The organism is Acidimangrovimonas pyrenivorans, assembly GCF_042643245.1.
Classification (GTDB): Bacteria; Pseudomonadota; Alphaproteobacteria; order Rhodobacterales; family Rhodobacteraceae; genus Acidimangrovimonas; species Acidimangrovimonas pyrenivorans.
The window spans coordinates 54636-109537 of record NZ_JBHRSK010000006.1 but is presented as its reverse complement, the minus strand read 5'-3'; the positions used below and the strand labels follow the sequence as shown (position 1 = coordinate 109537).

General features: G+C 67.7%; 54 protein-coding genes and 1 other RNA gene (2 of these 55 cut by a window edge). 33 read left to right on the top strand and 22 right to left on the bottom strand.

Annotation, left to right across the window (positions count from 1 at the left end; all coding sequences use genetic code 11):
- A protein-coding gene (locus ACFOES_RS10335; RefSeq protein ID WP_377833192.1) for a DUF5927 domain-containing protein crosses the window boundary here: on the top strand, nt 1–357 show its end. The gene continues 1341 nt to the left of window position 1, outside the view; only the last 357 of its 1698 coding nucleotides appear in the window; its start codon lies beyond the left edge, outside the window; it ends in the stop codon at nt 355–357.
- A gap of 5 nt (nt 358–362) precedes the next feature.
- On the top strand, nt 363–1772 hold the full coding sequence (locus tag ACFOES_RS10330) for a nodulation protein NodH (RefSeq protein ID WP_377833191.1): 1410 nt from the start codon (nt 363–365) through the stop codon (nt 1770–1772).
- A 117-nt stretch (nt 1773–1889) separates the two neighbouring features.
- Here ACFOES_RS10330 and ACFOES_RS10325 read toward each other — a convergent pair whose 3' ends face one another.
- The 3 genes from ACFOES_RS10325 to ACFOES_RS10315 are packed head-to-tail and all read right to left on the bottom strand — an operon-like array spanning nt 1890 to nt 4246.
- Entirely contained in the window at nt 1890–3020 is a 1131-nt protein-coding gene (locus tag ACFOES_RS10325) for a CaiB/BaiF CoA transferase family protein (RefSeq protein ID WP_377833190.1), read from the bottom strand.
- A 3-nt stretch (nt 3021–3023) separates the two neighbouring features.
- On the bottom strand, nt 3024–3713 hold the full coding sequence (locus ACFOES_RS10320; RefSeq protein ID WP_377833189.1) for a DsbA family protein: 690 nt from the start codon (nt 3711–3713) through the stop codon (nt 3024–3026).
- A gap of 5 nt (nt 3714–3718) precedes the next feature.
- Complete coding sequence (locus tag ACFOES_RS10315; RefSeq protein WP_377833188.1) at nt 3719–4246, bottom strand: DUF721 domain-containing protein; 528 nt, start codon at nt 4244–4246, stop codon at nt 3719–3721.
- Between the two features lie 174 nt (nt 4247–4420).
- Here ACFOES_RS10315 and ACFOES_RS10310 point away from each other — a divergent pair, with 174 nt between their 5' ends.
- Genes ACFOES_RS10310 through ACFOES_RS10295 form a run of 4 tightly spaced genes read left to right on the top strand, consistent with a single transcriptional unit; the run spans nt 4421 to nt 8630 of the window.
- The gene (locus ACFOES_RS10310; protein WP_377833196.1) at nt 4421–5419 is read left to right on the top strand and encodes an A/G-specific adenine glycosylase; all 999 of its coding nucleotides are present in this window, start codon (nt 4421–4423) and stop codon (nt 5417–5419) included.
- Between the two features lie 48 nt (nt 5420–5467).
- The gene (locus ACFOES_RS10305) at nt 5468–6610 is read left to right on the top strand and encodes an alkane 1-monooxygenase (protein WP_377833187.1); all 1143 of its coding nucleotides are present in this window, start codon (nt 5468–5470) and stop codon (nt 6608–6610) included.
- Nucleotides 6610–8055 carry a cardiolipin synthase gene (gene cls, locus ACFOES_RS10300; protein ID WP_377833186.1) on the top strand — a complete coding sequence of 482 codons (1446 nt, stop codon included), beginning with the start codon at nt 6610–6612 and terminating at the stop codon, nt 8053–8055. Before ACFOES_RS10305 ends, cls begins: the two co-directional genes overlap by 1 nt.
- Nucleotides 8056–8111: 56 nt before the next feature.
- The gene (locus tag ACFOES_RS10295; RefSeq protein ID WP_377833185.1) at nt 8112–8630 is read left to right on the top strand and encodes a TetR/AcrR family transcriptional regulator; all 519 of its coding nucleotides are present in this window, start codon (nt 8112–8114) and stop codon (nt 8628–8630) included.
- A gap of 179 nt (nt 8631–8809) precedes the next feature.
- Here ACFOES_RS10295 and ACFOES_RS10290 read toward each other — a convergent pair whose 3' ends face one another.
- On the bottom strand, nt 8810–9586 hold the full coding sequence (locus ACFOES_RS10290; protein ID WP_377833184.1) for an enoyl-CoA hydratase: 777 nt from the start codon (nt 9584–9586) through the stop codon (nt 8810–8812).
- A gap of 62 nt (nt 9587–9648) precedes the next feature.
- Entirely contained in the window at nt 9649–10500 is an 852-nt protein-coding gene (gene mutM, locus ACFOES_RS10285) for a bifunctional DNA-formamidopyrimidine glycosylase/DNA-(apurinic or apyrimidinic site) lyase (protein ID WP_377833183.1), read from the bottom strand.
- Nucleotides 10501–10585: 85 nt separating this feature from the next.
- On the opposite strand from mutM, the gene ubiE reads away from it, so the two are divergent.
- Entirely contained in the window at nt 10586–11338 is a 753-nt protein-coding gene (ubiE, locus tag ACFOES_RS10280; protein WP_377833182.1) for a bifunctional demethylmenaquinone methyltransferase/2-methoxy-6-polyprenyl-1,4-benzoquinol methylase UbiE, read from the top strand.
- 1 nt (nt 11339) lies between these two features.
- Nucleotides 11340–12869 carry a 2-polyprenylphenol 6-hydroxylase gene (gene ubiB / locus ACFOES_RS10275; RefSeq protein ID WP_377833181.1) on the top strand — a complete coding sequence of 510 codons (1530 nt, stop codon included), beginning with the start codon at nt 11340–11342 and terminating at the stop codon, nt 12867–12869.
- Between the two features lie 19 nt (nt 12870–12888).
- Here the strand turns inward: ubiB and ACFOES_RS10270 are convergent, their stop codons facing one another.
- Entirely contained in the window at nt 12889–13503 is a 615-nt protein-coding gene (locus ACFOES_RS10270) for a LysE family translocator (RefSeq protein WP_377833180.1), read from the bottom strand.
- Between the two features lie 143 nt (nt 13504–13646).
- Nucleotides 13647–14099 carry an Lrp/AsnC family transcriptional regulator gene (locus tag ACFOES_RS10265; protein ID WP_377833179.1) on the bottom strand — a complete coding sequence of 151 codons (453 nt, stop codon included), beginning with the start codon at nt 14097–14099 and terminating at the stop codon, nt 13647–13649.
- Between the two features lie 72 nt (nt 14100–14171).
- Here ACFOES_RS10265 and ACFOES_RS10260 point away from each other — a divergent pair, with 72 nt between their 5' ends.
- Nucleotides 14172–14765: a LysE family translocator gene (locus tag ACFOES_RS10260; protein ID WP_377833178.1), complete on the top strand. Its 594-nt coding sequence runs from the start codon at nt 14172–14174 to the stop codon at nt 14763–14765.
- 15 nt (nt 14766–14780) lie between these two features.
- Here the strand turns inward: ACFOES_RS10260 and ACFOES_RS10255 are convergent, their stop codons facing one another.
- Nucleotides 14781–16739: a bifunctional 2',3'-cyclic-nucleotide 2'-phosphodiesterase/3'-nucleotidase gene (locus tag ACFOES_RS10255; RefSeq protein WP_377833177.1), complete on the bottom strand. Its 1959-nt coding sequence runs from the start codon at nt 16737–16739 to the stop codon at nt 14781–14783.
- 235 nt (nt 16740–16974) lie between these two features.
- Here ACFOES_RS10255 and nudC point away from each other — a divergent pair, with 235 nt between their 5' ends.
- Together nudC and ACFOES_RS10245 are read left to right on the top strand one after the other, a co-directional pair.
- Nucleotides 16975–17943: an NAD(+) diphosphatase gene (gene nudC / locus ACFOES_RS10250; protein ID WP_377833176.1), complete on the top strand. Its 969-nt coding sequence runs from the start codon at nt 16975–16977 to the stop codon at nt 17941–17943.
- 38 nt (nt 17944–17981) lie between these two features.
- Nucleotides 17982–18452 carry an SRPBCC family protein gene (locus ACFOES_RS10245; protein WP_377833175.1) on the top strand — a complete coding sequence of 157 codons (471 nt, stop codon included), beginning with the start codon at nt 17982–17984 and terminating at the stop codon, nt 18450–18452.
- A gap of 24 nt (nt 18453–18476) precedes the next feature.
- On the opposite strand, the gene ACFOES_RS10240 is transcribed toward ACFOES_RS10245, so the two are convergent.
- Entirely contained in the window at nt 18477–19325 is an 849-nt protein-coding gene (locus ACFOES_RS10240; RefSeq protein ID WP_377833174.1) for a prephenate dehydratase, read from the bottom strand.
- Between the two features lie 120 nt (nt 19326–19445).
- Between ACFOES_RS10240 and ACFOES_RS10235 the strand changes: the two genes are divergently transcribed.
- From ACFOES_RS10235 to ACFOES_RS10215, 5 genes are all read left to right on the top strand, one after another.
- Nucleotides 19446–19958, top strand: coding sequence for a c-type cytochrome (locus ACFOES_RS10235; RefSeq protein ID WP_377833173.1), 513 nt, complete (start codon nt 19446–19448; stop codon nt 19956–19958).
- Nucleotides 19959–20245: 287 nt separating this feature from the next.
- Nucleotides 20246–22117: an extracellular solute-binding protein gene (locus tag ACFOES_RS10230; protein WP_377833172.1), complete on the top strand. Its 1872-nt coding sequence runs from the start codon at nt 20246–20248 to the stop codon at nt 22115–22117.
- A 12-nt stretch (nt 22118–22129) separates the two neighbouring features.
- Nucleotides 22130–23227 carry a microcin C ABC transporter permease YejB gene (locus ACFOES_RS10225; RefSeq protein WP_377833171.1) on the top strand — a complete coding sequence of 366 codons (1098 nt, stop codon included), beginning with the start codon at nt 22130–22132 and terminating at the stop codon, nt 23225–23227.
- Between the two features lies 1 nt (nt 23228).
- Complete coding sequence (locus ACFOES_RS10220) at nt 23229–24338, top strand: ABC transporter permease (RefSeq protein WP_377833170.1); 1110 nt, start codon at nt 23229–23231, stop codon at nt 24336–24338.
- A complete protein-coding gene (locus ACFOES_RS10215) occupies nt 24335–25954 on the top strand; it encodes an ABC transporter ATP-binding protein (RefSeq protein ID WP_377833169.1) in 1620 nt (539 codons plus the stop codon). Before ACFOES_RS10220 ends, ACFOES_RS10215 begins: the two co-directional genes overlap by 4 nt.
- Before the next feature lie 206 nt (nt 25955–26160).
- Here ACFOES_RS10215 and hemN read toward each other — a convergent pair whose 3' ends face one another.
- Nucleotides 26161–27516: an oxygen-independent coproporphyrinogen III oxidase gene (gene hemN, locus ACFOES_RS10210; protein WP_377833168.1), complete on the bottom strand. Its 1356-nt coding sequence runs from the start codon at nt 27514–27516 to the stop codon at nt 26161–26163.
- 58 nt (nt 27517–27574) lie between these two features.
- On the opposite strand from hemN, the gene fnrL reads away from it, so the two are divergent.
- Nucleotides 27575–28321, top strand: a complete 747-nt coding sequence (fnrL, locus tag ACFOES_RS10205) for a transcriptional regulator FnrL (RefSeq protein WP_377833167.1) — start codon at nt 27575–27577, stop codon at nt 28319–28321.
- Between the two features lie 268 nt (nt 28322–28589).
- Here fnrL and ACFOES_RS10200 read toward each other — a convergent pair whose 3' ends face one another.
- A complete protein-coding gene (locus ACFOES_RS10200; RefSeq protein ID WP_377833166.1) occupies nt 28590–29429 on the bottom strand; it encodes a universal stress protein in 840 nt (279 codons plus the stop codon).
- Nucleotides 29430–29688: 259 nt separating this feature from the next.
- On the opposite strand from ACFOES_RS10200, the gene ccoN reads away from it, so the two are divergent.
- Genes ccoN through ccoP form a run of 4 tightly spaced genes read left to right on the top strand, consistent with a single transcriptional unit; the run spans nt 29689 to nt 33119 of the window.
- On the top strand, nt 29689–31290 hold the full coding sequence (gene ccoN, locus ACFOES_RS10195; protein ID WP_377833165.1) for a cytochrome-c oxidase, cbb3-type subunit I: 1602 nt from the start codon (nt 29689–29691) through the stop codon (nt 31288–31290).
- Between the two features lie 12 nt (nt 31291–31302).
- Complete coding sequence (gene ccoO / locus ACFOES_RS10190; RefSeq protein WP_377833164.1) at nt 31303–32028, top strand: cytochrome-c oxidase, cbb3-type subunit II; 726 nt, start codon at nt 31303–31305, stop codon at nt 32026–32028.
- 9 nt (nt 32029–32037) lie between these two features.
- Nucleotides 32038–32250, top strand: coding sequence for a cbb3-type cytochrome c oxidase subunit 3 (locus tag ACFOES_RS10185; protein ID WP_377833163.1), 213 nt, complete (start codon nt 32038–32040; stop codon nt 32248–32250).
- On the top strand, nt 32247–33119 hold the full coding sequence (ccoP, locus tag ACFOES_RS10180; RefSeq protein WP_377833162.1) for a cytochrome-c oxidase, cbb3-type subunit III: 873 nt from the start codon (nt 32247–32249) through the stop codon (nt 33117–33119). Before ACFOES_RS10185 ends, ccoP begins: the two co-directional genes overlap by 4 nt.
- 79 nt (nt 33120–33198) lie before the next feature.
- Here the strand turns inward: ccoP and ACFOES_RS10175 are convergent, their stop codons facing one another.
- Entirely contained in the window at nt 33199–33411 is a 213-nt protein-coding gene (locus ACFOES_RS10175) for a hypothetical protein (RefSeq protein ID WP_377833161.1), read from the bottom strand.
- A 97-nt stretch (nt 33412–33508) separates the two neighbouring features.
- Here ACFOES_RS10175 and ACFOES_RS10170 point away from each other — a divergent pair, with 97 nt between their 5' ends.
- From ACFOES_RS10170 to ccoS, 5 genes are all read left to right on the top strand, one after another.
- Complete coding sequence (locus tag ACFOES_RS10170; RefSeq protein WP_377833160.1) at nt 33509–34396, top strand: LysR family transcriptional regulator; 888 nt, start codon at nt 33509–33511, stop codon at nt 34394–34396.
- Nucleotides 34397–34641: 245 nt separating this feature from the next.
- Nucleotides 34642–36072, top strand: a complete 1431-nt coding sequence (ccoG, locus tag ACFOES_RS10165; protein ID WP_377833159.1) for a cytochrome c oxidase accessory protein CcoG — start codon at nt 34642–34644, stop codon at nt 36070–36072.
- Complete coding sequence (locus ACFOES_RS10160; RefSeq protein WP_377833158.1) at nt 36072–36524, top strand: FixH family protein; 453 nt, start codon at nt 36072–36074, stop codon at nt 36522–36524. The genes ccoG and ACFOES_RS10160 overlap by 1 nt, the downstream gene beginning before the upstream one ends.
- A 3-nt stretch (nt 36525–36527) precedes the next feature.
- On the top strand, nt 36528–38717 hold the full coding sequence (locus ACFOES_RS10155; RefSeq protein WP_377833157.1) for a heavy metal translocating P-type ATPase: 2190 nt from the start codon (nt 36528–36530) through the stop codon (nt 38715–38717).
- Between the two features lie 5 nt (nt 38718–38722).
- The gene (gene ccoS, locus ACFOES_RS10150; RefSeq protein WP_377833156.1) at nt 38723–38881 is read left to right on the top strand and encodes a cbb3-type cytochrome oxidase assembly protein CcoS; all 159 of its coding nucleotides are present in this window, start codon (nt 38723–38725) and stop codon (nt 38879–38881) included.
- Nucleotides 38882–38958: 77 nt separating this feature from the next.
- On the opposite strand, the gene ACFOES_RS10145 is transcribed toward ccoS, so the two are convergent.
- The 3 genes from ACFOES_RS10145 to ACFOES_RS10135 form a co-directional block, all read right to left on the bottom strand.
- Nucleotides 38959–39642, bottom strand: coding sequence for a fumarylacetoacetate hydrolase family protein (locus ACFOES_RS10145; RefSeq protein ID WP_377833155.1), 684 nt, complete (start codon nt 39640–39642; stop codon nt 38959–38961).
- 73 nt (nt 39643–39715) lie between these two features.
- Nucleotides 39716–41479 carry a D-alanyl-D-alanine carboxypeptidase family protein gene (locus ACFOES_RS10140; RefSeq protein WP_449222436.1) on the bottom strand — a complete coding sequence of 588 codons (1764 nt, stop codon included), beginning with the start codon at nt 41477–41479 and terminating at the stop codon, nt 39716–39718.
- Nucleotides 41480–41657: 178 nt separating this feature from the next.
- Nucleotides 41658–42359, bottom strand: coding sequence for an HAD family hydrolase (locus ACFOES_RS10135; protein ID WP_377833153.1), 702 nt, complete (start codon nt 42357–42359; stop codon nt 41658–41660).
- Nucleotides 42360–42515: 156 nt separating this feature from the next.
- Between ACFOES_RS10135 and ffs the strand changes: the two genes are divergently transcribed.
- Both ffs and ACFOES_RS10125 read left to right on the top strand, forming a co-directional pair.
- Nucleotides 42516–42612: signal recognition particle sRNA small type (ffs, locus tag ACFOES_RS10130), an RNA gene on the top strand.
- 106 nt (nt 42613–42718) lie between these two features.
- A complete protein-coding gene (locus ACFOES_RS10125; RefSeq protein ID WP_377833152.1) occupies nt 42719–43069 on the top strand; it encodes a YidH family protein in 351 nt (116 codons plus the stop codon).
- 204 nt (nt 43070–43273) lie between these two features.
- Here the strand turns inward: ACFOES_RS10125 and ACFOES_RS10120 are convergent, their stop codons facing one another.
- The 4 genes from ACFOES_RS10120 to sdhC are packed head-to-tail and all read right to left on the bottom strand — an operon-like array spanning nt 43274 to nt 46675.
- A complete protein-coding gene (locus tag ACFOES_RS10120) occupies nt 43274–44053 on the bottom strand; it encodes a succinate dehydrogenase iron-sulfur subunit (RefSeq protein ID WP_377833151.1) in 780 nt (259 codons plus the stop codon).
- A gap of 12 nt (nt 44054–44065) precedes the next feature.
- Entirely contained in the window at nt 44066–45874 is a 1809-nt protein-coding gene (gene sdhA, locus ACFOES_RS10115; protein WP_377833150.1) for a succinate dehydrogenase flavoprotein subunit, read from the bottom strand.
- A gap of 14 nt (nt 45875–45888) precedes the next feature.
- Entirely contained in the window at nt 45889–46278 is a 390-nt protein-coding gene (gene sdhD / locus ACFOES_RS10110; protein WP_377833149.1) for a succinate dehydrogenase, hydrophobic membrane anchor protein, read from the bottom strand.
- A gap of 10 nt (nt 46279–46288) precedes the next feature.
- Nucleotides 46289–46675, bottom strand: a complete 387-nt coding sequence (gene sdhC / locus ACFOES_RS10105) for a succinate dehydrogenase, cytochrome b556 subunit (RefSeq protein ID WP_377833148.1) — start codon at nt 46673–46675, stop codon at nt 46289–46291.
- A 501-nt stretch (nt 46676–47176) separates the two neighbouring features.
- Between sdhC and ACFOES_RS10100 the strand changes: the two genes are divergently transcribed.
- The 4 genes from ACFOES_RS10100 (at nt 47177) to ACFOES_RS10085 (ending at nt 49376) form a co-directional block, all read left to right on the top strand.
- Nucleotides 47177–48061 (top strand): SPFH domain-containing protein, encoded by an 885-nt coding sequence (locus ACFOES_RS10100; RefSeq protein WP_377833147.1) that lies wholly within the window; start codon nt 47177–47179, stop codon nt 48059–48061.
- A complete protein-coding gene (locus ACFOES_RS10095) occupies nt 48061–48345 on the top strand; it encodes an NfeD family protein (RefSeq protein ID WP_377833146.1) in 285 nt (94 codons plus the stop codon). Before ACFOES_RS10100 ends, ACFOES_RS10095 begins: the two co-directional genes overlap by 1 nt.
- 33 nt (nt 48346–48378) lie before the next feature.
- A complete protein-coding gene (locus tag ACFOES_RS10090; RefSeq protein WP_377833145.1) occupies nt 48379–48819 on the top strand; it encodes an NUDIX hydrolase in 441 nt (146 codons plus the stop codon).
- A gap of 167 nt (nt 48820–48986) precedes the next feature.
- The gene (locus ACFOES_RS10085) at nt 48987–49376 is read left to right on the top strand and encodes a hypothetical protein (protein ID WP_377833144.1); all 390 of its coding nucleotides are present in this window, start codon (nt 48987–48989) and stop codon (nt 49374–49376) included.
- A gap of 30 nt (nt 49377–49406) precedes the next feature.
- On the opposite strand, the gene pyrF is transcribed toward ACFOES_RS10085, so the two are convergent.
- Nucleotides 49407–50123, bottom strand: coding sequence for an orotidine-5'-phosphate decarboxylase (gene pyrF, locus ACFOES_RS10080; protein ID WP_377833143.1), 717 nt, complete (start codon nt 50121–50123; stop codon nt 49407–49409).
- Nucleotides 50124–50524: 401 nt separating this feature from the next.
- Here pyrF and clpB point away from each other — a divergent pair, with 401 nt between their 5' ends.
- Nucleotides 50525–53140 carry an ATP-dependent chaperone ClpB gene (clpB, locus tag ACFOES_RS10075; protein WP_377833142.1) on the top strand — a complete coding sequence of 872 codons (2616 nt, stop codon included), beginning with the start codon at nt 50525–50527 and terminating at the stop codon, nt 53138–53140.
- A gap of 101 nt (nt 53141–53241) precedes the next feature.
- Here clpB and ACFOES_RS10070 read toward each other — a convergent pair whose 3' ends face one another.
- A complete protein-coding gene (locus ACFOES_RS10070; protein WP_377833141.1) occupies nt 53242–54603 on the bottom strand; it encodes an FkbM family methyltransferase in 1362 nt (453 codons plus the stop codon).
- Nucleotides 54604–54724: 121 nt separating this feature from the next.
- Nucleotides 54725–54902, bottom strand: the end of a protein-coding gene (locus tag ACFOES_RS10065) for a GMC family oxidoreductase (RefSeq protein WP_377833140.1). Its footprint extends 1421 nt past the window's final position; the window shows 178 of its 1599 coding nt (coding positions 1422–1599); its start codon lies beyond the right edge, outside the window; the stop codon is at nt 54725–54727.

The following is a 54902-nucleotide window of genomic DNA, read 5'->3' as shown; positions in this document are numbered from 1 at the left end:
TCCAACGCCGATTTCGCGACGATCCGCAAACAGGCAGCCAAGCTGCAGAAGATCGAGAGCGCGCATCTCGACGTCCTGCGCTCGCCCCATGTCAAGGCGCGGATCCGGGTCTGGAGCCTGGCCGAGTTCGTCGAAAGCCCGATGGAGCCCCTGCAGGCGATCATCGACGAGATCAACCCGCGCGCCCTGCGCCGGCTGACCGAGGTGCCGCGGATGGTCGACCTGACCGGCTTCGGCCAGTTCCTGCAGAACCTGCGCAACCAGGGCATGCAGCCCGTGCTGATGGGCGATTTTCCCGTCGGCGAAGTGCCGGTGCCGGCGCATGAGCGGCGCTCGAAACCCTATCTGGTGAAGTGACACACGTGACAGACTCGCCCTTCGACAGTTTCATCGTCCTCGCCGAGATGCGGACCGGCTCGAACTTCCTCGAGGCCAATATCAACGAGTTCGCCACGCTGCGCTGCCTGGGCGAAGCCTATAACCCGAGCTTCATCGGCCATCCCAACCAGTCAGAGCTGTTCGGCTACAGCCAGGAACAGCGCGAGGCCGATCCGCTGGGCCTGCTGGCGGCGATGAAGGCGCAATGCGACGGGCTGCCCGGCTTCCGTTTCTTCCACGATCACGACCCGCGGGTGCTCGAGCACTGCCTGGCCGACCGGCGTTGCGCCAAGGTGGTGCTGACACGCAACCCGCTGGAGAGCTACATCTCGTTGCGGATCGCCAACCAGACCGGGCAGTGGAAGCTGACCAACGTCAAGCACCAGCGCCAGGCCAAGGTGCATTTCGAGGCCCGCCGGTTCGAAGAGCATCTCGACCGGGTGCAGGCCTTCCAGGTCGAGGTGATGCACGCGCTGCAGGTCAGTGGCCAGACCGCCTTCTACATCGATTACGAGGATATCCAGGAGGTCGAGGTCCTGAACGGGCTGGCCCGCTTCCTCGGCACCGAGGAGCGGATCGAGGCGCTGTCGAAGAAGCTGAAGAAGCAGAACCCCGAGCCGGTCTCGGCCAAGGTCGACAACCCGGAGGAAATGGAGGCGGCGCTGGCCCGGCTCGACCGTTTCAACCTGTCGCGGACGCCGAATTTCGAGCCCCGGCGCGGGCCTTCCGTGCCCGGCTTCCATGCCGCGCAGGAGGCCGGGCTGCTCTATATGCCGGTGAAGGGCGGACCCGAGGCGCGGGTGCTGGACTGGCTGGGCCGGGCCGGCGGCGGGGTGACGGGCGGCTTTACCCAGAAGACGTTGCGGCAATGGCGCCGGCGCCATCCCGGCCATCGCAGCTTCACCGTGCTGCGCCATCCCGTCGCCCGCGCCCATGCCGCCTTCTGTGCCGAGGTGCTGGGCGAGGAGCGTGCCGGTTTCCGGGACCAGCTGGCGCGCGGCTACAAGCTGCCGCTGCCGGAAGAGGCGCCGGGGCCGGACTACGATCTCGCCGCCCACCGCGCCGCCTTCCTCGGTTTCCTGGGCTTCGTGAAGAAGAACCTGTCGGGACAGACCGGGATGCGCGTCGATCCGGCCTGGGCAAGCCAGGTGGCGGTGCTGCAAGGCTATGCCCAGCTGGCCACGCCCGATGTCGTGCTGCGCGAGGAGCGGCTGGCAGAGGGGGTGGCGTGGCTCGCGGCGGAACTTGGTATCGAGGCGCCGGCGCTGGCTGAGGACGCCGAGGCCGCGCCCTTCGCCCTTGCCGATATCTACGACGAAGAGACCGAGGCCGCCACCCGCGAGGCCTATCCGCGCGACTACCTGACCTTCGGCTTCGGGGATTGGCAGGGTTAGACCTGTCTGCCGCGGCGCGTTTCCCTGAGCCCTAAACGCCCACCATCCTGCATGGAATCAAGGCCTCCGGCTGCCGCGCGAGCGCCGGATCGTTCTGCGGAACGAAGGGCGCCCCCGCTACTCGCCGTCCAGCAGCCCCTGATCCTCGCCCAGCTTGGGCGAGGGCCGGTCGAGCGCCAGTTCGGCACCGGAGAAGGTGAAGGGCGAGCGGACGCCGGGGACGCCGTGCAGCGTCACCGCCAGCCCGCGCGCCTGGACCTGCGGATCGGCGAAGACCTCGGCGAGGTTGTTGATCGGCCCGGCCGGGATCCCCTGCGCCTCGCAGGCGGCCAGCAGGTCGGCCTTGGCCCAGCGCAGCGTCGCCTCGGTCAGCCGCCGCGTCATCTCCTCGCGGTGGGCGATGCGGTCGGCATTGGTCAGGAACTCGGGCGCCTCGGCCATCTCGTCCAGCCCGAGCACGGCGCAAAGGCGGCGATACTGGGCGTCGTTGCCCGTCGCCAGGATGATCCAGCCGTCGGCACAGTCGAACACGGCATAGGGGGCGAGGTTGACATGGGCGTTGCCCATCATCGGCGGCGCTTCGCCGGTGGCGAAATAGTTCATCGCCTGGTTGGCCATGATCGAGGTGGCGACGTCGAGCAGCGCCATGTCGATCTGCTGGCCCTTGCCGGTGACCGACCGCTGGTGCAGCGCGGCGAGGATCGCGGTGGCGGCATAGACCCCGGTGAAGATGTCGGTGACGGCGACGCCGACCTTCTGCGGCTGGCCGCCCGGCTCTCCGGTGATGCTCATCAGCCCCGACATGCCCTGGATGATGAAGTCGTAGCCGGCGCGGTGGGCGTAGGGACCGGTCTGGCCGAAGCCGGTGATCGAGCAGTAGACCAGCCGCGGATTGACCTCTTTCAGGCTGTCGTAATCGAGCCCGTATTTCGCCAGCCCGCCGACCTTGAAATTCTCGATCACCACGTCAGCCTCGGCGACCAGCCGGCGCACCGCCGCCTGGCCCTCCGGGGTGCGGAAATCGGCGGTGACCGAGCGTTTGCCCCGGTTGGCGGCGTGGAAATAGGCGGCCGAGCGGTCGCCCTCACGCTTGATGAAGGGCGGGCCCCAACGCCGGGTGTCGTCGCCCTCGGGGCTTTCGACCTTGATCACCTCGGCGCCGAGATCGGCAAGCGTCTGGCCGGCCCAGGGACCGGCCAGGATGCGCGCCAGTTCGACGACCTTGACGCCTGTCAGCGGTGCGGCCATCGCTTACGATTTCAGCAGGCCGTCGAGGATCTTCGAGAATTCCCCGTAGCCCATGTTCTTGTACAGCGTGCCGTTGATGACGAAGGAGGGCGTGCCCGGCACTTTGTCCTTGCTGCTGTCCTTCTGGTATTTCGCCACCATGGCCTGGGCCATCTTGCCGTCGTTCAGGCACTGATCGAGCTGGTCCTTGGTCAGCCCGGACTTGAGCCCGATCTTCTTGAGGTTGTCGACCACCTTGTTGGGATCGTTGCTGCCGGCCCATTCGCGCTGGGTGTCGAACAGGATGTCGGTGATGCCGTAATAGCGCATCTCGCCGCCGCAGCGCGCGACCATCCCGGCCCAGAGGCCGTACTTGTCGAAATAGACCTCGCGCATGATGAACTTGATCTTGTTGGTGTCGACGTAGTTCTTCTTCAGCTCGGGCCAGACATCGGCGTGGAACTCGGCGCAATGCGGGCAGGTGAAGGAGGCGTATTCGATCACCTCGACCTTGGCGTCGGGATTGCCGAGAATGTAATCGGGCACCTTCGGCAGGTCACCGGCCGGGGCCGGCGTGCTCTCCTGCGCGTTGGCGGCGCCGGGCAGCAGGCTCTGGCCCGCATCGATCCCGCCGGTCCGGGCATTGGCCCACCACAGGCCGCCAAGGGCCACGGCGGTGCCGCCGAGGGCAAGGAATTTCCGTCTGTTCGGCATGAAGTTCAGCCTTTCCGTTTCGCGGATTGAGATAAGACGTTTTGCGCCAGGGCTTCAAGGGCCGTGCGCAGGCCGTCGTCGCGGATGCTTTCCGAGACGGCGGTCGCCTGCCGCCTGACCTCGGGATCGAGCGGGGCAGGCGCGGGTTTCGGCGCCGGGGCGAAGGCGACCTGGCCTTCGGCAAAGCCGGTCGGCGCGGTCTGGGTGATGGCGACGCGGCTGATCGCGGCATAGCCGTAGCAGGCGTTCACCTTCTCGCAGATCTGCTGCTTCTGCATCTCGACCAGCGGCGCCCGGGCGCCGGTGGTCAGCACCGTCAGCGTCGCCCCGAAACCGTCGCGCGCGTATCCGACCTTGACCGGCCGGGCCATCGCGGCGATCTCTTCGCCGACGATCTCGTGCCAATGGGTCAAAAGGCGGGTGACGGCGAAGCCGCGGCTTTCGCCGGCGGTGCGAATCCGCTCCTTGAGCAGGCCGGCGGTCTGCTCGAAGCCGCGCATCCGGCGCGAGGGAGGAGAGGGCTGTCGGGTCATCTGCTGTCAATGTCTCGGCTGTGCCCTATTCTAGGGCCGGGCGGGCAAACTGCCAGCGGAATGAGAAAACGGGGAGCATAAAGATTGCGTGACGCCGGGACAGGGCAGGCCGTTGGGCAAAGGACCGCCGAGACCGCGGCGCTGCTGCGCTGGTACGACCGCCACGCGCGGCAGATGCCGTGGCGCATCGGCCCGGCCGAGCGGGCGGCGGGGGCGCGGCCCGATCCCTACCGGGTCTGGCTGTCCGAGGTGATGCTGCAGCAGACCACGGTGGCGGCGGTGCGCGACTATTTCCGCCGCTTCACCGCGCGCTGGCCCGATGTCGCGGCCCTGGCAGCGGCCGAGGATGCCGAGGTGATGGCCGAATGGGCCGGGCTGGGCTACTACGCCCGCGCCCGCAACCTGCTGAAATGCGCCCGGGTGGTGGCGGGGGAGCATGGCGGCCGTTTCCCGGCCAGCCGCGACGGTCTGCTGAAGCTGCCCGGCATCGGCCCCTATACCGCCGCCGCCATCGCCGCCATCGCCTATGACGAAGCGGCGACGGTGGTCGACGGCAATGTCGAGCGGGTGATCGCCCGGCTGCGCCATGTCGAGACGCCGCTGCCCTCGGCCAAGCCCGCGCTGACCGACCTGGCGGCGGAACTGACGCCACAGGACCGCCCTGGCGACCATGCCCAGGCGATGATGGATCTGGGCGCTACGATCTGCACGCCGCGCAATCCCGCCTGCTCCCTGTGCCCGCTGGAGGGGTTCTGCGCCGCCCGTGCCGCCGGGGTGCAGGCGGAGCTGCCGCGCAAGGTGCCCAAGGCGCAGAAACCCACCCGCTTCGGCATCGCCTATCTCGGCCGCCGGGTCGATGGCGCCTGGCTGCTGGAACGCCGGCCCGACAAGGGCCTGCTGGGCGGGATGCTGGGCTGGCCCGGCTCGGACTGGGGCGCGGCGCCGCTGCCCGCCCCGCCCGTCGCCGCCGACTGGCGCGCGCTGGGCGGCGAGGTGCGCCATACCTTCACCCATTTCCACCTGCGCCTGAGCGTGATGCTGGCCGAGTTGCCCGCCGGGGTCACGCCCGAGCGCGGGTATTTCGTGCCCCGCGACACCTTCCGCCCGGCCGACCTGCCGACGGTGATGCGCAAGGCGTATGACCTCGCGCAATCAGGCCTTGCCGAGAATTGAGCAAGCCGCCGGAATGGGGCTATGCTGCCGCCGGATGGAGGGACCTGGATGACCTCGGCGGACCAAATCTCGCGCCTGCGCAGCGCCCTGCCTTTCTGGCTGTCGCTGGGAATGATCCCGCTGGCGCTGCTCGGCGCGCTTCATGGCGGCTGGACCGTGGTGCTGCTGCCGCTCTACGGCTGGCTCTCGGTCACCGTGCTCGACTCGATCCTCGGCCTCAACCTCGAGAACCCGGATACCGAGACGCCGGACGAACGGCTGTTCTGGTATCGCTTCATCACCATCATCTGGTTCCCGATCCAGTTCGTCACCATCTACGGCATGATCTGGTGGGTGACCCATACCGACCACCTGACCGCGCTGGAAACCATCGTGCTGTTCTTCGGCGTCGGCGTCATCTCGGGCACGATCGGCATCGTCTATTCGCACGAGCTGCTGCACCAGAAGAACAAGCTGGAACGCTGGCTGGGCGACCTGCTGCTGGCCTCGGTGCTCTACAGCCATTTCCGCACCGAGCACCTGCTGGTCCATCACCGCTATGTCGGCACCCCGCGCGACGCCGTCACGGCGCGCTACAACGAAGGCTTCCACCGCTATTTCTGGCGCGTGCTGCGGGAATGCCCCGGCTCGGCCTGGCGCGCCGAGCTGCAGATGCTGGGCCGGGCGAAACGATCGCCCTGGCATCCAACGAACCCGTTCTGGCGCTATGCCGTCCTGCAGCTCGCCGCGCTGGCGCTGGCCTATGGCGTCGGCGGCTGGATCGGCCTTGGCCTCTTCGTCTGGCAGGCCTTCATCGCGGTCTGGCAGCTCGAGCTGACAAACTACATCGAGCATTATGGTCTGACCCGGGAATACCTCGGCGAGGGCCGCTACGAACATGTCCTGCCGCGCCATAGCTGGAACGCGGCGCACAAGGCGTCGAACTGGCTGCTGATCAACCTGCAGCGCCATTCCGACCACCATTTCAAGCCCGAGCGCCGCTTTCCCCTGCTGCAGACCTATTCCGAGGACGAGGCGCCGCAATTGCCCTTCGGCTATCCGGCGATGACGACGCTGGCGATGATCCCGCCGCTGTGGCGGCGGCGGATGAACCCGCGGGTGCGGGCCTGGCGGCGGAAATACTATCCCGGCATCGCCGACTGGACCCCCTATAACCGGGGCGAGACGCCGGCCCCGCGCGGCGCCTCCTGATGATCTACATCGTCTATGCGCATCTGAGTTCTGTCCTGGTCGCGCTCTACGCGCTGGTCCAGGTGATTGCCGCCCTGTTCGCGCTGCGGGCGATCCGGACGGCGCGGACGCCGCAGGGGGCGATCGGCTGGGTCGTGTTCCTGATCGCCGCGCCGCATTTCGCGGTGCCGGTCTTCCTGTTCCTCGGCCACAGGCGCTATCCCGGCTACGTCGCCGCGCGACGGGCGATGGCCGGTATCGTCGACACCTTGCGCGCCCAGGCCGCCAACCACGCGCCGCGCCCGCCCGCCGGCGACCCCGGGGTCGAGCGTAGCCGGATCGCGGGCTTCGAGCGGCTGGCCGAGGTGCCGCTGGTCTCGGGCAACGGCACGAAGCTGCTGATCGATGGCGAACAAACCTTCGACGCGCTGTTCGCCGCGATCGAGGCGGCCGAGCACTATGTGCTGGTCGAGGCCTATATCATCCGCGACGACGCGGTCGGGCAGGCGCTGGCGGCGCGGCTGAAGGCCAAGGCCCGGGCCGGGCTGCGGGTTTGCCTGCTTTACGATGCACTGGGCAGCAACGGTTTGCCGAACAGCTACCTGGACAGCCTGCGCGCCGAAGGGGTCGAGGCCTATAACTCGCATGCTCTGCGCCATACCCGCAGCCGGCTGCAGATCAATTTCCGCAACCACCGCAAGATCGCGGTGATCGACGGCCAGACGGGATTCGTCGGCGGGCTGAATTTCGGCGAGGAATACCTCGGCCGCGATCCCAATATGGGCCCCTGGCGCGACACCCATCTGCGGATCGACGGCCCGGCGGTGGCGCAGCTCCAGCTCGCCTTCGCCGAGGATTGGCTCTGGGCGTCGGGGGCGAAGCTCGACGATCTCGACTGGGCGCCGCGGGTGGCGCCGGGCGACCGCAACGCGCTGGTGCTGGCGACGGGACCGTCGGACCTGTTCGAGACCGGCAGCCTGTATTTCTGCAACGCGATCGAGGCCGCGCGCGAGCGGATCTGGATCGCCAGCCCCTATTTCGTGCCCGATGCCGACATCCTGACCGCGCTGAAGCTGGCGGCGCTGCGCGGAGTCGATGTCCGGCTGCTGGTGCCCGAGAAGGCCGATCACCTGCTGGTCTGGCTGGCGGCCTATGCCTATTTCGACGAGGTGCGCACCGCCGGGGTCAGGCTTTACCGCTACGCGCCGGGCTTTCTGCACCAGAAGGTGCTGCTGGTCGATGACGACATGGCCTCGGTCGGCACCCACAATCTCGACAACCGCTCCTGCCGGCTGAATTTCGAGATCTCGGCGCTGATCTTCGACAAGGCCTTCGCCGAGGAAGTCGCGGCGATGCTGCAGCGCGATCTCGGCGCGGCGCCGGAATTCACCGCCCGGCTGTCCGAGCAGGGCCTCTGGATACGGACGGCGGCCCCGGTCGCCCGGCTGTTCGCGCCGGTGCTGTAGGGCGTTTCTGCATCGCGGCGATTGTTCACGAACGTGTGTTCTGGTACTCTCGTTTCATGCCCAGGCACCGTACCATACCGGATGAAACCGTTTTTGCCGCCACCCGTGGCCTGCTGGCCGAGGGCGGCGACAAGGCGGCATCCTTCGCCGCCGTCGCGCGCGAGACCGGGCTGGCGGCATCGAGCTTGGCGCAGCGCTACGGCAGCCAGGACGGCATGGTGCGGGCCGCGCTGGTCGATGGCTGGCAGGTGTTGATGCGGCGGACCGAGGCGGCGGAGGCCGAGGCGCCGCTGTCGCTCAAGGGCGTGCCGGCACTGCTCAAGACGTTGGGGCGCGACTGCGGGCAGGAGATCATGCTGCTCGTCACCCACCAGTCCGACCCCGAACTGCGCGCAACGGCCACGGCCTGGCGGCTGCAGGTCGAGGCGGCGCTGGCGTTGCGGATCGGCGCCGAGGCGGACGGGCGCGCCGAAAGCGCGGCGATGATCTTCGCCGCCTGGCAGGGGCGGATGCTGTGGCCGGGCGGCGCGCGGCCCGATTTCCGGCTGAAATCGGTGACCCGGCGGCTGGGCTAGCCGGGGCCGCATCGGTCCCACAGGCGCTCCCGCTTCGGCCGAGCCCGGCCTGGCAAGCGTCCCGGGCCCGGAAGCAAGGGCGTCGCGCGCCGGGCCGGGCAGCGCGGGGCTGCGGCATCGACAAAAAGAAAAAGGCCGGGTTTGCCCGGCCCCTTCTGTGTTCGGATCGTCCCGCCCGCCTAGCGGTCGCGGAACTGCGCCTCGCGCTTTTCGAGGAAGGCGCCCATGCCCTCTTTCTGATCCTCGGTGGCGAACAGCGAATGGAACACGCGGCGTTCGAACAGCAGCCCCTCGCGCAGCGTCGTCTCGTAGCTGCGGTTGACCGATTCCTTCACCGCCATCGCCGTCAGCGCCGATTTCTCGGTGATCTTGCGCGCCGCCGCCATCGCCTCGTCCATCAGCTTCTTGGCCGGCACGACACGGCTGACCAGCCCCGAGCGCTCGGCCTCGGCGGCATCCATGAAGCGGCCGGTCAGGTTCATGTCCATCGCCTTGGCCTTGCCGACGAAGCGGGTCAGACGCTGGGTGCCGCCGATCCCCGCCATGACGCCGAGATTGATCTCGGGCTGGCCGAATTTCGCGGTGTCCGAGCAGATGATGAAATCGCACATCATCGCCAGCTCGCAACCGCCGCCCAGGGCATAGCCCGACACCGCTGCGATGATCGGCTTGCGCACCCGCAGCAGCGCCTCGGTCTCGGGCGTGAACAGGTCGCCGGTGAAGACGTCGACAAAGCTCTTTTCCGACATCTCCTTGATGTCGGCCCCGGCGGCGAAGGCCTTTTCAGAGCCGGTGAGCACGATGCAGCGCACCTTCTCGTTAGCGTCGGCCGCGGCCAGCGCGTCGGCGAGCTCGCCCAGAAGCTTCGCGTTCAGGGCATTGAGCGCGTCGGGACGGTTGAGTCGGATCAGCGCGACATAGTCGTCGATCTCGACGATCAGCGTCTCGTAGGCCATCGAAGGCTCCCTCGTTCGATCATTGGGGCAGAGTCCATACCAGCCCGGGGCCGGGGATCAAGTCATCTCTGGCAGCGCGGGCAGAAGAAGGTCGAGCGGCCCGATTGCACGATGCGGCGAATCGTTCCGCCGCAGCCAGGGGTCGGGCAGGGCTCGCCCTCGCGGTCGTAGACGCGGAAGGTATGCTGGAAATATCCAAGTTCGCCATCGGCTTGGCGGTAATCGCGCAAGGAGGAACCGCCGGCCGCGATGGCCTCCGTCAGCACGTCGCGGATCGCCGGAACCAGCGTCGCGACCCGTTTCGCGGCGATCTGGCCGGCCTTTCGGCGTGGGTCGATATGGGCGCGGTGCAACACTTCGCAAACATAAATATTGCCTAGACCGGCCACCACGCGCTGGTCGAGCAGCGCCGCCTTGATCGGCGTCCTGCGGCCCTTGAGCCGGTCGGCGAGATAGGTTTCGGAGAATTGATTGCCCAGCGGCTCGGGGCCCAGGCCGGCCAGCAGCGGGTGCTCCTCGGCCTTCTCGGTGGCGATCAGGTCCATCGAGCCGAAGCGGCGGGCGTCGTTGAAGGTCACCCGCGCGCCGCCCTCCATGTGCAGCACGACATGGTCGTGTTTCGACGGCGCCGGGTGGGGATGGTGGAAGCCGCCGACCATGTCGCCCGAGATCAGCATCCGCCCCGACATGCCGAGATGGATCAGCAGCGTCTCGCCCGTCGACAGGTCGGCGAGGATGTATTTCGACCGCCGCCGCAGCCGCTCGACCCGGGCGCCGGTGAGTCGTTCGGCCATGCGCGGCGGGAAGGGGCGGCGCAGGTCGGGGCGGTTGACCTCGGCCCGTTCGATGCGGCGGCCCTCCATCACCGGCTGCAAGCCGCGGCGAACGGTCTCGACCTCTGGCAATTCTGGCACGTGAAGGCTCCTGCGGCGCGGGGCGCATTGTATCGGCGTGTGGGCGGCCTATAAGAAGGGGCGGAAATCACGACGGCAAGGCCCGATGACCGACAACAGCGCAAAGACGACCCATTTCGGCTTCCAGACCGTGGCCGAGGAGGAGAAGGCGGGGATGGTCCACGGGGTCTTCACCCGCGTGGCCTCGAAATACGACGTGATGAACGACCTGATGTCGGGCGGCGTCCACCGGGTCTGGAAGGACGCGATGATGGATTGGCTGGCGCCGCGGCCGGGGCAGAAGCTGCTCGACGTCGCCGGCGGAACCGGCGACATCTCGTTCCGGTTCCTCAAGCGCGCGCCGGGCGCCCATGCGACCGTGCTCGACATGACCGAATCGATGCTGGTCGAGGGCCGGCAGCGGGCCGAGGCGGAAAGCATGGCCGACAGCCTCGACTGGGTGGTCGGCGACGCGATGGCGCTGCCGTTCGCCGACAATACTTTCGACGTCTACACGATCAGCTTCGGCATCCGGAACGTCACCCGCATCGCCGACGCCCTGCGCGAGGCCTATCGCGTGCTGCGGCCCGGCGGGCGGCTGATGGTGCTGGAGTTCAGCCAGCTGCCCAATCCGCTGATGCAATGGGCCTATGACCGCTATTCCTTCAACGTCATCCCGGTGATGGGCCAGATCGTCGCCAATGACCGCGACAGCTACCAGTACCTGGTCGAATCGATCCGCAAGTTCCCCGATCAGGAGAGCTTTGCCCAGATGATCCGCGAGGCCGGCTTCGAGCAGGTGAAATACCGCAACCTGACCCTGGGCGTCGCCGCCCTGCATTCGGGCTGGAAGCTCTGACATGCGCGGGCCGCACAATCTCTGGCGCCTGATTCGCACCGGCGCCACCTTCGAACGCACCGGCGCGATGCGCGTCGTGCTCGAGGCGATGAACGCCCCGCCGCGGCTGCGTTTCGCCGCCCGCGTGCTGGGCTGGCCCTTCGCCTGGCTCGGCGTCAGGGGCGACCCCGCGCTGCCGCCGGCGACCCGTGCGCTGACCGCGCTCGGCCCGGCCTATATCAAGTTCGGCCAGATCCTCTCGACCCGGCCCGACGTCGTCGGCGACGAGCTGGCCGAGCAGCTGCGCTACCTGCAGGACAAGCTGCCGCCCTTTCCGACCGCCACCGCCAAGCGGATGATCGAGGACGAGCTGGAGCTGTCGGTCGACGAGGTCTTCTCGGACTTCTCCGACCCGGTCGCCGCTGCCTCGATCGCCCAGGTCCACAGCGCCCGACTGGCCGAGAGCGGCGAGCGGGTGGCCGTCAAGGTGCTGCGCCCGGGGATCGAGCGCGCCTTCCGCCGCGATATCGACGCCTTCTACTTCGCCGCCCGGATGATCGAATCGCTGCTGCCTGCCACCCGCCGGCTGCGCCCGACCGACGTCATCGCCCATTTCGAGGGCGTGGTGATGGGCGAGCTCGACCTGCGGCTGGAAAGCGCCGCGGCCTCGGAATTCGCCGAGAATACCAAGGGCGACAACGGTTTCGCCGTGCCCGAGCCGCGCTGGCACCTGTCCAGCCGCCGGGTTATGACGATGGGTTGGGTCGAAGGCGTGCCGCTGGGCGACAACGCGGCGCTCGACGCCGCCGGCCACGACCGCCGGGTGCTGGGCGCGCGGGTGCTGCAGCTGTTCCTCAGCCATGCCCTGCGCGACGGCTTCTTCCATGCCGACATGCACCAGGGCAACATGAAGGTGACGGCCGACGGCCACATCGCCGCCTATGACTTCGGCATCATGGGCCGGATCGACGAATATACCCGCAAGGTCTATGCCGAGATCCTGTTCGGTTTCATCCGCAAGGATTACCGCCGCGTCGCCGAGGTCCATTTCGAGGCCGGCTACGTCCCCGCCGACCGCGACATGGAAGCCTTCGCCAGCGCCCTGCGCGCGGTGGGCGAGCCGATCTTCGGCATGGACGCCTCGCGGATCTCGATGGCGCGGCTGCTGTCCTACCTGTTCGAGGTGACCGAACGCTTCGGCATGCAGACAAGGACCGAGCTGATCCTGCTGCAGCGCACCATGGTGGTGGTCGAGGGCGTGGCCCGCTCGCTCGACCCGCATATCAATATCTGGGAAGTCGCCCGGCCGATCGTCGAGGGCTACATCCGCGAGAATGTCGGCCCGCGCGCCGCGCTGCGTGACGTCGGCCGGACGGTGCAGGTGATGGCCCGTTTCGGCCCGCGCCTGCCGCAGATGGTCGAGGCCGCGCTGATCCGCGGCTCCGAGCCCGAGGCCCCGGCCGAGCCCGCCCGCCGCGCCGGTCCGCTGGGCTGGCTGCTGCTGGGCGCGGCGCTGATGGGCGCCGGGGTCTGGGTCGGGACGTTGCTCTAGCCTCCGCCCCGATCCAGCCTTAGCCCCGCGCGGCGATCAGGGTCGCGGCGCCGGCCATCACAACCGCGCTGCCGCGATTGGCCGCCCGCACCGCCCGGCGGCTTTTCAGCAGCCGCCGGGCGCGGCTGGCCAGTGTCACCCAGCCCAGGTCGACGGCGATCAGCACCGCGGTCATCGTCAGGGTCAGCTCGGCCCAGCCCGAGACGGTCATCCGCGTCATGTCGATGATCGTCGGCACCAGGGCGAGGTAGAACAGCATGATCTTGGGATTGCCCAGGGTGACGGCCAGCCCGGCACCGAACATGCGCCAGCCGGGGGCGTGCGGCGGCAGCGCCCCGGCCTCGGTTTCAGCCGGCGCGCGCCACATCTTCCAGGCCAGCACCAGCAGATAGGCGACCCCGGCCCAGCGGATCAGGGCAAAGACCGGCTGGAAGCTCTGGGCGATGGCCGACAGGCCCCAGACCGTCAGCGACAGCCAGACCGCCTCGCCCAGCCACATCGCGGCGAGGAAGGGCAGCACCTCGCGCCCGCCCCGCGCCAGCACGCGGGCGACGAGCGCGGCGATGCTGGGCCCGGGCGCGCCGGCGGCAACGGCAAGGGCGCCGGCGAAGATCAGAAGCGAGGCGAGGGTCATGGCGGGCTCCGCACTTGGGACGGCCGAGGCTAGGCCGGCGGGCAGAGGCGATCAAGGGCCGAGGCCGGGGGCGCTGCCCCCGGACCCCCGGGATATTTGCGTGAAGATGAAAGGGATGCGAGGTGCCCCCCGCCTCCGACGCCCTAAGCGCGCTGGTCCTTGGGCGAGGCCATGACGACATAGGAGGTGATGGCGCTGACCTGGGGCAGGGTGCCCAGCACCTCGGTATGGAACTGCTTGTAGGCGGCGAGGTCGGCGACCTCGACCCGCAGCAGGTATTCGACGTTGCCGGTGATGTTGTGGCACTCGGCGACCTGCGGCGCGCGGGCGATGGCGCGTTCGAAGGCCTCCTGGGACGCCTTGGTGTGCTGCGACAGGCCGACGGTGATATAGGCGGTGAAGCCGGTGCCCATCGCCGCCGGGTCGAGCACCGCGCGGTAGCCCTTGATCACCCCGCGCCGTTCGAGATCCTGCACCCGGCGCAGGCAGGCCGAGGGCGACAGGCCCACGCGCTCGGCCAGTTCGAGATTCGAGATCCGACCATCGCGGGAGAGTTCCTGCAATATCCGGTCGTTTGTGCGATCATTCTTGGTCATTGATTGATATGTTTGTCTCTTTGCGGGGCAGATGGCAACCCGATTGCGGAGATATTCGCATAATGTTGCGGCATGACCTACCAGATCCTCACCGCGCTTGTCGCCTTCGCCTTCGTCTCGTCGATCACGCCGGGGCCGAACAACCTGATGCTGATGGCCTCGGGGGCCAATTTCGGCCTGCGCCGCACGGTGCCGCACATGTTCGGCGTCGCGCTGGGATTCGTGGTGATGACGATCCTGCTAGGCGCCGGGCTGGCGCGGCTGTTCGACCTGTGGCCGCCGCTGCACCTGGTGCTTAAGGGGCTGAGCCTGGTCTACATGGCCTGGCTGGCCTGGAAGATCGCCCATGCCGCCCCGCCCGAGGCGGTGGCGGCCGAGGGGCGGCCGCTGACCTTCCTGCAGGCGGCCGGATTCCAGTGGGTCAACCCTAAGGCCTGGGCGATGGCGATGACCGCGATCGCCGCCTACGCGCCGCCCGACAGCCTGCTGGGCGTGCTGCTGGTCGCCGGGGTGTTCGGCGTGGTCAACCTGCCCTCGATCACCACCTGGGCGGTGCTGGGCCGCGGCCTGCGCCGGGTGCTGAGCGATCCGGCGCGGCTGCGGGTCTTCAACTGGGGCATGGCGGCGATGCTGCTGGCCTCGCTCTGGCCGTTGCTGCAGCACTAGAGCGCCGCCGGGGGATCACAACGAGATGCGGAAGCGGGCGAAGCCGTTCGGCCCCTGACCGGCCGCTTCGATGCGCACGCCCGCAGCGTCGCCGAGGTAGTTCGCCGCCTTCGGCCCGGTATCGAACAGCACCGTGGTGCCGGGCAACGGCGCGAAATGCCAGTTGCCGTCGGCGCTGGGATTGATCGTGCCCTGCTCGACGATGTAGCGGACGATGACGTCGCGGTTGGTGTCGGGACCTTCGAAGATCACCGTGTCGCCCTTGGCGCCGGGGAAATCGCCGCCGCCGCCGGCGCGGTAGTTGTTGGTCGCGATGATGAATTCGGCGGCCGGATCGACCGGCTTGCCCTGGTAGGTCAGGTTGACGATCCGGCTGGCGCCCGGATTCAGCTCACCGCCCTTGCTGTCGAAGCGCGACGGCTGGCTGAGGTCGATCTGGTAGCGCACCCCGTCGATGACGTCGAAATTGTAGCTCGGGAAATCGGGGTTGAGCAGCACCTGGTCGGGCTTGCCCGGGGTGATCTGGTTGAACATCCCGGCCGAGCGTTCGAGCCAGCCCTGCAGCTGGGCGCCCGTTATTTTCACCGCCCGGACCGTGTTCGGGTAGAGGTAGAGATCGGCGACGTTCTTGATCGCCACCGCGCCCGCCGGCACATCGGTGTAATAGTCCGGCCCGCCACGACCGCCGGCCTTGAACGGCGCCGCCGCCGACAGCAGGGGCAGGGCGGCATACGCGGTATCCTTGAGCATCTGCCGCATGTACCAGAGCTGGGCGTTCGAGACGATCTGGACCGAGGGGTCGTCGGCCACCAGCGCGAAATAGCTTTGCAGCGGCGCCGAGGTCTTGCCGACCGGGCGGCGGATATAGGCCAGCGTCGCCTCGTGCTCCTTGCGGACCGAGTTCAGGATCGCGGGCTGGCTTGCGACGGTCGGCGTGATCGAGCGGTCGGGGTGGCGGATATAGATCGGCCGCGCCTCGGTCTCGGCGCTGATCACCCGCCACGCGTTGCCGTCGCGTTCCAGCATCAGGTCGATCAGGCCCATGTGAGAGCCCCAGAAGCCGCCCATCACCGCCGGCTTGCCGCCGATCGTGCCCTTGGCGACATCGACCTCCTTCATGTCGGCGAAGGTCGGCGAGGGGAAGACGAGGTGCTGGTGCCCGGTCATGATCGCGTCGACGCCGGCGACCCGGCCCAGCGGCACCGAGGCGTTCTCGGCCCCGTCGACATGGGCGGCGGCGTCGATGCCGGAATGCGACAGCGCGATGATGATGTCGGCGCCGGCTTCCTTGATCTCGGGCACCCAGGCCTGCGCGGTCGAGACGATGTCGCGCGTGGTCACGCGGCCCTCGAGGTTGTGGCTGTCCCACTGCATGATCTGCGGCGGCACGAAGCCGATGATGCCGACGCGGATCGGGTGCTTGATGCCGGCGCCGTCGGCGATCTCGCGGTCGAGGATGACATAGGGCTTGATCAGGGTCTCGTCCCCGCGCGGATCGGCGCCCTGTTTCTTGACCACGTTGGCCGAGACGATCGGGAACTTGGCCCCGGCGATCGACTTTTCGAGAAAGCCGAGCCCGTAGTTGAACTCGTGATTGCCCAGCGTCGAGGCCTCGATTCCCACCGTGTTCATCGCGGTGATCACCGGGTGCATGTCGCCGTCCTTCATGCCGCGCTCATAGGCGATGTAGTCGCCCATCGGGTTGCCCTGCAGGAAATCGCCGTTGTCGAGCAGCATCGAATTGGTCGCCTCAGCCCGGATGCCGGCGATCAGCGAGGCGGTGCGGGCCAGGCCGACGGTATCGACCGGCTTGTCGGCGTAGTAGTCGTAGGGGAAGACATGGACGTGGAGATCGGTGGTCTCCATGATCCGCAGGTGGGCCTGGTTGGTGGCGGCACGGGCCGAGAAGGGATGAAGCGCGATCAAGGAAACACCTGCGGCGGCTGACTGGTTAAGAAAACTGCGGCGCGTCATGCCTTTAGCGTTGTCGGCGGACATGGGGAACCTCTGCTGTCGGATTTGCCCCGGCATGGTCGCGGTCGCGGTCGCCGGGGGCTTATGTCAAGTGTTTCAGCCTGCCAGAAGCGGGCGCGACTGGCCAGCAAATTCACTCGCGTAGAGGTTGCGACGATCTTCCCCCTTGCCGAGGCAGTTTGCGCCTGCCCGATCCGCGTGGCAGGAAAGACGCGCAGCGCAGGGAGGGCAGGACATGCGGATCGCGGAGCAGGTGACATTCGGCGGCTCGGGGCTGGAGCGGGAAGCGGGGCTGCGCGGCGATGCCGAAGCCCAGGCACGGATGTGGGCCGACCCGGACGCCCGGGTGCTGCCGCTGTGGCGCGGCAAGCCGCTGATCGCCGGCGAGGAGCGCGATAGGCTGGGGTTGCTGGCGCCGGATCACGAGGTGCTGGCGCTGGCCGGCGAACCGCGCCTGTTCCTCGGTCTCGACGGCGACGCCCCGCGCTTTGCCGCCGATATCTCGCGCTGGGAGCCGACGGGGCTGGACACTGCCGCGCTGGGCGCCTTCTTCGATCCCAGCGAACAGCACCACCCGGCCCTGCCGCCCGACCAGCGCTTTGCCGAGCTGCGCGGGGTGATGGCCCGGCTCAGCCCGCGCGACGCCGAGCTCGCCGCCACCGCCCGGGCGCTCTATTCCTGGCACCGGACCCACGGCTTCTGCGCCCGCTGCGGCGCGGCGAGCGCGGTCGCCATGGCCGGCTGGCAGCGCATCTGCCCGTCCTGCGGCGGGCACCATTTCCCGCGCACCGATCCCGTCGTCATCATGCTGATCACGCGGGGGAATTCGGTGCTGATGGGGCGCTCTCCGGCCTGGCCCGAGGGGATGTATTCGCTGCTTGCCGGCTTCATCGAGCCGGGCGAGCCGATCGAAGCCGCGGTGCGGCGCGAGGTGGCCGAGGAGACCGGCGTCAGGGTCGGCGCGGTCGAGTATCTCGCCAGCCAGCCCTGGCCCTTCCCGGCCTCCTTGATGCTGGGCTGCTGGGGCCGGGCGGAAAGCGAAGAGATCACCATAGACCCGGTCGAGATCGAGGATGCGCTCTGGGTCACGCGCGAGGAGATGGTCAGCGTGATGGCCGGGTTGCACGACCGCATCAGGCCGGCCCGGCGCGGCGCCATCGCCCATTTCCTGATCGCCAACTGGCTTGCGGACCGGCTCGATTGAGGCAACAGTCTCTGCCGCGGGGCAAGAGGGTTCGAGCAATGAATTTATCGACACGAGAGGATATCGAGGCGCCGGTCGACTACGTCTTCACGGCCCTGAGCGATTTCGGCGATTTCGAGCGCGCGGCGCTGCGGCGCGGGGCCGAGGTGACGCGCACCGACGATCTTGGCGCGATCGGGCCGGGCGCGGCCTGGCGGGCGCAGTTCGAGATGCGGGGCAAGCCGCGGCGGCTGGACGTCACCCTGGCGGAATACGACCATCCCCGGCGGATGCGCTTCGACGGCGAGTCGAAGAATGTCGAGGGCGAGCTGGTCTACGAACTGCACGAGTTGTCGCCGCGCCGGACGCGGGTGATCGTCAAGGTCGAGATGCGGCCGCTGTCGCTGCCGGCGCGGATCGCGCTGCAGTCGCTGCGGCTGGCCAAGACCCGCACCAACGCCAAGTTCGGCCGCCGGGTGCGTGGCTTCGTGCACGAGATCGAGGGGCGTTATCGCAGCGGCGCGGCCTGAACCGCCGCGCCCGTCCCTCGCCGCTCAGCCCTTCGCCACCTCGTGCCGGCGCGGATCGGCCGGGTAGACCCCCAGCAGCTTCATCTGGCTGGTGAAGTAACGCAGTTCCTCCAGCGCCAGCTGGACGTTGCGGTCGTCCGGGTGGCCCTCGATATCGGCATAGAACTGGGTCGCGGTGAACGAGCCGTCGACCATGTAGCTTTCCAGCTTGGTCATGTTGACGCCGTTGGTGGCGAAGCCGCCCATCGCCTTGTAGAGCGCGGCCGGGATGTTGCGCACCCGGAAGACGAAGGTGGTCATCATGCCGGAGCTGCCGCGGCGCTTGAGGTCGGGCTCGCGCGCCATGATCAGGAAGCGGGTGGTGTTGTGCTTGTGATCCTCGATATGGCGGGCAAGGATGTCGAGCCCGTAGACATCGGCCGCGAGGTCCGAGGCCAGGGCCGCGTCCTCGGGATTGCCCATCTCGGCCACTTCGCGCGCGGCGCGGGCGTTGTCGGAGCTGACCACCCCGGCGATATCGTTGTCGCGCAGGAAGCTGGCGCATTGCGGCAGCAGCACCAGGTGGCAATGGGCGCGCTTGACCTGTTCCAGCTTGGTGCCCGGCACGCCCAGCAGGTTGATATGGACCCGGACGAAGGCCTCGTCGACGATGTGCAGGCCGCTTTCGGGCAGCAGCCGGTGGATGTCGGCCACCCGGCCATAGGTGGTGTTCTCGACCGGCAGCATCGCCAGATCGACCTCTCCCTTGCGGCACAGCTCGATCGCGTCCTCGAAGGTCCGGCAGGGCACCGCCTCCATGCCCGGACGGGCGTCGTGGCAGGCCTGATGCGAGTAGGCTCCCAGCTCTCCCTGAAACGCGATCCGCCCGGTCATCCGCCTCTCCTCCAGCGCGTTCGGCCCGCCCCGGGGCCACACGGGCCGGTAACTATACCTTGAAAACTGAGAGTGGAAGCGGATAGATACGGCGAGACAACGGCCAGCTTGAGGCGCGACATGTTCGACACGATGACCTTCACCAAGATACTCGGTGCCTTCTGCGGGGCGCTGCTCATCTTCCTGCTCGGGAACTGGGCGGCAGAGGGCCTATACGGCGGCGGCGAAGGCGGCCATGGCGAGGAAAAGCAGGCCTACACCATCGATACCGGCGCGACGGACACCGCCGCGGCCAAGGATCAGGGCCCCGATTTCGCCACCGTCTACGCCTCGGCCGATCCGAAGAAGGGCGAGCGAATCTTCAGCAAATGCAAGGCTTGCCACAAGGTCGACGGCAACAACGCCACCGGCCCGCACCTGAACGGCGTGGTCGGCCGCGACGTCGCCTCGGTGCCGGATTTCAACTATGACAACGCGCTGAAGAGCCTCGGCGGCAAATGGACGCCGGACCGCATCCAGCAGTTCATCCACGACCCGAAGAAATTCGCGCCGGGCACCAAGATGGGCTTTGCCGGTCTGAAGAAAATCGAGGACCGCGCCAACGTCATCGCCTATCTCGCGACGCTCAACTGAGCCCCGAACGGGCTGAGAACTCAGGGGCCGCCTCTGCCGGGGCGGCCTTTTGCATGCGCGGCCGGGTCGCAGGGCGTTCACGGAATCTCAACTTGAACATTTGACAGCGCCGTTCATAGCTTGCCTGATAGCGTGAGCCATTTTTACAGGGGTTCCGCGCCGGCCCGAGACGCGCCGCAGCGACCAGACGCAACCGCCCGGAGGACCGTATGGATACCACCCGCCCCGCAGCCGCTACAATTTGTCGCACAGGGGCAGGGAGAGGCGCGGCCGCGCTGTCGGCGCTGATGCTCGCGACGCTGATCTGGCTGCTGGCCGCGGCCGGTGGTCATGCCCAGAGCGACGGTATCCAGGCCGATGCCGGGCAGGCCGAGGCCGGCGTCACCACCTCCTACGGCATCTCGCCCTTCGGCACCCTGAAATACCCGGCCGACTTCAAGCATCTCGACTACGTCAATCCGGACGCACCCAAGGGCGGCGAGATCTCGGAATGGATGATCGGCGGCTTCGACAGCATGAACCCCTACACCATCAAGGGCCGGGCCGGTGCGCTGTCGAGCATGTTCTACGAATCCCTGCTGACCGGCGTCGATGACGAGCCGGGCGCCGCCTATTGCCTGATCTGCAAGACGATCACCTATCCCAAGGACCGCAGCTGGGTGATCTTCACCATGCGGCCCGAGGCGAAGTTCTCGGACGGCTCTCCGGTCACGGCCGAGGATGTCGCTTTCTCCTACGAGACCTTGCTGAAGAAGGGCCTGCCGGATTTCCGCTTCGTCCTCGCCCAGCAGGTCGACAAGGCCGAGGTGCTGGGGCCGCACAAGATCAAGTTCACCTTCAAGAAGGGCTTCCCGACGCGCGACCTGCCGCAGATGGTGGGCAGCCTGCCGATCTTCTCGAAGGCCGATTTCGAGCGCACCCATCGCGACTTCGCCGCCTCGAGCCTGAAGCCGATGCTGGGCTCGGGGCCTTACGTGCTCGACAGCCTCGATGTCGACCAGCGCATCGTCTATCGCCGCAACCCGGACTATTGGGGCAAGGATCTGCCGATCAATGTCGGGCGGTACAACTTCGACAAGATCCGGATCGAGTATTACGGCGATTCCAACGCCGCCTTCGAAGGCTTCAAGGCCGGCAGCTACACCTTCCGGGGCGAGAACTCGTCGAAGCTCTGGGCGACCAGCTACAACTTCCCCGCCGTCCAGAAGGGCTGGGTCAAGGTGGCCGAACTGCCCAACGGCAACATCGCCTCGGGCCAGGGTTTCATCTTCAACCTGCGGCGGCCGAAGTTCCAGGACATCCGCGTGCGCGAGGCGATCGGGCTGGCCTTCAATTTCGAATGGTCGAACGAAACGCTGTTCTACGGCCAGTATGCCCGGATCAATTCGTTCTGGGAGAACAGCGACCTGGCCGCCAAGGGCAAGCCGAGCCCGGGCGAGCTCAAGCTGCTTGAGCCGCTGGCGGGCGAGTTGCCGCCCGGCGTGCTGACCGAGGACGCGGTGATGGCCCCGGTCTCGGGTAAGCGCCAACTCGACCGGCGCAACCTGCGCAAGGCGTCGAGGCTGCTGGACGAGGCGGGCTGGAAAGTGGGCAAGGACGGCAAGCGCCGCAACGCCAAGGGCGAGACGCTGAAGGTCGAGTTCCTCAACGACCAGCAGGCCTTCGACCGGGTCATCAATCCTTACGTCGAGAACCTGCAGCGGCTGGGGATCGACGCCTACATGACCCGCGTCGACAGCTCGCAATACACCACGCGGATCCGCAATCCGGACTACGATTTCGACATCATCACCGGGATGCTGGGCCAGAGCTACATCCCCAGCTCGGGCCTCAAGCAGTATTTCGGCTCGGAAACCGCCAATGTCTCGACCTTCAACCAGATGGGGCTCCAGGACAAGGCGGTGGACGCGCTGATCGACGACGTGCTGAACGCCAATACCAAACCCGCGATGGTCACCGCCGTCCATGCGCTTGACCGGGTGCTGCGGGCGCTGCATTTCTGGGTGCCCGAGTGGTACAAGAACAAATACACGGTCGCCTATTACGACATGTACGAACACCCGAAGAACATGCCGCCCCATGCCCTGGGCGAGACCGATTTCTGGTGGTACAACGCCAAGAAGGCCGCGGCGCTGAAGGCCGCCGGCGCCTTCCAGTAGGGCGGCGGCATCATGGGCGCCTATATCCTGCGGCGGTTGCTGCTGATGATCCCGACCCTGTTCGGGATCATGGTGATCAACTTCACCCTGACCCAGTTCGTCCCCGGCGGCCCGATCGAGCAGATCGTCGCCCGGCTGCAGGGCCAGGGCGACGTGTTCCAGAACTTCTCGGGCAGCGGCGACAGCGGCGCCCAGCAGACGGCCCAGGCGGACACTGCCGGCGACCAGCGCTATCTCGGTGCCCGGGGCCTGCCGCCGGAATTCATCAACGAGCTGGAAAAGCAATTCGGTTTCGACAAGCCGCCGCTGGAACGGTTCCTCGACATGATGTGGAACTACCTCCATTTCGACTTCGGCCAGAGCTATTTCCGCTCGATCAGCGTCGTCGACCTGGTGCTGGAGAAGATGCCGGTGTCGCTGTCGCTCGGGCTGTGGTCGACGCTGATCGCCTATCTGGTCTCGATCCCGCTGGGCATCCGAAAGGCGGTCAAGGACGGGTCGAGCTTCGACACCTGGACCTCGGGGGCGATCATCGTCGGCTATGCCATCCCCGGCTTCCTGTTCGCCATCCTGCTCCTGGTGCTGTTCGCCGGCGGCAGCTACTGGCGCCTGTTCCCGCTGCGCGGGCTGGTCTCGGACAACTGGGAGCAGCTCAGCCTGATCGGCAAGGTGCTGGACTATTTCTGGCACATCACCCTGCCGGTGCTGGCCTCGACCATCGCCAGCTTCGCCACCCTGACGCTGCTGACCAAGAACAGCTTCCTCGACGAGATCAAGAAGCATTACGTCATGACCGCCCGCGCCAAGGGCCTGACCGAGCGCCGGGTGCTTTACGGCCATGTCTTCCGCAACGCGATGCTGATCGTCATCGCCGGCTTCCCGGCGCTGTTCGTCTCGGTCTTCTTCGGCGGCTCGGTGATCATCGAGACGATCTTCTCGCTCGATGGGCTCGGCCGGCTGGGCTACGAGGCGGCGGTGGCGCGCGACTACCCGGTGATCTTCGGCACCCTGTTCGTCTTCAGCGTCATCGGCCTTGTCATGGGGCTGGTCTCGGACCTGATGTATGTCTGGGTCGATCCCCGCATCGATTTCGCCACGCGGGAGACCTGACGTGGCGCTGTCTCCGCTCAACAAGCGCCGCTGGCGCAACTTCCGCTCGAACCGGCGCGCCTACTGGTCGCTGATCCTGTTCGCCGTGCTGTTCGGCCTGTCGCTGTTTGCCGAGTTCATCGCCAACGACCACCCGCTGCTGGTCAGCTACAAGGGCGAGATCTACAGCCCCGTGCTGCATTTCTATCCCGAGACGGCCTTCGGCGGCGATTTCCAGACCGAGGCGGTCTATCGCGACCCGGAAGTGCAATGCCTGATCGTCGCCGCCGGGGCCGACAGCTGCTTCGACGCGCCGGCCAAGGTGATGAGGGAGGCGCAGACGACCGGCATGGTGGACGGCAAGAAGATCACGCCGGGCTGGATCCTCTGGCCGCCGATCCCCTACAGCTACAACACCGTCAACAACATCGAGGGCTCCGCCCCCTCGGCCCCAGACGCCAAGCACTGGCTCGGCACCGACGACACCGCGCGCGACGTGCTGGCGCGGGTGATCTACGGCTTCCGCATGTCGGTGGCCTTCGCCCTGATCACCACGCTGTTGACCTCGGTCATCGGCATCGCGGCGGGGGCGGTACAGGGCTATTTCGGCGGCTGGATCGACCTCATCTTCCAGCGCATCATCGAGATCTGGGGCTCGACCCCCAGCCTCTACGTCATCATCATCGTCGCCGCGATCTGGCAGATGAGCTTCTGGCTGCTGGTCTTCCTGATGGTGCTGTTCGGCTGGACGGCGCTGGTCCATGTCGTGCGGGCCGAGTTCCTGCGGGCGCGCAACTTCGAATATGTCCGCGCCGCCCGCGCCCTGGGCGTGACCAACGGCACGATCATGTTCCGCCACGTCCTGCCCAACGCCATGGTCGCCACCGTCACCTTCCTGCCCTTCATCATCACCGGCGCCATCGGCAGCCTTGCCACGCTCGACTTCCTCGGCTTCGGCCTGCCCTCCTCGGCACCGTCGCTGGGCGAGCTGACGCTGCAGGCCAAGCAGAACCTGCAGGCGCCGTGGCTGGGCTTCTCGGCCTTCTTCACCTTCGCCATCATGCTGTCGCTGCTCGTCTTCATCTTCGAAGGGGTGCGCGACGCCTTCGACCCGCGAAAGACCTTCGAATGAGCGATACCGTCCTCGACATCCGCGACCTGCGCGTCCGCTTCAGCCAGGACGGCCAGGTCAACGAGGCGGTAAAGGGCGTCAGCTTCACCGTCGGCCGCGGCGAGACCGTGGCGCTGGTGGGCGAATCCGGCTCGGGCAAGTCGGTGACGGCGCTGTCGACCGTGTCGCTGCTGTCCGGCGCGGCGAATGTCTCGGGCAGCGTCCGCTACCTCGGCCAGGAGATGGTGGGCGCCGACGACGAACGGCTGCGCAAGGTGCGCGGCAACGACATCAGCTTCATCTTCCAGGAGCCGATGACCTCGCTCAACCCGCTGCACACGCTGGAAAAGCAGATCACCGAGAGCCTGACGGTGCACCAGGGCCTGACCGGCGCCAGGGCGCGGACGCGGGTGGTGGAACTGCTGGAAAAGGTCGGCATCCGCGACGCCGAAAGCCGGCTCGGCGCCTATCCGCACCAGCTCTCGGGCGGGCAGCGCCAGCGGGTGATGATCGCCATGGCGCTGGCCAACAATCCCAAGCTGCTGATCGCCGACGAGCCGACGACGGCGCTCGACGTCACCATCCAGGCCCAGATCCTCGAATTGCTGGCCGAGCTCAAGCGCGAGGAGGGGATGAGCCTGCTGTTCATCACCCACGACCTCGGCATCGTCCGCCGGATCGCCGACCGGGTCTGCGTCATGCAGGGCGGCGAGATCGTCGAGCAGGGCAAGACGGCGGCGATCTTCGACAACCCGCAGCACCCCTACACCAGGAAGCTGCTGGGGGCCGAGCCCACGGGCCGGCCCGACCCGGTGCCGGCGGGCGCGGAAGAGATCATCCGCACCGATGCCCTGCGGGTCTGGTTCCCGATCCAGCGCGGTTTCCTGCGGCGCACCGTCGGCCATGTGAAGGCGGTCAACGCGGCGACGATCTCGGTGCGGGCGGGCGAGACGCTGGGCGTCGTCGGCGAAAGCGGCTCCGGCAAGACGACGCTGGCGCTGGCGATCATGCGGCTGATCTCGTCCGAGGGGCCGATCACCTATCTCGGCCAGGACATCCAGGGGCTGAAGACCCGTGCCCTGCGGCCGCTGCGGCGCCACATGCAGATCGTGTTCCAGGACCCTTACGGCAGCCTGTCGCCGCGGATGACGATCGAGCAGATCATCGCCGAGGGGCTGGGTGTGCACGGCACCGCGCCGGGCCGCAACAAGCGCGAGATGGTGGCCGAGATCATGGCCGAGGTCGGGCTCGACCCGGAGACGATGGGCCGCTACCCGCACGAGTTCTCGGGCGGCCAGCGCCAGCGCATCGCCATCGCCCGGGCGATGATCCTGCGGCCGCGCCTTCTCGTGCTGGACGAGCCGACCAGCGCGCTGGACATGACGGTGCAGGTCCAGATCGTCGAGCTGCTGCGCCAGCTGCAGGCGAAGCACGGGCTGGCCTATCTGTTCATCAGCCACGATTTGCGGGTGGTGCGGGCGCTGTCGCACAAGGTGGTGGTGATGCGCCAGGGCGACGTGGTCGAGAGCGGCGCGGGCGAGGCGCTGTTCCAGGCGCCGCAGCACGACTATACCCGCGCCCTGCTGGCCGCCGCCTTCAACCTCAAGGCCGAGGCCGCCGGGCTGGAAGAGGCCTGAGCGGGCCGGAGCCCCCGGAGTATTTCCGCAAAGTAGAAGCACAGGCGCGCGCTGCATTTCTTCTTTGTCCAAATACTCCCGCCGGAGGCGGCCCGACCGTGCCGCAATGGGAGGTGTCGGGGCAGGTGCACCCGGCCGCAGGGAAGCGGGCAGCAACCCTGCGGCGGGGCACATCCCCCGCGGCGCGATGGCGCCACGGGGGAAGCTCAGATCGCGGTGCTGTGGCCGGCTTTCGACAGGTCGTAGGCGTCGAAGCTGCGGGCGATCATCCGCGTCAGCGGCCGGGCGTGTTCCGGGATCGCCAGCCCCTCGGCGCTGATCGCGACCATCTCGGGGAAGGCCTTCGCCGCCTTGTCGTACATCTCGGCCAGCTGCGCCTCGGAGGCGCCGTAGTCGCGGATCAGCTCGGCCGTGGAGACCTTGAAGTCGCACATCAGCGCCTCGATGATCCGGCCGCGCAGCTTGTCCTCTTCGCTGAAGACATGGCCGCGGCGGGTGGCGAATTCTCCCTCGCGGATCGCCTTGGTGTAATCGGCCGTCGCGCTGGCATTCTGGGCATAGCCCTGCGGGAAGCGCGAGATCGACGAGGCGCCGAGGCCCACCAGTACCTGCGCGGTGTCGTCGGTATAGCCCTGGAAGTTGCGCCGCAGCGTCCCGTTGGCCTGGGCCACGGCCAGCCCGTCCCCGGGCCGGGCGAAATGGTCGATGCCGATCTCGCGATAGCCGTCCCAGACGAAGAGCTTGCGCGCGGTCTCGAACAGCGCCAGCCGCTCCTCGGGCCGGGGCAGGGTATCGGACGGGATCATCACCTGCCGCCGGGCCATCCACGGCACATGGGCATAGCCATAGAGCGCCACCCGGTCGGGCGCCAGCGAGAGCAGCTTCTGGACCGAATCCGCCAGCCGCTCGGGGCTCTGCTGCGGCAGGCCGTAGAGGATATCGGCATTGAGGCTGTGCACGCCCCGGGCGCGTATCGCCTCGACCGCGTCGCGGGTGACGTCGTAGGTCTGGTCGCGGCCGATGATCTTCTGGATCTCGAGATCGAAATCCTGCACCCCGATCGAGGCGCGGTTCATCCCCGCCGCCGCCAGCGCGTCGAGCCGTGCGTCGTCGATCTCGTTCGGGTCGATCTCGACCGAGAACTCGGCCCCCTCGCCCATCGGCACGGCCTCGAAGACGGTGCCGGCCAGGTCGGAAATCATGTCCGCCGGCAGCATCGTCGGCGTGCCGCCGCCCCAATGCAGCCGCGACAGCCGCACGCCGGGGGCGAGCCGCTCCTTCAGCAGCGCGATCTCGGTCTTGAGAATCTCGGCATAGGCCCGCACCGGTTCGTCCGAGCTGGTGCCCTGCGTCCGGCAGGCGCAGAACCAGCACAGCCGGCGGCAGAACGGGACATGGAGGTAGAGGGAAATTTCCGACCCCGCCGGGATCGACTCGATCCAAGCGGAGAAATGCTCGTGACCCACTGACGCGTTGAAATGCGGTGCCGTCGGATAGCTTGTATATCGGGGCACACGCGCGTCAAAAAGCCCGAGCCGCGTCAGTTGCGATTCAGTTGCCATTGGACTACCTTGATAATCCGATTGCTTAGCGCCTTGACACAGATCAAACGAGAGCCGGATGGACCTCCATAACGCCAGTTTCAATTCCCATGATTGTGGGGACTGCCCGATCCGGCACCGCGCTGTCTGCGCACGTTGCGACGACCGAGAGCTCGAGGAGCTCGAGAAGATCAAGTACTACCGCAGCTACGAGGCCGGACAGACGGTGATCTGGTCGGGCGACCAGATGGATTTCGTCGGCTCGGTGGTCACCGGCATCGCGACCCTGACCCAGACGATGGAGGATGGCCGCCGCCAGATGGTCGGCCTGCTGCTGCCGTCGGATTTCGTCGGCCGGCCGGGGCGCCCCGCCGCCGCCTATGACGTTACCGCGACCACCGATCTGGTGATGTGCTGCTTCCGCAAGAAGCCGTTCGAGGACATGATGCTGCGCACGCCGCATATCGGCCAGCGGCTGCTCGAGATGACGCTGGACGAACTGGACGCGGCGCGGGAATGGATGCTGCTTCTGGGCCGCAAGACCGCGCGCGAGAAGATCGCCAGCCTTGTCGCCATCATCGCCCGGCGCGACGCCTCGCTGACGCTCGACGGCACCAAGGGGCCGCTGACCTTCGACCTGCCGCTGACGCGCGAGGCGATGGCCGACTATCTCGGGCTGACGCTGGAAACCGTCAGCCGCCAGATCTCGGCGCTCAAGCGTGACGAGGTCATCGTGCTGGAAGGCAAGCGCCACGTCACGATCCCGAATTTCGATCGGCTGCTGGAAGAGGCGGGCGACGATTCGGATGGCGGGATGCTGGTCTAAGCCTCTGATTTCGAAGCTGATCCAGTTGCGCGCGCGGAGCGCGCAAGGCTGTTGCGCGGGCGCTGCGCGCCGTGGGGGCGCTGCCCCCGTCGCCAGGAGCGACTCCCCCGGGATATTTTCATTCAGGTGAAAGGCAGGGCGCCGGCCTCCAGCTGGGAGGGCCGGGGCGCGCAAAAAAAGGCGCCGCTCCCGAGGCAGGGGCGACGCGCAAGTGGGGAACATTGTGGCGGGGCAGGGCCCCGCCAGGCCCGTCGGTGGGCCCTGAAGATCAGTGGGCCATGAAGACCGGCACTTCGGCGCCTTCGAGCATGGCACGGGTGGCGCCGCCGAGGATCGCCTCGCGGAAGCGCGAATGGCCATAGGCCCCCATCACCAGCATGTCGGCGTTCTGGTCGCGCAGGTGGCGCTTGAGCACTTCCGAGACCTTCGGCATCGTCTTGGCCAGCACCGAAACCTCGCTCCGGACGCCGTGGCGCGCCAGCATCTGGCTCAGCGCCCCGCCGGGATCTGAGCGTTCGGGGCCGTGCTGCGGCGGGTCGACGACGACGATGTTCACCGTGTCGGCGGCCTTCAGCATCGGCAGCGCCCGGCGGATCGCCGCCAGCGCCTCGGAGCTCTGGTTCCAGGCCACGACGATGCGCTTGCCGAGCGTCTCGCCCAGGCCGCCCTCGGGCAGCACCAGGACCGGCGCCTGGCCGTCGAACATCGCTGCCTCGACCACGGCCTCGTCCTCCTGGCCGCGGCCTTCGCCATAGGGCTGCGGCAGGACCACGAGGTCGCTGAACCGGGCCCGCAGCGCCACGATCGCGCCGAGGCCGCCGATCTGGGCCACAGCCGCGTCGACGCCCCAGCTGATATCCTCGGAACCCAGCACCTCGCGCACCTTGGTCTCGATCTCCTCGGCCTCGGCCTTGGCGCGGTCGATCAGTTCCTGCTGCAGCATCACCGTGGCGCCGGCGTAGTAGTAGCCCGCTTGCGTCCGGTCGATTCCGAGGCAGAGCACGTCAAGATGCGCGCCTTCGCGACGCGCGAGTTCTACCGCCGCGCGCAGGGTCGGTTCGAGCCCCTCCAGCGCCGTCAGAACCGTCAGAAGATTTTTGTAGGCCATCGGAAAACCCCTTGGAAAAGCTTGATTTTCAGAGCGACCGGACGTCGCGCTTCCGGATGCAGCAATACGCCACGCGCGCGATGGCCGCATTGACTTCGATCAACCCGCAGTTCACGCGTTTCTCACGTGGATATGGCCGAGGCTCACGCCTTTTTGACATGGATCAATGCGATTGCCCCCCCCTGCGGGCACACACGGATCCGTCGAATAATGCCCGGCCGAACCGACTCGGACCGGTAAAAAGACGAAGGGACGCACAATGTGGGATTTAGTTAAGCTGGTCGTGCTGGCGGTGATCGCGCTGTTCGCCGCGATCGCAGCCAACTACGCGCACGACCTTGCCTATCAGGTGCACGCAATCATCGTCATGCTCGTCGCCGGCGGACTGTTCCTCTGGAGCCTCCGCCAAGTGGGCGAGGAGCGGCCCGTCACCCCGACCAACGAATACATGGACGGCGTGGTGCGCTACGGTGTTGTGGCAACGGCATTCTGGGGCGTTGTCGGGTTTCTGATGGGGACGTTCATCGCGTTCCAGCTCGCCTACCCCGCCCTCAATTTCGAATGGGCCCAGGGCTTTGCCAACTTTGGCCGGCTGCGGCCGCTGCATACCTCGGCAGTGATCTTCGCCTTCGGCGGCAACGCCCTGATCGCCACCTCGTTCTACGTTGTGCAGCGCACCTCGGCGGCGCGGTTGTGGGGCGGCAATGCCGCCTGGTTCGTGTTCTGGGGCTACAACCTGTTCATCGTGCTGGCCGCGACCGGCTACCTGCTGGGCGCCACCCAGTCGAAGGAATATGCCGAGCCGGAATGGTATGTCGACCTGTGGCTGACCATCGTCTGGCTGGTCTACCTGGCGGTCTTCCTGGGGACGCTGGTGAACCGGAAGGAAAAGCACATCTACGTGGCGAACTGGTTCTACCTGTCGTTCATCGTGACGATCGCCATGCTGCATGTCTTCAACAACCTCGCGGTCCCGGTCTCGATCTTCGGCTCCAAGTCGGTGCAGGTCTTCTCGGGCGTGCAGGACGCGATGACGCAATGGTGGTACGGCCACAACGCGGTGGGCTTCTTCCTGACCGCCGGCTTCCTGGGCATGATGTACTACTTCGTTCCCAAGCAGGCCGAGCGTCCCGTCTATAGCTACAAGCTGTCGATCATCCACTTCTGGGCGCTGATCTTCCTGTATATCTGGGCCGGTCCGCACCACCTGCATTACACGGCGCTGCCCGACTGGGCCTCGACCCTGGGGATGATCTTCTCGATCATGCTGTGGATGCCCAGCTGGGGCGGCATGATCAACGGCCTGATGACCCTGTCGGGCGCCTGGGACAAGCTGCGCACCGATCCGATCATCCGGATGATGGTGGTCTCGGTCGGCTTCTACGGCATGTCGACCTTCGAAGGCCCGATGATGTCGATCCGCGCGGTCAACTCGCTGTCGCACTACACCGACTGGACCATCGGTCACGTCCATTCCGGCGCTCTGGGCTGGAACGGCATGATCACCTTCGGCGCGCTCTACTTCCTGACCCCGCGGCTGTGGAACCGCGAGCGGCTCTACAGCACGGCGCTGGTCTCGTGGCACTTCTGGCTCGCCACCATCGGCATCGTGCTCTACGCCTCGGCGATGTGGGTCTCGGGCATCATGCAGGGCCTGATGTGGCGCGAAGTCGACGCCAACGGCTTCCTGGTCAACTCCTTTGCCGACACCGTCGCGGCGATGCATCCGATGTTCGTGGTGCGCGCGACCGGCGGGGTGCTCTACCTGACCGGCGGCATCATCATGTGCTACAACCTCTGGAAGACCGTGACTTCGGTGGCCGAGAAAAAAGCCGCCTCCACGGCTGTTCCGGCTGAGTGATCGGAGACAGTCATGGCTTTTCTGGACAAACACAAGAAAATCGAAACCAACGCCTCGCTGCTCTTGGTGCTTGCCTTCCTGGTGGTCACCATTGGCGGTCTGGTCGAGATCGTGCCGCTGTTCTACCTGCAGAACACGATCGAGAAGGTGGAAGGGGTGCGCCCCTACACCCCGCTCGAACTGGCGGGCCGCAACATCTACATCCGCGAGGGCTGCTACGTCTGCCACAGCCAGATGATCCGCCCGATGCGCGATGAGGTCGAACGCTACGGCCATTATAGCCTGGCGGCGGAATCGATGTACGACCACCCGTTCCAGTGGGGCTCGAAGCGGACGGGGCCCGACCTCGCCCGCGTCGGCGGTCGCTACTCGGACGCCTGGCATGTCGACCACCTGACCAACCCGCAATCGGTGGTGCCGGAATCGGTAATGCCGAAATACGGCTTCCTGCTGCACAACATGATCGACGGGAAGTATATCGAGGACGTCATGAAGACCAACCAGATGGTCGGCGTGCCCTATACCGAAGATATGCTCAAGAACGCCCGGGCCGACTTTGCCGCCCAGGCCGATCCCGACAGCGATTACGAAGGGCTGCAGGAACGCTACGCCAAGGCCAATGTCCGCAATTTCGACGGCCAGCCCGGCATCTCCGAAATGGACGCGCTGATCGCCTATCTGCAAGTGCTGGGCACGATGGTCGATTTCTCGACCTTCATCCCCGACAAGAGCCGGTAGGAGGGGCCGATGGAAACCTACGAGGCCCTGCGTCATTTCGCGGATAGCTGGATGCTTCTGGGCCTGACCCTGGTGTTTCTCTTCGTGGTTCTCTGGGCCTTCCGCCCGGGGGGCCGCAAGAGCCAGGACGAGGCAGCGACCTCGATATTTCGAAACGAAAATAAGCCCGCCCGCGACGGTGCGCACAAGCACGGCACCTCTGGGAAGGAGGGGACGAAATGAGTGAGAAGAAACCTCAAGGGAAGAAGGCCAACGAGGTCGAGACGACCGGCCACAGCTGGGACGGTATCGAGGAATACAACAACCCGCTTCCGCGCTGGTGGCTGTGGACCTTCTATGCCTGCATAATCTGGGCGCTGATCTATTCGGTGCTCTACCCGGCCTGGCCGCTGGTCAAGGGCGCGACGCCGGGCCTGCTGGGCTGGTCGACCCGCGGCGACGTGGCCAAGGAGATCCAGCAGTTCGACGACAAGAACGCCGCGATCAACGCCAAGCTGGTGGCGACCGACCTGAACGACGTCGCCAAGGATCCGGCGCTGCAGCAATACGCGGTCAATGCCGGCGGCGCGGTGTTCCGCACCTGGTGCGCCCAGTGTCACGGCGCCGGCGCAGGGGGCAACAAGGGCTTCCCGAACCTGCTCGACGACGACTGGCTGCATGGCGGCACGCTGGACCAGATCTACACCACGGTGCAGCACGGCGTGCGTGATCCGGCCGACGAGAACACGCTGCCGGCGCCGGCGATGCCGGCCTGGGCCGACGTGCTCGAGCCCAAGGAGATCACCGATGTCGTGCAATACGTGCTGAAGATCTCGGGCCAGAAGGCGGATGCCGCGGCGGCGGATGCCGGCGCCACGGTCTTCGCCGACAACTGCGCCTCCTGCCATGGCGAGGACGCCAAGGGCATGGTCGAGATGGGCGCGCCCAACCTGACCGACGCGATCTGGCTCTATGGCGGCGACGTCAAGACGATCACCGAGACCGTCGACAAGGGCCGCGCCGGGGTGATGCCGTCCTGGACGGCGCGCCTGAAGGATGCCGACATCCGCGCCGTGGCCGTCTATGTCCACGGTCTGGGCGGCGGCGAGTAAGACCACCCACCACGACCCAGGCACGAGGAAGGCCCGGAACCGCAAGGTCCCGGGCCTTCCTTCGTTTCGCGGCATCGGCCTACAGGTCCCGCGGGGCGATCAGCCGCCAGCGCCGCCCGCGCCTCGTCCCCCGGGCCCGGCGCCGCGCCAGCCGGCGCCGGCCGAGGCGGCGTTCCTCGGCGCGTTCCTGCTCGATCAGCCGCCGCTCCAGGTCCTCGCTGCGGCCGTCGCGCATCCAGAGCGCCTCGTTGCGGGTCGCGGTCATGAAGCTATGTCCAAGAATTTCCAGCATGGTGCATTCCTTCCCAGTCGTGTCTGCCCTTTCAATATCTGGGAAATGCTGCGACCCTGCGACTCAGCAATAATCGCAATGTGTAAGCTGTGATTACATGACGCCCTGGCTGTCCCTGCCGCCGCTCTCGGCCCTGCGCGCCTTCGCGGCCTATGTCGAGACCGGCTCGGTCAGCGCGGCCGGGGCGCGGCTCAATGTCAGCCACGCGGCGGTGAGCCAGCAGTTGCGGGCGCTCGAGACGCATCTCGGCGTGCGCCTGCTCGACCGTTCGGGCCGGGCGCTGGAGCTGACGACCGAGGGCCGGCTGCTGGCCGACGCGGTGACGGCGGGATTCGGCGGCATCGCCCGGGTGGTCGAGCTGCTGACCGGCGCCGAGCAGAGCCGTCCGCTGCAGGTCACCACGACGCCGTCCTTCGCCGGCGGCTGGCTGATGCCCCGGCTGGCCGATTTCCGCAGCCGTCATCCCGAGATCGACCTGGCGATCGATCCCAGCGGCGCGGTCAAGCCGCTCGGCCCCGGCGGTCACGATGTCGCGCTGCGCTATGGCAACGGCGACTGGGCCGGGACCGAGGCGCATCTGCTGGTCGACTCGGGCCTCGTCGTCATCGCCGCGCCGGAGCTGGTCGGCGGCCGGGCGGTCGGTTGCGTCGCCGACCTGGCCGATCTGCCCTGGATGCAGGAGCTGGGCACCAATGAGGCGACCGATTTCCTGGAGCGGCACGGCGTCGCACGCGGGGCGGGGGGACTCACCTCGCTGCCGGGTAACATGATGATCGACGCGGTCCGCGACGGGCAGGGAGTCGCGGTGATCGCCCGCGCCTTTGTCGCTGCGGATATTGCCGCGGGCCGATTGCGGCTTCTGTTCGAGGACGATAGCCGCAAGGGATATTTTCTGGTTACGCCGCAAGGGGTTATGCGGCCTGCGGTGAAGGCTTTCGCGCAATGGGCGTTGCGTCAGGCGGCGCAGGATCGTCGCCCGACTTGACACAAGTCAATGCGCGGCCCTCGCGAATGAGTGAAAAGGGGCCTGCCCTCGACGAAATCGGGGGAGCACCGGCGCCCCGTCCTGTTCGCGCGTTTCCTGGGGGCGCCGGTGCCGCATTGCGGCAAGACGCCCCACGGGGGCGTCTTTTCATGCATGGATAAGGCACCTTATTGATGCAGGTCAAGGTAACGCCCTCTCACGCAGCGGATATGTCGCGTGAGCGATGAGACACCGGAGAAGGCAATTTGAGTTCTTCCGACAGCACCCCCGAGCATCTTTACGAAGCCCGCGAGCCCGTCTTTCCGAGGCGCGTGAAGGGCAACTTCCGCACCCTGAAGTGGTGGATCATGGCGGTGACGCTGGGCATCTACTACATCACGCCCTGGATTCGCTGGGACCGCGGGCCCAGCCTGCCGGACCAGGCGGTGCTGCTCGACCTCGCCAACCGCCGCTTCTTCTTCTTCTGGATCGAGATCTGGCCGCACGAGTTCTACTTCGTCGCCGGCCTCTTGATCATGGCCGGCCTCGGGCTGTTCCTGTTCACCTCGGCGCTGGGCCGGGTGTGGTGTGGCTATGCCTGCCCGCAGACGGTCTGGACCGACCTCTTCATCCTCGTCGAACGCTGGGTCGAGGGCGACCGCAACGCCCGCCTGCGGCTCTATCGCCAGGGCTGGAACCTCCAGAAGGTCCGGCTGCGCGCGACCAAGTGGGTCCTTTGGCTGCTGATCGGCCTCGCGACGGGCGGCGCCTGGGTGTTCTACTTCACCGACGCGCCGACGCTGCTTTACAATCTGGTCACCCTGCAGGCCCATCCCGTCGCCTACATCACCATCGGCGTGCTGACCGCGACCACCTTCGCCTTTGGCGGTTTCGCGCGCGAACAGATCTGCATCTACGCCTGCCCCTGGCCGCGAATCCAGGCCGCGATGATGGACGAGGACACCATCACCATCGGCTATCGCGAATGGCGCGGCGAACCGCGCGGCAAGCACCGCAAGGCGGCCGGCGCCGAGAACCTGGGCGATTGCATCGACTGCATGGCCTGCGTCAATGTCTGCCCGATGGGCATCGACATCCGCGACGGCCAGCAACTGGCCTGCATCACTTGCGGGCTGTGCATCGACGCCTGCAACGACATGATGGACAAGGTCGGCAAGCCGCGTCACCTGATCGGCTACATGGCGCTGACCGACGAGACCGCCGAGCGGGGCGGGGCGACGCCCAAGAGCGTCTGGAGGCACGTCTTCCGGCCGCGCACCATCCTTTACACCACGCTGTGGTCGGCGGTCGGCATCGGCCTGCTGGTCGCGCTGTTCATGCGCCAGCCGATCGGCCTGACCGTCGCGCCGGTGCGCCAGCCGCTCTACGTCACGCTGTCCGACGGTTCGATCCGCAACACCTATGACGTGCGGTTGCGCAACCAGCAGCACGAGGACCGGCCGTTCCAGATCTCGATCACCGGGCCCCAAGAGCTGAAGCTGACTCTCGAGGGCACGGATGGTACGGTCGTCACCGTCCCGGCCGACAAGAGCCGTCTGCAGCGGGTCTATGTCATCGCGCCGGCCAACAGCGCCCCGGCGCACCGGGAACGCACCGAGATCCGCCTCTGGGTCGAGGACACCAAGAGCACCGACCGGGTTTCCGACAACACGGTCTTCTTCGGAAAGGGCAAGTGATGGCACCTTTGACCGGCCGCAAGGTTCTGGCGATCACCGTCGCGTTCTTCGGCGTCATCTTCGGGGTGAATTTCGTGATGGCCTATCAGGCCATCCACACCTTTCCCGGCCTCGAGGTCGAGAACGGCTATGTCGCCAGCCAGAGTTTCAACGCCGACATGGCGGCGCAGAAGGCGCTGGGCTGGACCGTCAACCTGACCTACGCCAACAAGCATTTCATCGTCGAGTTCGACGGCAAGGACGGGCATGAGCCCGACGTTGCCGTGCTCGACGTGCTGGTTGGCCGACCGACCGAGGCGCGCGAGGACCAGCGCCCGGTCTTCGCCCGCAACGGCGCCGTCTTCTCGGCCCCGCTCGACCTGCGGCCCGGCCGCTGGATGGTCGTGGTCCAGGCCAAGGCCGGCGACGGCACCGCCTTCAAGCAGCGGCTGTCGCTCTACGTCCCGGGCTGAGCCATGAACACGGTGGCGCGTCCAGCTCCCTCCGCCTGCCCGGCCTGCGCCGTGGCCCCCTCGGCCGAGGCGCTGGCCGAGGCCGCCAAGCCGACCGAAGCGCGGCTGATGCTGTCGCTGCCCACCGCCCATTGCGCCGTCTGCATGTCGACGGTCGAGCGCGGCCTTGGCGCGGTGCCCGGGGTGCATTCGGCGCGGGTCAACCTGACGCTCAAGCGGGTCTCGGTCGAGGCCGATCCCGAGATCGACGCCGAGCAACTGATCGAGGTGCTCGACGGTCTAGGCTACGAGGCGCATGAGCTCGACGCCGGCACCCTGTCGGCGACCGAGACCGACAAGCGCGGCCGCGACCTGTTGATGCGGCTGGGCGTCGCCGGCTTCGCGATGATGAACGTGATGCTGCTGTCGATCGCGGTCTGGTCCGGGGCCGAGGCGGCGACGCGCGACATGTTCCACTGGATCTCCGCCGGCATCGCCCTGCCCACCGTGGCCTTCGCCGGCCAGCCCTTCTTCAAGAACGCGCTGACCTCGCTCAAGGCCAGGCGGCTGGGCATGGATGTGCCGATCTCGCTGGCGATCATTCTCGCCGCCGGGATCTCGCTGTTCGAGACCATCGAGGGCGGCCGCCACGCCTATTTCGACGCTGCCGTCTCGCTCACCTTCTTCCTGCTCGCCGGCCGCTACCTCGACTACCGCACCCGCGCCGTCGCCCGCTCCGCCGCCGAGGAACTGGCGGCGCTGGAAGTGCCGCGGGCGATCCGGCTCGAGAACGGCGAAGAGGTGACGGTGCCGATCGCCGAGCTGCGGCCGGGCGAGACCATCCTGGTCCGCCCCGGCGGCCGCATCCCGGTCGACGGCGTCGTCATCAAGGGCACGTCCGAGCTCGACCGCTCGCTGCTGACGGGAGAGAGCCTGCCGGTCTGGGCCGGGGCCGACACCGTGGTCAGCGCCGGCGAGGTCAACCTGACCGGCCCGCTGACCGTCAGGGTCACGGCGGCCGGGCGCGACAGCTCCCTGCACCGCATGGCCGACCTCGTCGCCGTCGCCGAGAGCGCCAAGAACAAGTATACCTCGCTCGCCGACCGCGCCGCCGGCATCTACGCCCCGGGGGTGCACCTGCTGTCGCTGCTCGCCTTCCTCGGCTGGCTCTGGGTCTCGGGCGGCGATCTGCGGCTGGCGCTGAATATTGCCGTCTCGGTGCTGATCATCACCTGCCCCTGCGCCCTCGGCCTCGCCGTGCCGGCGGTGGTGACGGCGGCCTCGGGCCGGCTGTTCCGCAAGGGCATGCTGATCAAGGACGGCACCGCGCTGGAACGTCTGGCCGAGGTCGACACCGTCGTCTTCGACAAGACCGGGACGCTGACGCTGGGCACGCCCGAACCGCAGAACCTGGCCGACCACCCGGCCGAAGAGCTCGCCGTCGCCGCCGCGCTGGCCGCCGCCTCCTCGCACCCGCTGGCGCTGGCGCTGGCCGAGGCCGCGAAAGGCGCCGGCATCGCCCCGGCCGCGCTTGCGGAGCTGCGCGAGGTGCCGGGCTACGGCGTCGAGGGCCAGTGGCAGGGCCGTCGCGTCCGCCTCGGCCGCGCCGAATGGACCGGCGCCACCCCAGTCGCCGCCACCGCCACCTATCTCGACCTCGGCACCGGTGCCCCGCGCCCCTTCACCTTCCTCGACCGCCTGCGCCCCGGTGCCGAAGCGGCCGTGGCCGGACTGCGCGCCCAGGGCAAGGCGGTGCAGCTGATCTCGGGCGACACCCCGGCGGCGGTCGCGGCGCTGGCCGAGAAACTGGGCATCGACGACTGGACCGCCGAGGCGCTGCCCGCCGACAAGGTCGCCCGCATCGCCGCGCTCGGCGCCCAGGGGCGCAAGGTGCTGATGGTCGGCGACGGGCTCAACGACACCGCCGCGCTGACCGCCGCCCATGTCTCGATCTCCCCCGCCTCGGCGCTCGACGCCGCCCGCGTCGCCTCGGATATCGTGCTGCTGGGCCGCGACATGGCGCCGGTGGCCGAGGCGACGCGGCTGTCGATCCGCGCCGTGCGCCGGATCAAGGAGAATTTCGGCGTCTCGCTGGCCTACAACCTGATCGCGGTGCCGATCGCGGTGCTGGGCTTCGCCACCCCGCTGGCGGCGGCCTTGGCCATGTCGGCCTCTTCCATTACAGTCTCGCTGAACGCGCTCCGACTGCGATAAGAACCATGGACGTCATCGTCTACCTGATCCCCATCTCCCTGTTCCTCGGCGGCATCGGCCTCGGCTTCTTCTTCTGGACGCTGAAGAACCGCCAATACGACGACCCCGATGGCGACGCCAACCGCATCCTGACCGACGACTGGGACGACCACCCGCGCCCCTGAGGCGGGGCTCCCCATTTCTTCTTTGCGAATATACTCTCGGGGGGCTCCGGGGGGCAGACAGCCCCCCGGCCCAGCCGTCAGACGATCCGCGTCGTGACCTCGCCCAGCCCCTCGATCGCCACCGTGCAGCTGTCGCCGCGCGCCAGCGCGCCGACGCCGGCCGGGGTGCCGGTATAGACCAGGTCGCCCGGCCGCAGCGCGACCAGCCGCGACAGGAAGCCGAGGATCGCCGGCACCGGCCAGATCATCTCGCCCAGCGGTGCCTGCTGGCGCAGTTCGCCGTTGACCGAACAGCTCAGCCGGGCGCTGTCCGATGGGTGGCCGGCCTGCGCCACCGGCAGCAGGGCGCCGCAGACGGCGGAGGCGTCGAAGCCCTTGGCCATGTCCCAGGGCCGGCGCATCTCCTTCGCCTCGGCCTGCAGGTCACGCCGGGTGAGGTCGTTGCCCGGGGCATAGCCCCAGATGTGCCCCAAGGCCTCGGCCTCGGCGATGTCGCGCCCGGCCTTGCCGATGGCGACCACCAGTTCCGCCTCGTAATGCAGGTTGGCGGTGGCGGGCGGGTAGGGGGCGTCGCCACCGGTCACGGCATCGGCGGGCTTGGTGAAGAAGAACGGCGGCTCGCGCGCGTCATTGCCCATCTCGCGGGCATGGGCGGCGTAGTTGCGGCCGACGCAGAAGATGCGGCGCACCGGGAAGCGAGCGGCGGTACTGGCAACGGCGACCGAGGGCTGCGCCGGGGCGGGGATGACGAAATCGGGCATGACGGGAACCTCCTGCCCCTTCTATGCCCGCCGGGCCGGCCGGCCGCAATCGCCCGTGGTCAGCCGGCCGGGCTCAGGACGGCGACAGCGAGAAGCACTGGATGTCGCGCGCCTGCAGCCGGGCGCAGGCGAGGTCGGCCTGGTCCTGAGTCATGCCCATGAAATTGGCGTCGAAGCCGTTCTTGCGCCGCACCACCTTGCGCAGCGAATCGCTCAGCGCGCTGCTTTCGGTCAGGGCAGTGCGCAGCAGCGCCTTCTCGGCCTGGTAGCGCGAGGGGAAGCGACCGACATTGATGCCCCAGTCGCGCCCGCCCGAGGTCGACATCCGGGTGACGATCTCGGGCCGGGCCTCCGGTGTCGGCGTCGTCGCCGGGGCGGCCGAGGCGAAAACGATGCCGGACGAGGCGGCGCTGTCGTCCTGGGGGCCGCCGTCGCCGCTGGCGGCGGTCGGCTCGATCGCGTCGATGCTGTCCTCGTCCGAGGCCGGGGCGGTGTCGGCCATGGCGACGACGGTCGCCTGCGCCGGCGCCGGGGTCGGTGCGGGTGACGTGGCGGGGGCCACGGTGTCTGCGCCGGCAGTGTCTGCGGCGGCGGTCCGGGTCTCGGCTTGCGCGGCGGGCTCTGCGGCGGCGACCTGCACCGGGGCGGCGCTGCCGGGCCGCGGCGCCGGCACCGGCGAGCGGGCGAGCCCATCGCCGGGATCTTCGGCCGGCACCGCAGGGTCGGCGGCGGGCGCGTCCTCGGCCACCTTGACCGGGTCGGCCGCCGGCTGGCTGTCCTCGACCGCGTTCAGCGCGCTCGAGATGTCATCCTTCATCGCCACCAGCAACTTGCTCGAAGGCGGCTGGGTCGGCGTGGCGCCGTCGGGGCGCAGCCGCGGCCGCGGGCTGGTATGGACGGCGGTGGCCAGCCGGATGGTCTTGCCCACGGCCACCCTCACCGGTGCGCCGGGCGCGTCCTTCTGGGCGACCATGTCGAGATCGGGCGCCACCGGCTTCTGCACCTTGGCGTAGGCCGGGGCGCGCGAGAAACCGATATCGAGCAGATGGGCCATCTTGGCGTTGCGCTGCGCCGTCGAGGTGCCGCCGAAGATGACGCCGATGATCCGCTTCTGGCCGCGCTTGGCCGAGGCGACGAGGTTGAAACCCGACGCGTAGGTATAGCCGGTCTTGATCCCGTCGGCGCCCTTGTAGGCGTTCAGGAACTTGCGGTTGGTCGAGTAGACCCGACGCACCCCGGCATCGGTCGAGCGGCGCGAGAAGATGTTGTAATACTGGGGGAAATCGTAGAACAGGTGGCGCCCGAGGATGGCCATGTCATGCGCCGTCGACAGGTGGCCCGTGCGGGTCAGGCCGTTGGCGTTCTTGAAGGTCGAGCGGGTCATGCCGAGCATCTTGGCGGTGTCGTTCATCCGCTTGGCGAAGCCCGCCTCGGAGCCGCCGATCGCGTCACCGATGGCGGCGGCGGCGTCGTTGGCCGATTTCACCGCCGCGGCCCGGATCAGGTAGCGCAGCTTGATCTTCTGCCCCGGCTGCAGCCCCAGTTTCGACGGCGGCTGGTTGGCGGCGTGGCGAGTGACGGTGACATAGCTGTCGAGCGAGATCTCGCCGCGCCGGATCGCGTCGAAGGTGATGTAGAGCGTCAGCATCTTGGTCAGCGATGCCGGATGCAGCGGGGTATTGGCGTTCTTGGAATAGAGCACCTGGCCGGTGCGCGCGTCGATCACATAGGCGGCATAGGGCGCCGCCCGGGCGACCAGCGGCGCCAGGATGACAAGACAGCCCACGAGGGCGGCCATAACGAGATTGCGGACGGATTGCCCCGGTGAAGAAGCCACGTCACTGCCCTTTTCTGCCTCGGCGTCCCGGTTGATCCGGAACTGCGCTCTGCTTCGGTTCACGATAACACGGGTGCCGAAAGGCGAAAACCCCCGGGAGTCAACGAGTTTCGGGCGAAAGCTGACATTTTCGCGGGGTCGGGACCTGCGGTCCGGCCGCAGGGGGGCGGGATGTGCCCTAGCCGTCGGCCAGCCGGGCGACCAGATCGGGCAGGGCGCCGAGGTCGGCAAGCTCGTGGAAGCGGTCGTGATCGGTCGGCGCCTCGCCGTGCTCGTAGGCCCAGGTCAGGTCATGCGGCACGAAGGTGCCCCAGCCGCCGGCCTCGAGCGCCGGCAACACGTCCGAGCGCAGCGAATTGCCGACCATCATCGCCTTCTCGGCGCCGTCGCCGTGGCGGGCGAAGATCTCGGCATAGACGGCGGGCGTCTTGTCGCTGACGATCTCGACCCCGTCGAACAGCTCGCCCAGCCCCGATTGCGCCAGCTTGCGCTCCTGGTCCAGCAGGTCGCCCTTGGTGATCAGCAGCACGCGGTAATCGCCGGTCACCGCCTCGATCGCTTCGCGGGCATGGGGCAGCAGCTCGATCGGGTGGCGCAGCATCTCCTGCCCGGCGGCGATCAGCTCGCGGATCACCGATGCCGGCACCCGCTCCTCGGTGACCTCGATCGCGGTCTCGATCATCGACAGGGTGAAGCCTTTGATGCCGAAGCCGTAATGGCCGACATTGCGGCGCTCGGCTTCCAGCAGGCGTTCCTCGAGATGGTCGCGCTCGGCATAGTCCGCCAGCAGCTCGGCGAAGCGTTGTTCGGTCATGCGGAAGAACTGCTCGTTCTGCCACAGGGTGTCGTCGGCGTCGAAGCCGATGGTGGTGATCGTCATGGCACGTCTCCTGTGGGCATGTTCTGCGCCTGTGCGGCGGGCGATGCAAGGCGGAGGGGGCGGACGCCTCCGGCGGGAGTATTTCTGCAAAGAAGAAGGCGAGGGTCGGGGCGACTCACCTTGAACTCGGCGCGCGGATTTTCTATATCCTCGGGTGAGAGGTTGGCGCGGGCGAGCGCCTCGCCAACCCGGTCAGGTCCGGAAGGAAGCAGCCGTAACGAGCCCCGCTTGGGTCGTTGTCCAGCCTCTCACCCATCTTCGGATGGTCGCGATGGCCCGCCCCCGTGGCGGGCCGTCGTCGTTTCGGGCGCCGGGTTCCGTGCATTGCCCGTGCGGCGGCGGCATTCTAGGCTTCGCCCATGACCGATTTCGACAGCATGAAGACCGAATGGGCCGAGGAACGCACCGTGCTGGCGGTCGAGCGCACCTACGCCAGCTGGCTGCGCACCGGGCTGGGGGCGATCGGGGTGGCGATCGGGCTGCACGTGGTGTTCGGGCTGGGGCCGCATGGCTGGGCCGGACGTGCCGTCGCGTCGCTGTTCCTGGTGATCGCGTTGACACTCTTCGCGGCGGCCGAGCGCCAGGCGCAGCGGCAGTTGCGTCAACTGGCCGAGGAATACCCGCTGCCGCATCGGGGGCGCTTCACCTCGATCTCACTGCTGTTCATCGTGGCGACGCTGGCGGTCGGGGTGTTGCTGTGGAGCCTGTGAGGGCCGGTTAGGGGGGTGCATGCACCGCCCGGCGTTCGCGCCGGGCACGCGTCCGGCCGCGCCATGGCGGCCGCGTCCCCCCGGTGCGATTTACGCCCCCGGCGCTTTTGCTGCGGGACCCGGCGATAGCCCGTTTCGCCGGATCCAAACGAAACGGCCCGGGGCATCGCCTCCGGGCCGTCTGGTTCCATCGTCTCGGGCAGCTTACATCACCCGCTCGACCATCATCTTCTTGATTTCCGCGATCGCCTTGGCCGGGTTGAGGCCTTTCGGGCAGGTCTTGGTGCAGTTCATGATGGTGTGGCAGCGATAGAGCTTGAACGGGTCTTCCAGCCCGTCCAGACGCTCACCGGTCGCCTCGTCGCGGCTGTCGATGATCCAGCGATAGGCGTGCAGCAGCGCCGCCGGGCCGAGGTAGCGGTCGCCGTTCCACCAGTAGCTCGGGCAGGAGGTCGAGCAGGACGCGCACATGACGCATTCATAGAGTCCGTCGAGCTTCTTGCGATCCTCGATCGACTGGCGCCATTCCTTGGCCGGGCGGTTGGTCTTGGTTTCCAGCCAGGGCATGATCGAGGCATGCTGAGCGTAGAAATGCGTCAGGTCGGGGATCAGGTCCTTGACCACCGGCATATGCGGCAGCGGGTAGATCTTGACGTCGCCCTTGACCTCGTCGAGGCCGTAGATGCAGGCCAGCGTGTTGATCCCGTCGATGTTCATCGCGCAGGAGCCGCAGATGCCCTCGCGGCAGGAGCGGCGGAAGGTCAGCGTCGGGTCGATCTCGTTCTTGATCTTGATCAGCGCGTCCAGAACCATCGGGCCGCACTTGTCCATATCGAGGAAATAGGTGTCGACCCGCGGGTTCTCGCCGTCATCCGGCGACCAGCGATAGATGATGAACTTGCGCACGTTGGCGGCGCCCGCAGGCTTCGGCCAGGTCTTGCCGGTGCGGATCTTCGAGTTCTTGGGAAGGGTGAACTGGACCATCTGACGACCTCCTCAATAAACCCGTTTCTTCGGCGCGATCTTCTTCAGGTCGATCCCGCCCTCTTCCGCCGTGGTCAGCGGATCGAGATGGACCGGCCGGTAGTCGAGCGTCACCTTGTTGCCCTCAACATGCGCCAGGCTGTGCTTGCGCCAGTTGGCGTCGTCGCGATCCGGATAGTCCTCGTGGGCATGCGCCCCGCGGCTTTCCTTGCGTGCCTCGGCCGCCACGATGGTGGCCAGCGCGTTGGGCATCAGGTTGGTCAGTTCCAGCGTTTCCATCAGGTCGCTGTTCCAGACCAGGCTGCGGTCGGTGACGGCGAGGTCGGCCATCTTCGGCGCCACCGTGCCGGTCATCTTCTCGACGCCCTCGGCCAGCGACTTGTCGGTGCGGAAGACGGCGGCATCGGCCTGCATGGTCTTCTGCATCTCCAGCCGCAGCTCGGCGGTCGGGATCGCCCCCTTGGCGTAGCGCAGCGCGTCGAAGCGTTCGAACGCCTTTTCCAGGCTGGCCTTGTTCAGCGTCGGGTTGGGCGCGGCGGGATCGACGATCTGGCCGGCGCGGATCGCCGCGGCGCGGCCGAAGACCACGAGGTCGATCAGCGAGTTCGAGCCCAGGCGGTTGGCGCCGTGGACCGAGGCGCAGCCGGCCTCGCCCACCGCCATCAGGCCAGGCGCCACCGCGTCCGGGTTGTCGGCGGTCGGGTTCAACACCTCGCCCCAGTAGTTGGTCGGGATGCCGCCCATGTTGTAGTGCACCGTCGGCAGCACCGGGATCGGCTCCTTGGTGACGTCGACGCCAGAGAAGATCCGGGCCGATTCCGAGATGCCGGGCAGGCGCTCGTGCAGGGTCTCGGCCGGGATGTGGCTCAGGTTGAGATGGATGTGGTCCTTCTCGTCGCCGACGCCGCGACCCTCGCGGATCTCGATGGTCATGCAGCGGCTGACGACGTCGCGGCTGGCCAGGTCCTTGTAGGTCGGGGCGTAGCGTTCCATGAACCGCTCGCCTTCCGAGTTGGTCAGGTAGCCGCCCTCGCCGCGTGCGCCCTCGGTGATCAGGCAGCCGGCGCCGTAGATCCCGGTGGGGTGGAACTGGACGAATTCCATGTCCTGCAGCGGCAGGCCGGCGCGGGCGACCATGCCGTTGCCGTCGCCGGTGCAGGTATGGGCCGAGGTGCAGGAGAAGAAGGCGCGGCCATAGCCGCCGGTCGCCAGCACCGTCATCTTGGCGTTGAAGACATGCATCGTGCCGTCATCGAGCTTCCAGGCCAGGATGCCCTGGCACTGGCCGTCTTCCGACATGATCAGGTCGATGGCGAAATACTCGATGAAGAACTCGGCCTTCTGCTTGAGCGACTGGCCGTAGAGCGTGTGCAGGATGGCGTGGCCGGTGCGGTCGGCGGCGGCGCAGGTGCGTTGCACCGGCGGGCCCTCGCCGAACTCGGTGGTATGGCCGCCGAACGGGCGCTGGTAGATCTTGCCCTCTTCGGTGCGCGAGAACGGCACGCCGTAATGTTCCAGCTCGTAGACCGCCTTGGGCGCCTCGCGGGCGAGGTACTCCATCGTGTCGGTATCGCCGAGCCAGTCCGAGCCCTTAACGGTATCGTACATGTGCCACTGCCAGTGGTCGGGGCCCATGTTGGACAGCGAGGCGGCGATGCCGCCCTGGGCGGCAACGGTGTGCGACCGGGTCGGGAAGACCTTGGTCACGCAGGCGGTGCGCAGGCCCTGCTCGGCCATGCCCAGGGTCGCGCGCAGGCCGGCGCCGCCGGCCCCCACCACGACCACGTCGTAGTCATGCGTCTCGTATTCGTAAGCAGACATTCAAGCTCTCCGGGTCAGGCGGCGATGGTGAGGAAGGCGATCTTGGCGACGGCGAACAGGCCGACGATCATGGCCGCGCGCCAGAACAGCGCGTTCACGATCAGCCAGCGCATCCGCGCGCGCTCGCCGCTCACGTAATCCTCGATGACGACCTGCAGCCCCAGCCGCAGGTGCTCGAACAGGGCCGCGATGAACATCAGGGCAATCAGCGCCGGCACCGGGCGGGAATAGGTGGCGATGACGGCGTCGTAGCCGCGGCCCAGAACGCCGACGAAAGTGTAGAGGAACAGCACCGCCGCCGGGATCAGGGCGATCGCCGAGAGGCGCTGGATGACGAAGTGATGGGTGCCATTCTTGGCCGAGCCGAGGCCGGCAACCCGCTTGTAATCGGTCTTGTAGGACATCCGTGCCTCCTCAGAACGCGATGATCAGGCTGATGACGGTCAGCACCAGCGACAGGATGACGGCGGTCCAGCCGGTCCGCGCCGACTGCTGCAGGCTGAGCCCGACGCCGGCATCCCAGCGCAGGTGGCGGATGCCGTTGAAGAAGTGGAACCAGAACGCCCAGAGCGAGCAGACCAGGATCAGGATGCCCAGCCACGAGGTCAGCAGGCCGTCGACGAAGGCGAAGTAGCCCGGGCCGGTCGCGGCGGCGATGAACCACCACACGATCAGCAGCGCGGCCAGCGCCATGCCGACGCCGGTGATCCGGTGCAGGATCGACAGGCTGGAGGTAATCTGCGGACGGTAGATCTGCAGATGCGGGGAGAGGGGGCGATCGCCCCGGTTCACGTCTGCCATTTGGTTCCCTCATTGTCTGACAGGCCCGCCGGTCGACGCGACCCACTGTCTTTTTCATGGATGAATACCGGTTTTTGCGCCCAAGTCACGCGCTCAGAGCCCGGATTCCGGCCAAATCCCTGTGCGGGCGCAGAAAATTTTGCGTTTGTGATCACTAATATTCCTCGCGCGATCACAAATTCTGGTCCGCGCGGCCGGTTTTGCCGAGTCGCCCGGCGGCCGTGCCCCCGAGCCGCGACGCATCCGAAACGATGCCGCAAAGGTGATCACACGCATCGGCGGCCGGCCGGGGCGGAAACAGGGCCGGGGGCGCTGCCCCCGGACCCCCGGGATATTTGTGTGAAGATGAAAGGCAGCGTTCGCGGCGTGGCGCGGCGTGGCGGGGTGGGGCGTGGCGGGGTGGGGCGCGGGGCGCTGGCGCCGGGTATGGTGTCGCGGCTTTTCACGCGCCGCCGTTGCGGGCATAGTCGCGACAGGTTCAGGCGGATTTCGAGGCGGGACATGGATATCAGTCAATTCATCGGTGGCAACGGCGTGACGATCTTTCTTGCCGCCTTCGTGCTGCTGTCGGTCTATCTGGCGGTGCGGATCGTGCCGCAGTCGGAAAAGCATGTCGTCGAGCGGTTCGGCCGGCTGCGCGCCGTGCTCGGCCCCGGCATCAACTTCATCGTGCCGTTCCTCGACCGGGTGGCGCACAAGGTGTCGATCCTCGAACGGCAATTGCCCAATGCCGAGCAGGACGCGATCACCAAGGACAACGTGCTGGTGAAGGTCGAGACCTCAGTCTTCTACCGCATCCTCGAACCCGAGAAGACCGTCTACCGGATCCGCGACGTCGACGGTGCCATCGCCACCACGGTGGCCGGCATCGTCCGCGCCGGCATCGGCGAGATGGATCTGGACGAGGTCCAGTCGAACCGCCAGCAGCTGATCGACCAGATCAAGGCGCAGGTCGCCTATGCGGTCGAGGACTGGGGCATCGAGGTGACGCGGGCCGAGATTCTCGACGTCAATCTCGACCAGGCGACCCGCGACGCGATGCTCCAGCAGCTCAATGCCGAGCGGGCGCGACGGGCGCAGGTGACCGAGGCCGAGGGCAAGAAGCGCGCCATCGAGCTCAAGGCCGATGCCGATCTTTACGCGGCGCAGAAATCGGCCGAGGCGCGCCGGGTCAGCGCCGAGGCCGAGGCCTATGCCACTGGCGTCGTCGCCAAGGCGATCGCCGATAACGGCCTCGAGGCGGCGCAATACCAGGTGGCGCTGAAGCAGGTCGAGGCGCTGGCGGCGGTGGCCGTGGGCGAGGGCAACCAGACCATCGTCATGCCGGCCAGCGCGATCGAGGCTTTCGGCGACGCCTTCAAGCTGCTCAAGGGGAGAGGCACGTGATGTGGGCGCAATGGTGGGTCTGGGTGGTCGGCGGGCTGATCCTCGGCATTCTCGAAGTGCTCGCCCCTGCCTTCATCTTTCTCGGCTTCGCGATCGGCGCCGTGCTGACCGGGGTCATCCTGTGGCTCGGCCTGCCGCTGTCGGGCTGGATGGGCGAGTCGCTGCCGCGGCATTTCCTGGTCTTCGGCGTGCTGTCGCTGATCGCCTGGATCGTGCTGCGGTCGATCTTCGGCATTCGCAAGGGCCAGGTCCGGATCGTGCATCATGACATCAACGAGGACTGAAACCCGGCCGGGCGGCGCCGCGAGCACTGACCGGTGACCGCCGCCGGCGCGCGTTTCACCGGCGCCAAGCTGGCGCTGCTCCACGGCGGCGCGGTGCTGACCATCCTGCGCGACGACATCCCCGATATTCCGTTTCCCGGCTTCTGGGATCTGCCGGGCGGTGGGCGCGAGGGCGACGAGACGCCCGAGGCCTGCGTCCTGCGCGAGCTGCGGGAAGAGCTGGGGCTGCGGCTCGATCCGGCGCGCCTGGTCTGGCGGTCGGTCCACCCGTCCGCGGTCGTGCCGGGCACGACCGGGCACTTCTTCGCCGCCCGGATCACCCCGGCCGAGATCGTCGCGATCCGCTTTGGCGACGAGGGCCAGGGCTGGCGGATGATGCCCGTCGCCGCGTTCCTGGGCCATGACAGGGCGGTGCCCTTCCTGCGGGCGCGGTTGCGGCAGTGCCTGGGACGGGTCCGGCAGGACGGGGCCTAGCAGGCGGCGCCGCGCCGGGGCGGCCGTCACGCGACGAAACGAAGAATGGAGGTGCGGCCCGGCCGGGAACCGCATAGAGTCGCCGTGAGGGAGGGGGTGAGAGCCGGAACGGCGCCCAGGCCGGCATTGATCGGCGGGGCGGCGTTTCTATGTGCTGGGGTGGTGGCTTGGCGGAAGACAAGGCGCCATCACGGAAGGAGCAGGTATTGGAAGATCGAGACCTTCCGCAACAGAGCCCGGCCCCGAAGGGGGCTCGCCCAGTCCGCGACGTGAGTACCGAGTGGCTGCTGCTGGTCCTGGGGATCGCGATCGTGTTTTTCATGGGCATGGCCATCTGGGTCAGCTACAGCGGCAGCCACCCTGCCTATGTCGCGACTCCCCCGATGGCAGAGGTGCCGCCGCCCGGCAAGCTGCGACTGCCGCCGCCAAACGCCGATATCTCGGGCACCGCGCCCGACGCCGCGGCGCCGGCCGTTCCGGTGCGGCCGGAGAAACATCCACCCGGTTCCGAGCCCGGTTCCGAGGCGGCGCCGGGCAGTGAAACGGTGAATCCCTGAGTGCTCCCCGAGCGGCAGGGCCCGCCCGGCTCAGTGATTGGGCTGCCGGGCCTGGGCCGAATTCAGTTCCGCCACCACCGCCTGGGCCGCGGCGCGCGGGTCGGCTGCGCGCCAGATCGGCCGGCCGACGACGACATGGTTGGCGCCGTCGGCGATTGCCTGCGCCGGGGTCGCGACGCGTTTCTGGTCGCCCAGCTCGGCGCCGGCCGGCCGCACGCCCGGGGTCACGATCAGCCGGCCCTCGGCATTGGGCAGTGCCCGGATCCGGGCGGCTTCTTGCGGCGAGGCGATGACGCCGTCGGCGCCGGCCTCGAAGGCGCGGGCAGCGCGCTCGAGGACGATCTCGGAAACGTCGCCGGGCCGGATCAGGTTGGCGTCGAGATCGGCGCGGTCGAGCGAGGTGAGAACGGTGACGGCGAGGATCTTCATCTCGCTGCCGCCCTTGCCCTCGGCCGCGGCGCGGACCACCTGCGGGTCGCCATGGACGGTGAGGAAGTCGGGCGCGTGCTGGGCGACGCCGCGCACCGCGGCTTCGATCGTCGCGCCGATGTCGAACAGCTTGAGATCGAGGAAGACGCGCTTGCCCAGCTCCTGCTTGAGCTCGTTGGCCAGCGCCAGGCCGCCGCCGGTCAGCATCCCCAGCCCGATCTTGTAGAACGAGACGGCATCGCCGATTCGCTCCACCAGGTCGAGCCCTTCCAGCACGTTCGGCACGTCGAGTGCCACGATCAAGCGGTCGTCAGCCATGGGTCATCTCCGGGATTTCGGCCTTCCTAGTCCAGGCGGGGCCTTCGGACAAGATGCGGTTGCGCCGCGCCTTGCGCGTCGCGCTGGCGGGGCGCTGTCTGCCCTGTCACCATTGGGCTTGGACAATGGCGCCGCGTACTGGCGGGGGGCTGTCTGCCCCCCGCCCCCCCCCCCCACACCCGCCGAGGATATTTTCGAGCAGAAAGTGGGGCCGGGGCGGAGTTGCGGCCGGTACCGCGGCGGGTGGGGGCAGGGCCTTCGCTCTATCTGTCACATTTCCCGCACAGGTGGCCTTGCAGCGGGCTGCGGGGCAACCCACATTCCTTTCAAGGCCTGCGAGAGGGGCGTGCCGCGTTGCCGGGCGTTCCGAGGGACAGGTGCTAGGGAAAGGAGTTTCACCGATGAACCTGGAAAAGTTCACGGAACGGTCGCGCGGTTTCCTCCAGGCCGCCCAGACCATCGCGATGCGGGAAAGCCACCAGCGGCTGGCGCCCGAGCATCTGCTGAAAGCGCTCATGGATGACGAGGAGGGGCTTGCCTCGAACCTGATCAAGCGGTCGGGCGGCGAACCTTTGCGCGTGACCGAGGCGGTCGAGCTGGCCCTCGGCAAGCTGCCGAAAGTGTCGGGGGATGCCGGCCAGGTCTACATGGACCCGACGCTGGGCCGGGTGCTGGACGAGGCCGAGAAGATCGCCAAGAAGGCGGGTGACAGTTTCGTGCCGGTCGAGCGCGTGCTGATGGCGCTGGCCATGGTCAAGTCGAAGGCCAAGGACGCGCTGGAGGCCGGCGCGGTCAACGCCCAGGCGCTCAACGCCGCGATCAACGATATCCGCAAGGGCCGCACGGCCGACAGCGCCTCGGCCGAGGAAGGCTATGACGCGCTGAAGAAATACGCCCGCGACCTGACCGAGGCCGCCGAAGAGGGCAAGATCGACCCGATCATCGGCCGCGACGAGGAAATCCGCCGCACCATGCAGGTGCTGAGCCGGCGGACCAAGAACAACCCGGTGCTGATCGGCGAACCCGGCGTCGGCAAGACCGCCATCGCCGAGGGCCTGGCCCTGCGCATCGTCAATGGCGACGTGCCCGAGAGCTTGCAGAACAAGAAGCTGCTGGCGCTGGACATGGGCGCGCTGATCGCCGGGGCGAAATATCGCGGCGAATTCGAGGAACGGCTGAAGGCGATCCTGTCCGAGATCACCGCCGCGGCGGGCGAGATCATCCTGTTCATCGACGAGATGCACACGCTGGTCGGCGCCGGCAAGGCCGACGGGGCGATGGATGCCTCGAACCTGCTCAAGCCGGCGCTGGCGCGCGGTGAGCTGCACTGCGTCGGCGCGACCACGCTCGACGAGTATCGCAAGCATGTCGAGAAGGACGCGGCTCTGGCCCGCCGGTTCCAGCCGGTGATGGTCGAGGAGCCGACGGTCGAGGACACGGTTTCGATCCTGCGCGGCATCAAGGAGAAATACGAGCTGCACCACGGCGTGCGGATCAGTGACTCGGCGCTGGTGGCGGCGGCGACCCTGTCGCATCGCTACATCACCGACCGCTTCCTGCCCGACAAGGCGATCGACCTTGTCGACGAGGCGGCCAGCCGGCTGCGGATGGAGGTCGACAGCAAGCCCGAGGAGCTGGACGCGCTCGACCGCGACATCCTGCAGAAGCAGATCGAGGCCGAGGCCCTGCGCAAGGAGGACGACGCCGCCTCGAAGGACCGGCTCGAGAAGCTCGAGAAGGAACTGGCCGAGCTGCAGGAGCGGTCGTCCGAGATGACCGCCAAGTGGCAGGCCGAGCGCGACAAGCTGGAAAGCGCCCGCGACCTCAAGGAGCAACTCGACGCCGCCCGCAACGAGCTCGATGCGGCCAAGCGCGCCGGCAACCTGGCCCGGGCCGGGGAGCTGTCCTACGGCATCATCCCCGAGCTCGAGCGCAAGCTGAGCGAGGCCGAGAATGCCGAAGAGGATGTCATGGTGGAAGAGGCCGTGCGGCCCGAGCAGATTGCCCAGGTGGTCGAACGCTGGACCGGCATCCCGACCTCGAAGATGCTGGAGGGCGAGCGCGAGAAGCTGCTCCACATGGAAGGGGAACTGGGCAAGCGCGTCATCGGCCAGCGCCAGGCGGTGATCGCCGTCTCGAACGCGGTGCGCCGGGCGCGCGCCGGGCTGAACGACGAGAACCGGCCGCTGGGCTCGTTCCTGTTCCTCGGCCCGACCGGCGTCGGCAAGACCGAGCTGACCAAGACCTTGGCCGAATACCTCTTCGACGACGACAAGGCGATGGTCCGCATCGACATGTCCGAGTTCATGGAGAAGCATTCGGTGAGCCGCCTGATCGGCGCCCCGCCCGGCTATGTCGGCTATGACGAGGGCGGCGTCCTGACCGAGGCGGTGCGGCGCCGGCCCTACCAGGTCGTGCTGTTCGACGAGGTCGAGAAGGCGCATCCGGAGGTCTTCAACGTGCTGCTGCAGGTGCTCGACGACGGCCAGTTGACCGACGGCCAGGGCCGCACGGTCGACTTCAAGCAGACGCTGATCGTGCTGACCTCGAACCTCGGCAGCCAGGCGCTGAGCCAGCTGCCCGAGGGCGCCGACAGCAGCCAGGCGCGGCGCGACGTGATGGATGCGGTGCGGGCCCATTTCCGGCCCGAGTTCCTCAACCGTCTCGACGACATGATCGTCTTCGACCGGCTGACCCGGGCGGACATGGACGGCATCGTCTCGATCCAGCTCAACCTGCTGCAGAAGCGGCTGGCCGGGCGCAAGATCTCGCTCGAGCTCGACGAGGCGGCGAAGAAGTGGCTCGCCGACGAAGGCTACGATCCGGTCTATGGCGCCCGTCCGCTCAAGCGGGTGATCCAGCGCGCGCTGCAGGACCCGCTGGCCGAGATGCTGCTGGGCGGTGAGGTGATGGACGGTGCGGTGGTGCCGGTGACGGCCGGGGCCGAAGGGCTGATCATCGGCGAGCGTGTCGGTAATTCCGACCGCCAGCCGCCGCAGGACGCGGTGCTGCACTGATCGCTTGCTGATCGACGGGAAAGGCCGGGCCGGGTGCCCGGCCTTTTCTTATGCTCGGGGGAACAAGCCTTGTGCCGGGCCGATGCCTCCGTTCTTCCCCCTCACGCGAAGGCGGCATGCTCCTCGGGCAGCAGGAAGTAATCCATCGTGTGGACGTAAGGCGCGCTGTCGGCCAGCACGTAGCCATGGGCGCGGGCCCAGCCCTGGTGGAAGGGGATGATGTTCTCGCGCTTGACCTCGATCCACAGCACCGGGCGGTCGCGGGCGATGATCTTCTCGGCCCCGGCCAGCACTTCCAGCTCCATCCCCTCGGCGTCGATCTTGATGAAATCGACCTTCTCGCCGCCCAGCAGGTCGTCCAGCGCCACGACCTCGAGACCGCCCTGCGGATCGGCGACGAGGTAGGTGGCGCCCAGGTTGTCGGCATTCTCGGTCTCGGCGCGGAACCGTCCCGCGTCCCGCCCGGCCCCCAGCCCGATGCCGCGCCGGTCGATCAGCCCGTCCAGCCCGTTGGCCGCGATATTGGCGTCGAGCAGGGCGATGGCGGCCGGGTTCGGTTCGACCGGCAGGATTGTCGCCGGTTTCAGGTGCTGGGCATACCAGACGACGTGGTTGCCGATATTGGCGCCGACCTCGACGATCCGCGCGCCCGGCCTGACCCACTGCGGTAGCCGGGCGAGCGAGCTTGCCTCGAAGAAGGTCCCGGCAAGGTAATGCTGCTGGATCAGGTCGGTCGGGTTGGTGACCTGCATCCGCGCCGTCACGCCGTCATGGCCGACCTCGCGCCACAAGGGGTTGGCCGCGACCGTCTCGGCCCAGAGCCGGGCGACGGCCGCCGTCCAGTCGCTGCCGCTGGCGCTGCGCGGGCCGGTGGAATGGGCGCCGCGGCGGACGATGTAGAAGATCTCGGGCCGCTTGGTGCAGTGGTGATCCCGCCACAGCCGGTAGTAATAGGCATAGTCCTCGCCGGTATCCATCGCCTCGTCGAAGCCGATCGCGGCGATCACCTCGGTGCGGACGAAATGGCCCATGATGACGTTGACGAAGGGATCGACGGCAAGGAACTCCTCGAAGCTGTCGATCCGCTCGGGCTGGCCCTCGCGCAGTTCCGGTTCTCCGGCGTCGTTGAGGGTGCAGATCAGGCCGAAGACGGCGTCGAGCGTCGGATCCTCGGCCAGCACGGCGCCGAAGCTCGCGAAGGCGTTGGGGGCGAGGAAGTCGTCGGCATCGCAGAAGAACAGCCACTCGATCCCGTCGGCCTGCGCCTGCCGGATCGCCGCGTTGCGCCGGTTCGAGCGGCCGTGTTCGCCACGGGTGTCGTCCATCGGGTAGAGCACGACCTCCTCGAACGGGCCGATACCAAAGTCGATGGCGCGCTGGATCGAGGGCAGGCAATCGTTCTGGAACAGCTCGGCATGGCCCGGCCCGACCGGCGTGACGATCCCGCATCTCATCCTGCTCATCCCCTTTGTTCTTGCCGGACAGAGGTCCGGAACGTTCTCAGGATAGACCGGCTGGCGGCGCGTCGGTCAACCGGTGCCGGGGGATTTTGCGGGCGGCGTGTCCTTGTGTCCGCCCTGCTGCCTAGCCGCGGATCATTTCGGCGGCGCGCTCCGCGATCATGATCGTCGGCGCGTTGGTGTTGCCGCCGATCAGCCGTGGCATCACCGAGGCGTCGACGACGCGCAGCCCGTCGATCCCGCGCAGCCGCAGCGCCGGGTCGACCACCGCCAGCGCGTCCTGGCCCATGCGGCAGGTGCCG

What these genes read in the sequence shown, in the direction of transcription:
- sdhD (WP_377833149.1), bottom strand. Translation starts at nt 46,278, where the DNA reads ATGTCCTACAAGACCGATTACAAGCGGGTTGCCGGCCTCGGCTCGGCC.
- ACFOES_RS10225 (WP_377833171.1), top strand. Translation starts at nt 22,130, where the DNA reads ATGGGCGCCTATATCCTGCGGCGGTTGCTGCTGATGATCCCGACCCTG.
- ACFOES_RS10125 (WP_377833152.1), top strand. Translation starts at nt 42,719, where the DNA reads ATGACCGATTTCGACAGCATGAAGACCGAATGGGCCGAGGAACGCACC.
- ACFOES_RS10215 (WP_377833169.1), top strand. Translation starts at nt 24,335, where the DNA reads ATGAGCGATACCGTCCTCGACATCCGCGACCTGCGCGTCCGCTTCAGC.
- ACFOES_RS10170 (WP_377833160.1), top strand. Translation starts at nt 33,509, where the DNA reads ATGACGCCCTGGCTGTCCCTGCCGCCGCTCTCGGCCCTGCGCGCCTTC.
- cls (WP_377833186.1), top strand. Translation starts at nt 6,610, where the DNA reads ATGATCTACATCGTCTATGCGCATCTGAGTTCTGTCCTGGTCGCGCTC.
- ACFOES_RS10095 (WP_377833146.1), top strand. Translation starts at nt 48,061, where the DNA reads ATGTGGGCGCAATGGTGGGTCTGGGTGGTCGGCGGGCTGATCCTCGGC.
- ACFOES_RS10145 (WP_377833155.1), bottom strand. Translation starts at nt 39,642, where the DNA reads ATGCCCGATTTCGTCATCCCCGCCCCGGCGCAGCCCTCGGTCGCCGTT.
- ACFOES_RS10230 (WP_377833172.1), top strand. Translation starts at nt 20,246, where the DNA reads ATGCTCGCGACGCTGATCTGGCTGCTGGCCGCGGCCGGTGGTCATGCC.
- hemN (WP_377833168.1), bottom strand. Translation starts at nt 27,516, where the DNA reads ATGGCAACTGAATCGCAACTGACGCGGCTCGGGCTTTTTGACGCGCGT.
- ACFOES_RS10200 (WP_377833166.1), bottom strand. Translation starts at nt 29,429, where the DNA reads ATGGCCTACAAAAATCTTCTGACGGTTCTGACGGCGCTGGAGGGGCTC.
- ACFOES_RS10175 (WP_377833161.1), bottom strand. Translation starts at nt 33,411, where the DNA reads ATGCTGGAAATTCTTGGACATAGCTTCATGACCGCGACCCGCAACGAG.
- ccoN (WP_377833165.1), top strand. Translation starts at nt 29,689, where the DNA reads ATGTGGGATTTAGTTAAGCTGGTCGTGCTGGCGGTGATCGCGCTGTTC.
- ACFOES_RS10135 (WP_377833153.1), bottom strand. Translation starts at nt 42,359, where the DNA reads ATGACGATCACCACCATCGGCTTCGACGCCGACGACACCCTGTGGCAG.
- ACFOES_RS10255 (WP_377833177.1), bottom strand. Translation starts at nt 16,739, where the DNA reads ATGACGCGCCGCAGTTTTCTTAACCAGTCAGCCGCCGCAGGTGTTTCC.
- clpB (WP_377833142.1), top strand. Translation starts at nt 50,525, where the DNA reads ATGAACCTGGAAAAGTTCACGGAACGGTCGCGCGGTTTCCTCCAGGCC.
- fnrL (WP_377833167.1), top strand. Translation starts at nt 27,575, where the DNA reads ATGGACCTCCATAACGCCAGTTTCAATTCCCATGATTGTGGGGACTGC.
- ACFOES_RS10245 (WP_377833175.1), top strand. Translation starts at nt 17,982, where the DNA reads ATGAATTTATCGACACGAGAGGATATCGAGGCGCCGGTCGACTACGTC.
- ACFOES_RS10270 (WP_377833180.1), bottom strand. Translation starts at nt 13,503, where the DNA reads ATGACCCTCGCCTCGCTTCTGATCTTCGCCGGCGCCCTTGCCGTTGCC.
- ubiE (WP_377833182.1), top strand. Translation starts at nt 10,586, where the DNA reads ATGACCGACAACAGCGCAAAGACGACCCATTTCGGCTTCCAGACCGTG.
- ACFOES_RS10160 (WP_377833158.1), top strand. Translation starts at nt 36,072, where the DNA reads ATGGCACCTTTGACCGGCCGCAAGGTTCTGGCGATCACCGTCGCGTTC.
- ACFOES_RS10320 (WP_377833189.1), bottom strand. Translation starts at nt 3,713, where the DNA reads ATGCCGAACAGACGGAAATTCCTTGCCCTCGGCGGCACCGCCGTGGCC.
- ACFOES_RS10100 (WP_377833147.1), top strand. Translation starts at nt 47,177, where the DNA reads ATGGATATCAGTCAATTCATCGGTGGCAACGGCGTGACGATCTTTCTT.
- ACFOES_RS10310 (WP_377833196.1), top strand. Translation starts at nt 4,421, where the DNA reads ATGCCGTGGCGCATCGGCCCGGCCGAGCGGGCGGCGGGGGCGCGGCCC.
- ccoP (WP_377833162.1), top strand. Translation starts at nt 32,247, where the DNA reads ATGAGTGAGAAGAAACCTCAAGGGAAGAAGGCCAACGAGGTCGAGACG.
- sdhC (WP_377833148.1), bottom strand. Translation starts at nt 46,675, where the DNA reads ATGGCAGACGTGAACCGGGGCGATCGCCCCCTCTCCCCGCATCTGCAG.
- sdhA (WP_377833150.1), bottom strand. Translation starts at nt 45,874, where the DNA reads ATGTCTGCTTACGAATACGAGACGCATGACTACGACGTGGTCGTGGTG.
- ACFOES_RS10325 (WP_377833190.1), bottom strand. Translation starts at nt 3,020, where the DNA reads ATGGCCGCACCGCTGACAGGCGTCAAGGTCGTCGAACTGGCGCGCATC.
- ACFOES_RS10315 (WP_377833188.1), bottom strand. Translation starts at nt 4,246, where the DNA reads ATGACCCGACAGCCCTCTCCTCCCTCGCGCCGGATGCGCGGCTTCGAG.
- ACFOES_RS10305 (WP_377833187.1), top strand. Translation starts at nt 5,468, where the DNA reads ATGACCTCGGCGGACCAAATCTCGCGCCTGCGCAGCGCCCTGCCTTTC.
- ACFOES_RS10295 (WP_377833185.1), top strand. Translation starts at nt 8,112, where the DNA reads ATGCCCAGGCACCGTACCATACCGGATGAAACCGTTTTTGCCGCCACC.
- ACFOES_RS10070 (WP_377833141.1), bottom strand. Translation starts at nt 54,603, where the DNA reads ATGAGCAGGATGAGATGCGGGATCGTCACGCCGGTCGGGCCGGGCCAT.
- ACFOES_RS10240 (WP_377833174.1), bottom strand. Translation starts at nt 19,325, where the DNA reads ATGACCGGGCGGATCGCGTTTCAGGGAGAGCTGGGAGCCTACTCGCAT.
- nudC (WP_377833176.1), top strand. Translation starts at nt 16,975, where the DNA reads ATGCGGATCGCGGAGCAGGTGACATTCGGCGGCTCGGGGCTGGAGCGG.
- ACFOES_RS10260 (WP_377833178.1), top strand. Translation starts at nt 14,172, where the DNA reads ATGACCTACCAGATCCTCACCGCGCTTGTCGCCTTCGCCTTCGTCTCG.
- ACFOES_RS10120 (WP_377833151.1), bottom strand. Translation starts at nt 44,053, where the DNA reads ATGGTCCAGTTCACCCTTCCCAAGAACTCGAAGATCCGCACCGGCAAG.
- pyrF (WP_377833143.1), bottom strand. Translation starts at nt 50,123, where the DNA reads ATGGCTGACGACCGCTTGATCGTGGCACTCGACGTGCCGAACGTGCTG.
- ACFOES_RS10155 (WP_377833157.1), top strand. Translation starts at nt 36,528, where the DNA reads ATGAACACGGTGGCGCGTCCAGCTCCCTCCGCCTGCCCGGCCTGCGCC.
- ccoO (WP_377833164.1), top strand. Translation starts at nt 31,303, where the DNA reads ATGGCTTTTCTGGACAAACACAAGAAAATCGAAACCAACGCCTCGCTG.
- ACFOES_RS10235 (WP_377833173.1), top strand. Translation starts at nt 19,446, where the DNA reads ATGTTCGACACGATGACCTTCACCAAGATACTCGGTGCCTTCTGCGGG.
- ccoS (WP_377833156.1), top strand. Translation starts at nt 38,723, where the DNA reads ATGGACGTCATCGTCTACCTGATCCCCATCTCCCTGTTCCTCGGCGGC.
- ACFOES_RS10290 (WP_377833184.1), bottom strand. Translation starts at nt 9,586, where the DNA reads ATGGCCTACGAGACGCTGATCGTCGAGATCGACGACTATGTCGCGCTG.
- ACFOES_RS10265 (WP_377833179.1), bottom strand. Translation starts at nt 14,099, where the DNA reads ATGACCAAGAATGATCGCACAAACGACCGGATATTGCAGGAACTCTCC.
- ubiB (WP_377833181.1), top strand. Translation starts at nt 11,340, where the DNA reads ATGCGCGGGCCGCACAATCTCTGGCGCCTGATTCGCACCGGCGCCACC.
- ACFOES_RS10185 (WP_377833163.1), top strand. Translation starts at nt 32,038, where the DNA reads ATGGAAACCTACGAGGCCCTGCGTCATTTCGCGGATAGCTGGATGCTT.